The sequence below is a fragment of the Novosphingobium sp. HR1a genome (assembly GCF_015594425.1).
GTDB lineage: Bacteria > Pseudomonadota > Alphaproteobacteria > Sphingomonadales > Sphingomonadaceae > Novosphingobium > Novosphingobium resinovorum_A.
The window spans coordinates 1-45928 of the sequence record NZ_JABXWS010000078.1 but is presented as its reverse complement, the minus strand read 5'-3'; the positions used below and the strand labels follow the sequence as shown (position 1 = coordinate 45928).

General features: G+C 66.2%; 44 protein-coding genes and 1 tRNA gene. 19 read left to right on the top strand and 26 right to left on the bottom strand.

Going from position 1 to position 45928, the window contains the following annotated elements:
- On the top strand, positions 1–1767 hold a 1767-nt coding region (locus tag HWN72_RS21480), incomplete at its 5' end, for a bifunctional diguanylate cyclase/phosphodiesterase (protein WP_211151310.1).
- Positions 1768–1827: 60 nt separating this feature from the next.
- Positions 1828–2325: a hypothetical protein gene (locus tag HWN72_RS21475; RefSeq protein ID WP_248006209.1), complete on the top strand. Its 498-nt coding sequence runs from the start codon at positions 1828–1830 to the stop codon at positions 2323–2325.
- A 140-nt stretch (positions 2326–2465) separates the two neighbouring features.
- On the opposite strand, the gene HWN72_RS21470 is transcribed toward HWN72_RS21475, so the two are convergent.
- Both HWN72_RS21470 and HWN72_RS21465 read right to left on the bottom strand, forming a co-directional pair.
- On the bottom strand, positions 2466–2744 hold the full coding sequence (locus HWN72_RS21470; RefSeq protein ID WP_211151309.1) for a hypothetical protein: 279 nt from the start codon (positions 2742–2744) through the stop codon (positions 2466–2468).
- 166 nt (positions 2745–2910) lie between these two features.
- Entirely contained in the window at positions 2911–3171 is a 261-nt protein-coding gene (locus HWN72_RS21465; protein ID WP_008830870.1) for a hypothetical protein, read from the bottom strand.
- Between the two features lie 223 nt (positions 3172–3394).
- On the opposite strand from HWN72_RS21465, the gene HWN72_RS21460 reads away from it, so the two are divergent.
- Positions 3395–5296: a potassium transporter Kup gene (locus HWN72_RS21460; RefSeq protein ID WP_008830869.1), complete on the top strand. Its 1902-nt coding sequence runs from the start codon at positions 3395–3397 to the stop codon at positions 5294–5296.
- A 98-nt stretch (positions 5297–5394) separates the two neighbouring features.
- Here HWN72_RS21460 and HWN72_RS21455 read toward each other — a convergent pair whose 3' ends face one another.
- The 7 genes from HWN72_RS21455 to HWN72_RS21425 form a co-directional block, all read right to left on the bottom strand.
- Entirely contained in the window at positions 5395–6090 is a 696-nt protein-coding gene (locus HWN72_RS21455; protein WP_008830868.1) for a response regulator, read from the bottom strand.
- Positions 6087–8777, bottom strand: coding sequence for a sensor histidine kinase KdpD (locus HWN72_RS21450; RefSeq protein WP_211151308.1), 2691 nt, complete (start codon positions 8775–8777; stop codon positions 6087–6089). The genes HWN72_RS21455 and HWN72_RS21450 overlap by 4 nt, the downstream gene beginning before the upstream one ends.
- Positions 8774–9376, bottom strand: coding sequence for a potassium-transporting ATPase subunit KdpC (gene kdpC, locus HWN72_RS21445; RefSeq protein WP_211151307.1), 603 nt, complete (start codon positions 9374–9376; stop codon positions 8774–8776). Before kdpC ends, HWN72_RS21450 begins: the two co-directional genes overlap by 4 nt.
- A 205-nt stretch (positions 9377–9581) precedes the next feature.
- The gene (gene kdpB / locus HWN72_RS21440) at positions 9582–11618 is read right to left on the bottom strand and encodes a potassium-transporting ATPase subunit KdpB (protein WP_211151306.1); all 2037 of its coding nucleotides are present in this window, start codon (positions 11616–11618) and stop codon (positions 9582–9584) included.
- Positions 11619–11628: 10 nt separating this feature from the next.
- Positions 11629–13332 (bottom strand): potassium-transporting ATPase subunit KdpA, encoded by a 1704-nt coding sequence (gene kdpA / locus HWN72_RS21435; protein ID WP_211151305.1) that lies wholly within the window; start codon positions 13330–13332, stop codon positions 11629–11631.
- Positions 13333–13344: 12 nt separating this feature from the next.
- Complete coding sequence (locus HWN72_RS21430; RefSeq protein ID WP_008829858.1) at positions 13345–13434, bottom strand: potassium-transporting ATPase subunit F; 90 nt, start codon at positions 13432–13434, stop codon at positions 13345–13347.
- A 309-nt stretch (positions 13435–13743) separates the two neighbouring features.
- Positions 13744–16146: a TonB-dependent receptor gene (locus tag HWN72_RS21425; RefSeq protein ID WP_008829857.1), complete on the bottom strand. Its 2403-nt coding sequence runs from the start codon at positions 16144–16146 to the stop codon at positions 13744–13746.
- A 182-nt stretch (positions 16147–16328) separates the two neighbouring features.
- Between HWN72_RS21425 and HWN72_RS21420 the strand changes: the two genes are divergently transcribed.
- Complete coding sequence (locus tag HWN72_RS21420; RefSeq protein WP_008829856.1) at positions 16329–17222, top strand: LysR family transcriptional regulator; 894 nt, start codon at positions 16329–16331, stop codon at positions 17220–17222.
- A 16-nt stretch (positions 17223–17238) separates the two neighbouring features.
- Here HWN72_RS21420 and HWN72_RS21415 read toward each other — a convergent pair whose 3' ends face one another.
- Together HWN72_RS21415 and HWN72_RS21410 are read right to left on the bottom strand one after the other, a co-directional pair.
- Positions 17239–18303 (bottom strand): LLM class flavin-dependent oxidoreductase, encoded by a 1065-nt coding sequence (locus HWN72_RS21415; RefSeq protein ID WP_008829855.1) that lies wholly within the window; start codon positions 18301–18303, stop codon positions 17239–17241.
- Between the two features lie 6 nt (positions 18304–18309).
- On the bottom strand, positions 18310–19701 hold the full coding sequence (locus HWN72_RS21410; protein ID WP_248006208.1) for an MFS transporter: 1392 nt from the start codon (positions 19699–19701) through the stop codon (positions 18310–18312).
- Positions 19702–19832: 131 nt separating this feature from the next.
- Between HWN72_RS21410 and HWN72_RS21405 the strand changes: the two genes are divergently transcribed.
- The 5 genes from HWN72_RS21405 (at position 19833) to HWN72_RS21385 (ending at position 24228) form a co-directional block, all read left to right on the top strand.
- Entirely contained in the window at positions 19833–20717 is an 885-nt protein-coding gene (locus HWN72_RS21405) for a LysR family transcriptional regulator (RefSeq protein WP_008829853.1), read from the top strand.
- Between the two features lie 107 nt (positions 20718–20824).
- Positions 20825–21856, top strand: a complete 1032-nt coding sequence (locus HWN72_RS21400; protein ID WP_211151304.1) for an alpha/beta fold hydrolase — start codon at positions 20825–20827, stop codon at positions 21854–21856.
- Complete coding sequence (locus HWN72_RS21395) at positions 21853–22857, top strand: alpha/beta fold hydrolase (protein WP_008829851.1); 1005 nt, start codon at positions 21853–21855, stop codon at positions 22855–22857. Before HWN72_RS21400 ends, HWN72_RS21395 begins: the two co-directional genes overlap by 4 nt.
- A gap of 13 nt (positions 22858–22870) precedes the next feature.
- Positions 22871–23941 (top strand): LLM class flavin-dependent oxidoreductase, encoded by a 1071-nt coding sequence (locus HWN72_RS21390; RefSeq protein ID WP_211151303.1) that lies wholly within the window; start codon positions 22871–22873, stop codon positions 23939–23941.
- Between the two features lie 50 nt (positions 23942–23991).
- Complete coding sequence (locus HWN72_RS21385) at positions 23992–24228, top strand: hypothetical protein (RefSeq protein ID WP_008829849.1); 237 nt, start codon at positions 23992–23994, stop codon at positions 24226–24228.
- Here the strand turns inward: HWN72_RS21385 and HWN72_RS21380 are convergent.
- Positions 24225–24623 carry a hypothetical protein gene (locus HWN72_RS21380; RefSeq protein WP_008829848.1) on the bottom strand — a complete coding sequence of 133 codons (399 nt, stop codon included), beginning with the start codon at positions 24621–24623 and terminating at the stop codon, positions 24225–24227. The two genes, HWN72_RS21385 and HWN72_RS21380, sit on opposite strands and share 4 nt — an antisense overlap.
- Before the next feature lie 118 nt (positions 24624–24741).
- Here HWN72_RS21380 and HWN72_RS21375 point away from each other — a divergent pair, with 118 nt between their 5' ends.
- Positions 24742–25404, top strand: a complete 663-nt coding sequence (locus HWN72_RS21375) for a 5'-methylthioadenosine/S-adenosylhomocysteine nucleosidase (RefSeq protein ID WP_008829847.1) — start codon at positions 24742–24744, stop codon at positions 25402–25404.
- A gap of 69 nt (positions 25405–25473) precedes the next feature.
- Here the strand turns inward: HWN72_RS21375 and HWN72_RS21370 are convergent, their stop codons facing one another.
- From HWN72_RS21370 to HWN72_RS21330, 9 genes are all read right to left on the bottom strand, one after another.
- Positions 25474–25926 (bottom strand): EF-hand domain-containing protein, encoded by a 453-nt coding sequence (locus tag HWN72_RS21370; RefSeq protein ID WP_008829846.1) that lies wholly within the window; start codon positions 25924–25926, stop codon positions 25474–25476.
- 29 nt (positions 25927–25955) lie between these two features.
- Positions 25956–26747, bottom strand: coding sequence for a DUF4198 domain-containing protein (locus tag HWN72_RS21365; protein WP_008829845.1), 792 nt, complete (start codon positions 26745–26747; stop codon positions 25956–25958).
- Between the two features lie 17 nt (positions 26748–26764).
- Complete coding sequence (locus HWN72_RS21360) at positions 26765–27571, bottom strand: TonB family protein (protein WP_008829844.1); 807 nt, start codon at positions 27569–27571, stop codon at positions 26765–26767.
- A 16-nt stretch (positions 27572–27587) separates the two neighbouring features.
- Complete coding sequence (locus HWN72_RS21355) at positions 27588–29579, bottom strand: TonB-dependent receptor plug domain-containing protein (RefSeq protein WP_008829843.1); 1992 nt, start codon at positions 29577–29579, stop codon at positions 27588–27590.
- A gap of 209 nt (positions 29580–29788) precedes the next feature.
- Positions 29789–30391, bottom strand: a complete 603-nt coding sequence (ssb, locus tag HWN72_RS21350) for a single-stranded DNA-binding protein (RefSeq protein ID WP_008829842.1) — start codon at positions 30389–30391, stop codon at positions 29789–29791.
- A 180-nt stretch (positions 30392–30571) separates the two neighbouring features.
- Positions 30572–32416 carry a ferrous iron transporter B gene (locus tag HWN72_RS21345; protein WP_211151302.1) on the bottom strand — a complete coding sequence of 615 codons (1845 nt, stop codon included), beginning with the start codon at positions 32414–32416 and terminating at the stop codon, positions 30572–30574.
- Positions 32413–32652, bottom strand: a complete 240-nt coding sequence (locus HWN72_RS21340) for a FeoA family protein (RefSeq protein ID WP_008829840.1) — start codon at positions 32650–32652, stop codon at positions 32413–32415. The genes HWN72_RS21345 and HWN72_RS21340 overlap by 4 nt, the downstream gene beginning before the upstream one ends.
- 240 nt (positions 32653–32892) lie before the next feature.
- The gene (locus HWN72_RS21335; protein WP_211151301.1) at positions 32893–33549 is read right to left on the bottom strand and encodes a COQ9 family protein; all 657 of its coding nucleotides are present in this window, start codon (positions 33547–33549) and stop codon (positions 32893–32895) included.
- A gap of 11 nt (positions 33550–33560) precedes the next feature.
- Complete coding sequence (locus HWN72_RS21330; protein ID WP_008832899.1) at positions 33561–34202, bottom strand: ankyrin repeat domain-containing protein; 642 nt, start codon at positions 34200–34202, stop codon at positions 33561–33563.
- Between the two features lie 75 nt (positions 34203–34277).
- Between HWN72_RS21330 and HWN72_RS21325 the strand changes: the two genes are divergently transcribed.
- The 7 genes from HWN72_RS21325 (at position 34278) to HWN72_RS21295 (ending at position 39725) form a co-directional block, all read left to right on the top strand.
- Positions 34278–34895: an SCO family protein gene (locus HWN72_RS21325; protein ID WP_008832898.1), complete on the top strand. Its 618-nt coding sequence runs from the start codon at positions 34278–34280 to the stop codon at positions 34893–34895.
- Positions 34883–35401: a YcgN family cysteine cluster protein gene (locus HWN72_RS21320; protein ID WP_008832897.1), complete on the top strand. Its 519-nt coding sequence runs from the start codon at positions 34883–34885 to the stop codon at positions 35399–35401. The genes HWN72_RS21325 and HWN72_RS21320 overlap by 13 nt, the downstream gene beginning before the upstream one ends.
- A 5-nt stretch (positions 35402–35406) precedes the next feature.
- Complete coding sequence (locus tag HWN72_RS21315) at positions 35407–36132, top strand: M48 family metallopeptidase (RefSeq protein WP_211151312.1); 726 nt, start codon at positions 35407–35409, stop codon at positions 36130–36132.
- 77 nt (positions 36133–36209) lie between these two features.
- Complete coding sequence (locus HWN72_RS21310; RefSeq protein WP_008827501.1) at positions 36210–36650, top strand: hypothetical protein; 441 nt, start codon at positions 36210–36212, stop codon at positions 36648–36650.
- A complete protein-coding gene (ribD, locus tag HWN72_RS21305) occupies positions 36647–37636 on the top strand; it encodes a bifunctional diaminohydroxyphosphoribosylaminopyrimidine deaminase/5-amino-6-(5-phosphoribosylamino)uracil reductase RibD (protein ID WP_211151300.1) in 990 nt (329 codons plus the stop codon). The genes HWN72_RS21310 and ribD overlap by 4 nt, the downstream gene beginning before the upstream one ends.
- A gap of 3 nt (positions 37637–37639) precedes the next feature.
- Positions 37640–38257 (top strand): riboflavin synthase, encoded by a 618-nt coding sequence (locus HWN72_RS21300; protein WP_211151299.1) that lies wholly within the window; start codon positions 37640–37642, stop codon positions 38255–38257.
- Between the two features lie 142 nt (positions 38258–38399).
- Complete coding sequence (locus tag HWN72_RS21295) at positions 38400–39725, top strand: MFS transporter (RefSeq protein ID WP_211151298.1); 1326 nt, start codon at positions 38400–38402, stop codon at positions 39723–39725.
- A gap of 125 nt (positions 39726–39850) precedes the next feature.
- Here the strand turns inward: HWN72_RS21295 and HWN72_RS21290 are convergent, their stop codons facing one another.
- The 5 genes from HWN72_RS21290 to HWN72_RS21270 all read right to left on the bottom strand — a co-directional run bounded on the left by HWN72_RS21290 (position 39851) and on the right by HWN72_RS21270 (position 44007).
- Positions 39851–40126 carry a hypothetical protein gene (locus tag HWN72_RS21290; protein WP_172704837.1) on the bottom strand — a complete coding sequence of 92 codons (276 nt, stop codon included), beginning with the start codon at positions 40124–40126 and terminating at the stop codon, positions 39851–39853.
- A gap of 151 nt (positions 40127–40277) precedes the next feature.
- Positions 40278–41282, bottom strand: a complete 1005-nt coding sequence (locus tag HWN72_RS21285; protein ID WP_008827505.1) for a Gfo/Idh/MocA family protein — start codon at positions 41280–41282, stop codon at positions 40278–40280.
- A gap of 105 nt (positions 41283–41387) precedes the next feature.
- Positions 41388–41930 carry a GNAT family N-acetyltransferase gene (locus HWN72_RS21280; RefSeq protein ID WP_008827506.1) on the bottom strand — a complete coding sequence of 181 codons (543 nt, stop codon included), beginning with the start codon at positions 41928–41930 and terminating at the stop codon, positions 41388–41390.
- Positions 41931–41932: 2 nt separating this feature from the next.
- Entirely contained in the window at positions 41933–43108 is a 1176-nt protein-coding gene (locus tag HWN72_RS21275) for an amino acid aminotransferase (RefSeq protein WP_008827507.1), read from the bottom strand.
- An 80-nt stretch (positions 43109–43188) separates the two neighbouring features.
- Positions 43189–44007: a DUF1134 domain-containing protein gene (locus HWN72_RS21270; protein ID WP_375154537.1), complete on the bottom strand. Its 819-nt coding sequence runs from the start codon at positions 44005–44007 to the stop codon at positions 43189–43191.
- A 264-nt stretch (positions 44008–44271) separates the two neighbouring features.
- On the opposite strand from HWN72_RS21270, the gene HWN72_RS21265 reads away from it, so the two are divergent.
- Positions 44272–44363: transfer RNA gene (locus tag HWN72_RS21265), tRNA-Ser, on the top strand.
- 143 nt (positions 44364–44506) lie between these two features.
- A complete protein-coding gene (locus tag HWN72_RS21260; RefSeq protein ID WP_008828540.1) occupies positions 44507–45628 on the top strand; it encodes an integrase arm-type DNA-binding domain-containing protein in 1122 nt (373 codons plus the stop codon).
- The last annotated feature ends 300 nt before the right edge of the window (positions 45629–45928 follow it).

Here is a 45928-nt window from a genome sequence, read left to right as displayed (position 1 = left end):
GCGCTTCTGTTCATGGCGACAACCTCCACCGTGATCGTAGAGCGGCGGCGCTCGATACGGCCCGCCTCGGCACCCGGCGCGCAACCGTCCAGCGATGATGCGGCTACCCTGCCGTTCCAATGCGAGTTCGGACACGACGATGCACACTGGCACTGGCAAACCGATGCGACCCGGCGTCTGACCGAGGTATCACGCGGGTTCGCACTGGCGACCGGGCGCGATCCATCCGATCTGAAAGGCATTTCGCTGCGCAGACTGATCGCCGGAGCACGTGCCGGAGACGCGCCTTCCGATGGGACCGAACTTGCCGAGCGCATGAAACGCCGTGAGGATTTCTCTGGCCTTGCCATGCAGGTCAGGGTGGACGACCGGCCGCGCTGGTGGAAACTTTCAGGCGAGCCGCACTACCAGGAAGGCATATTCACCGGCTATCGCGGCACCGGCTGCGACATTACCGAAAGCCGCGTAACTCTCGAAATGATGACCCGACTGGCGCATTATGATGCGCTGACCGGGTTGCCGAATAGGGCAAAACTCACTGAAGTACTGGCTGCGGCGCTCGATCGCAGCGGGCTGCGGCGGCGTAATGCCTGCGCGTTCCTGATGATCGATCTCGATCGCTTCAAGGCGGTGAACGACACGCTCGGCCACGACGTCGGCGACACCTTGCTGGCGCGCGTCGCCGAACGTCTCAGGGAGCAGATCGCCGACAGCGACATGTGCGGTCGCTTCAGCGGCGGCGCCTTCGCGGTGGTCATTCCCGAGGCATCCGACCTCGATCGGGTAAGGCTGCTGGTCCGGCGCATCACGGACCGCCTGATCCAGCCTTACGAGATCGGCCAGCATACGGTATTCGTGGGCGCATCGATCGGCTGGGCGGTCGGCCCGCATGACGGCTCCACCGCCGAGACGATTATGCGCAACGCCGATCTGGCGCTATATCGTGCCAAGGAAACCCGCAGCAATTCGCACTGCCGCTACGAGCGCAGCTTCCACGCGCAGGCCGAGGAGCGCCGCAAGCTGGAGATCGCATTGCGAAGCGCCATGAAGCGGGACGAACTGCACCTCGCCTTCCAGCCCGTGGTCGATGCGCAATCGGAAGCGGTCGTCAGCTTCGAGGCGCTGCTGCGCTGGCGGAGCACCGAGTACGGTCCCGTCAGCCCGGAAAAATTCATCCCGATCGCGGAAGAAACGCGCCTCATCGTGCCGATCGGCGAATGGATCATGCACGAAGCCTGCAAGGCAGCCGCAAGCTGGCCCGGAGACGTGCGCATCGCCGTCAACGTATCGGGAGAGCAGTTGCTGGACCCGAACTTCGTGTCCAGTGTCATCGGCGCCCTGACGACGAGCGGCCTTGCTCCCGAGCGCCTGGAGATCGAGGTGACCGAAAGCATCTTCCTGAGCGATGCGACGCGCGCCTGCACCGCTCTGGAGCACGTCATGGCGGTGGGATGCACAGTGGCGCTGGACGACTTCGGCACCGGCTATTCGTCGCTGGGATACCTGCGCAGGATGCGCTTTTCCACCATCAAGCTGGACCGGTCGTTCGTCCATGGCGCAGCGGGCGGCAACCGGGAATGCCTGGCCATCCTGCAGGCGGTAGTGACGATGGCGGAAAGTCTGGGCATGAGCACTACGGCGGAAGGGGTCGAGACCCGCCGGGAAGTCGATATGGTACGCAAGCTCGGCTGCCGGAAGATTCAGGGATACTATTTCGGCAAGCCGGCCGACGCCCTGGCGGCGCAAGCTCTGTTCGCGATGTCCTGAGGGCTCCGGCGACAATCGAACGTGCGCAAGGGGGAAACTTTCGCAACCTCCTTTTCGAGATTGGTTCGCAAAAACTGTTCTGCCAGTCCGCGCGGCCTGCCCACCCTGCTGACCGGCCAGAATTACAATGACGTGCCGGACTTCCTGCGCTCGACCGGTGGCTCACCCACGTTCCCCTATTGCGACCCTTCATTACGCGTGAACCTGTGTACCTCCGACGACAACGAGAGCTTCTTCGCCGGAGACCGCGCGATCCGTCTCGCAGCCGCCGCCCATCTCGGCGACGTGGACCTGATGGGAGCCTACGCTTTCCGGGAACGCGGCAACTACTTCGGCAACGTCCAGTGCCCGTTCAGCAAGGTCCATGCGAAAGCCTATAACGCCGAGTACAAGTGGCAGCCCGGCAGCCGCTGGATCGATTTCCGCGCCACCGCCTGGGCGAACGACACCGTCAGCGACACGTACAGTTCCGGCGGCTTCGCCAACTCGGCCTCGGTCGCGGACCCGATCATCATCAACAGCGCGATCATGAACGCCCGCAACGATCGCTTCGGCTGAGATCACGCGCGCCTCTCCCATGGCGGCTTCGACGACCTCGAGCCAGCGCTATTGCGATCAGCCCACCAGTTGGCCCGCGCGTCTGGCGGGGCTTTCCGGGACGACCGGCATTGCGGTATTGGCCCTGCTGGCCGCGCTGTTCACATGGCAGACGCCGCAGCGCGTGTCATGCCGAACTCTCCCCCGCTGACCGTCGAATTGCAGTCGCTGGCGCCCCCGCCAGAACCGGAACGCCACGTCGCTCCGGGGCCAACCCGCGCCGAGAGGCAGGAGGCCAGGCCGCAGCCGGACCGGGAAATTCCGCCCCAGCCGATGGTCGTGCTCGTCACCGCACCGGCCAACGAGCCCCTCGCCTCCGAGCCGGTGGAGATCGTCAATCCCGGCCCGCCGATGCCCCAGACGACGGCACCGAAGGCCATCGCCGCTCCGGCAGCGCTCCGGCTGTCCAGCGATACCCGGCCGGACTGGGAAGCATCGGTGCTCGCTCACCTGGGGCGCTTCCGCCGCTATCCGGCCCCTGCCCGCCATTCCTGCGGGACGTCCGGATACCGTGGAACTGACCGTGCCGATCGAGTTCGATCTCCGCTAGGCCGTAGCCGACCAGCGCCCGGGGACCATCACCTGCTTCCACAAGGCCGGCCCCGCGAACAGCAGGGCATCGCCCACGACCATGAGCACGACGACGATCGCGCACAGGCCAAGATCGGCAAGGCCGGCCGGTGCGGGCGGATGGGCGTGCACCCGCGTGTACAGCACGCGCACCGTCATCGCCGCGAGCGTCAGGACAGCGAGGCCGCCGATGCGCAAGCCGATCTGCGCCGCCAGAGTTTCATGCCAACGGATCATACATCACCTCCCTTGAGGAGGCGCTTCAGCTACGCACCTTCGCATAGCAATTCGAGAGGGGAACCTGTGGCTCCGCATTGAGATTGCATAAGATCACGCCGGAATTCGCGCCGGAAAAATGCAAATCATATGCCGATCATATGTGTTCGACATCTTGCCGATATGGAGATCAAATGCGGTTCCATGGCATGGGCATCGGGCAAAGCAACCAAGAGGGCATGACTTGAGCAGCGACCAGACCGGTGCGATTTCGGGCCACGGCAGCGGGCCTCACGGGCGGCTGCCGACGCTCGCGCTCGGCGCGCTGGGCGTGGTGTTCGGGGACATCGGCACGTCCCCGCTTTACGCCCTCAAGGAGAGCTTCGTCGGGCACCATCCACTGGCGGTGGACCACGCTCACATCTTCGGCGTGCTCTCGCTGATCTTCTGGACGATGACGCTGATCGTGACGTTCAAGTACGTCTTCATCGTCATGCGCGCCGACAACGAGGGCGAAGGCGGCTCGATGGCCCTCCTCGCGCTGATCGGGCGGAGCCTGGGCGAAACGCGCTGGACGCCGGTGATCGCGATGCTGGGCGTGATCGCGACCGCGCTGTTCTATGGCGATGCGATCATCACCCCCGCCATCTCCGTGCTGTCGGCGGTCGAGGGGCTTACCGTCGTGGAGACGTCGCTGGGCGAACTGGTGCTGCCGATCGCGATCGTCATCCTGCTCGGCCTGTTCCTGATCCAGAAGCACGGCACCGAGCGGGTCGGCGCATTCTTCGGGCCGGTCATGGCGGTGTACTTCGTTGTTCTCGCGGTGCTGGGCGTAACCAACATCATCGTCCATCCTCAGATCATCGGCATCGTCAACCCGTACTGGGCTTGGCACTTCTTCGCGCTCGATCCCAGGCTGGCGTTCCTCGCGCTGGGGTCGGTGGTGCTGGCGGTGACCGGCGCGGAGGCGCTCTATGCCGACATGGGGCATTTCGGCCGCAAGGCCATCAGCATCGCCTGGCTCTACGCCGCGCTGCCCTGCCTCATGCTCAACTACATGGGACAGGGCGCTCTGCTGCTCGACCATCCCGAGGCGGCGAGCAATCCCTTCTTCCTGCTCGCCCCGGAATGGGCACGACTGCCGCTGGTGATCCTCGCGACGCTGGCCACCGTCATCGCCAGCCAGGCGGTGATTTCGGGCGCGTTCTCGATCACCCGCCAAGCGGTGCAGTTCGGCTTCCTGCCGAGGCTGCGCATCCTCCACACCAGCGCTTCGGCGGAGGGGCAGGTCTACGTGCCGATCGTCAACTGGGCGCTGCTGGTCTTCGTCGTCCTGCTGGTGCTCTCGTTCCGCTCATCGAGCAGTCTGGCTGCGGCTTACGGCATCGCGGTGACGGGGACGATGGTGATCACCGCCTGCATGCTGGGTGTCCTCACCTTCAGCGTCTGGCGCTGGCCGCCGGTGGTGGCGGGGACTGTCACCGGACTGTTCCTGATCATCGATGGCGCCTACTTCCTGTCGAATGCGACGAAGATCCCCGACGGCGGCTGGTTCCCCCTGCTGGTCGCCGCGATCGTCTTCGTAATGCTCACCACCTGGTCCACGGGCCGCAAGGTCATGCGCCGCTATCTTGCGGAGGGTGCCATCGACCTCGACCTGTTCATCAAGTCCACCGCCGGATCGGTGCGCCGCGTCGCGGGTACGGCCGTCTTCCTCTCCTCAACCAGCGAGGGTGTGCCGCCCGCGCTGCTTCACAACGTCAAGCACAACAAGGTGTTGCACGAGCGCATCGTCATCCTCACGGTGACGACCGAAGCGGTGCCGTCGATGCCGGAGGAAGGCCGCATCACCATCGCCGATCACGGCGCGAACTTCTACCGCATGCGCCTGCGCCACGGCTTCCTCGAGGACGTGGACATTCCCGCCTCGCTCAAGGCCGTCACCACCTGCGGCGCGCCGTTCGGGTCGATGGACACCAGCTACTTCCTCAGCCGCCAGACCCTGATCGCCTCCGAGAAGCCCGGCATGGCGCTCTGGCGCGAGAAGCTCTTCGCGTGGATGATCCGCAATGCGGCGACGCCGATGGAGTTCTTCAACCTGCCGACGAACCGTGTCGTCGAACTCGGCTCGCAAGTGGAGATCTGACACTCCGTGCGTCATTGCGAGCGCAGCGAAGCAATCCAGGGCAGTATTAAGCCGCCCTGGATTGCTTCGCTGCGCTCGCAATGACGAACAAATCCCCGTCACTCCGGCGACACGTGCAGGCGATAGCCCACGCCGATCTCGTTGCCGATGATTTGCGGGCGCTGCGGATCGTCCTCCAGCTTCTGCCGCAGGCTGCGCACCAGCACGCGCAGGTATTCGACGTGGCGCTCGTTCTCGGACGGCCAGACCTGCATCATGATCTGGTGGTGCGTGATGACCCGCCCCGGGTGCTGCGCCAGTTGCGCGACCACGGCATATTCCTTGGGCGTGAGGTGCACTTCCCTGCCCGCCTTGGTGATGCGCCGCTCCATCAGGTCGATCGACACGTCACCCGCAGTCACGGCCGACACGCCCCCGCCGCGCGCCATCCGGTGCCGCAGCGCCACGCGCAGGCGCGCCAGCAGTTCGTCAGTGTCGAACGGCTTGGTCAGGTAATCGTCTGCCCCCAGATCCAGCGCCGCCACCTTTTCGTCCGTGGCATCGCGCGCCGAGACGATGATCAGCGTCGCATCGGTCTCCTTCTTGATCAGCGGCACCAGTTCCAGCCCGTCACGATCGGGCAGGCCAAGGTCCAGCAGCACGAGATCTGGGCGCTCCTCGCGCAGGCGCTCCATCGTCTCGCGCGCGTTGCCTGCCTCGACCGTCGCATAGTCGGCCCTTCCGAGCGCCGTCTGGATCAGGCGCCGGATATGCGACTCGTCATCGACGATGAGCACCTTGTGGCGGGTCTTCATGGCATGTCCTCATTGTCGAGGTGCCGGATGATCAGCGCCTCGGGAATACGGATGGTGAAGCAGGCGCCGAAGGGGTCCTCGGCGTTGGCGGCCTCGACCGACAGGCCCATGGCCTCGGCGAAACCCTTGACGATGGCGAGGCCGAGCCCGGTGCCATGGCGCACCCGGTCGGAGCCTTCGAGCCGGGTGAACGTCTCGAACACGCGCTTTTCCTGACCCGGCGGAATGCCCGGCCCCCGATCGATCACCGACAACCGCAAGGCGCCCGGCGAACGACGGCAGCGCACCAGGATCGGCGTCCCGGGTTCGCCATAGCGCCCGGCATTGTCGAGCAGGTTGATCAGGCAATGGTGCAGCAGCACCGGATCGAGCCGTACCAGCGGAATGTCCGGCGCAATGTCGAGGTCGATCTGCCTCCCATGCAGCGCATTTCGGGTATCGTGGACGGCACTGGCAACCGCGTCGAACAGGTCGGTCGCTTCGGGCTTCATCGGCAGCGCGCCCGCCTCGACGCGGGCCATGTCGAGCAGGTTGGCGACGAAGCGGTTGAGGCGCTGCGCCTCGGCATCGATGGTCTCGACGAGGTCGGGCGACGGGTGCGTCCTGAACTCCTGCGCCGCCGTGAGGATCGTGGTGAGCGGCGTGCGCAAGTCATGGCTGACCGACGAGAGCAACGCCGCGCGTAGCCGGTCGCGCTCGCCCACGGCTTGCGCCTTGAGGTTCTCCTCCTCCAGCGCCATGCGGTCGAAGGCGATCGACGCCTGATCGAGCAGGCTCATCAGCAGCGGCACTTCGTCCGATCGCACCGGGTCGCCGGCATCCTCGCGCGCGATGCCGAGGACCGCCATCACGCCGCGGCCGGATGCGGCGGACGCACGCAGCGGGTGGAATAGCCAGTCGGAGGCGGTCAGCGTCGCCGAGCCGCGCCCGGCGGGCTGCTCATTATCGATCGCCCATTGTGCGGCGGCCAGTTCGATCTGATCCATCCGGTCCTCGGGCGGATAGGCGGCGGCGAGGTCCGGGCCTGCCAGCGAGGGCAGCAGCAGCACCGCGCGCACGTCGAGCAGACGGGCGACTTCGGCGCAGATCGCCTGCATCAGCTCGTCCTGCGTGGCCGCCGCCGTCAACTGGCGCGAGAAGCTGGCAAGCGCGGCGTTCTGGCGTGCGCTGGCGCCCGCGAGGTCGGCCTGCGCGCGGACCCGCGCGGCGAACTGGCTGGTGACCACCGCCACGCCCAGCAGCACCAGGATCGAGATCACGTTCTCGGGATTGGCAACGGTCAGCGTGCCGGTCGGCGGCAGGAAGAAGAAGTTGTAGGCGAGGCTGGAGGCCAGCCCCGCGAACAGCCCCGCCCGCAGCGAGAACGAGGCCGCCGCGAACATCACCGGGATCAGGTAGAGCAGCGCGATGTTGCCAAGGTCGATCACCTCGACCAGCAGACGGCCGAGCACGGTCATTGCCGCGACCATCAGCAGCGCCCCCAGGTAATGCGCCGGATGGCCCCATTGCCCCCATCGTTGACCTCGCCTCCTTTCGGGCTTGCGGCCACTGGCAACCGGCTCGCCCGAAGGCAGGACGTGCACGGCGACGTCGCCGATCGTGCGCACCAGCCGGTCCACCACCGAGCCGTGCCGCGCCTCGAACCACCATGAGCGGTGCGACTTGCCGATGACGATCTGCGTCGCGCGCGCATCCTTTGCGAAGCCGCCCAGCCCTTCGACGACGCCCGCCGCCGGGATGCTGGCGGTGGAAGCACCGAGGCGCGAGGCCAGCGCAAGGGTATCGGCCAGTTGTCGGCGCTCGCCATCGGAGAAGTGCTGGTCGCGCCGGGTCTCGATGTGCACGGCGGTCCAAGGCGCGCGCAAGGCGTCGGCCATGCGTTTGCCCGCGCGCACCAGCCCGGCGGCATGAGGGTGCTCGCTGACAGCGACGACGATGCGTTCGCCCACCGCGAAGCTGCCCGCCAGCGCATGGGCGCGCACGTGCTCCAGCATTTGCGCGTCCACCGCCTGCGCCGCACGGCGCAGCGCCAGTTCGCGCAGCGCGGTGAGGTTGGACTTGGAGAAGAAGTGCCCCAGCGCGCGCGTCGCCTCGTGCGGCACGTAGACCTTGCCGTCCCTGAGCCGCTCGATCAGTTCGTCGGGCGGAATGTCGACGACTTCGATCTCGGCCTGTTCGAGTATCGAATCGGGCACCGTCTCGCGCACGCGGACGCGGGTGAACGAGGCGACCACATCGTTCAGGCTCTCGACGTGCTGGATGTTGAGCGTGGAACAGACGTCGATCCCGGCGTCGAGCAATTCCTCGACGTCCTGATAGCGCTTGGAATGGCGGCTGCCGGGTGCGTTGGTATGCGCGAGTTCATCGACCAGCACCAAGGCCGGCGCTCGGGCGAGGATGGCGTCGATGTCCATCTCGCCCAGCGTGTGACCGACGTGGTCCACCGTGCGGCGGGGGATCACCTCGTGGCCCTCGACCAGCGCCCCGGTCTCTCGCCGCCCGTGCGTTTCCACGACACCGACGACCACGTCCACCCCAGCCGCGCGGCGCTGGTGGCCTTCGGTCAGCATCTCCCAGGTCTTGCCGACGCCGGGCGCGGCGCCGAGGAAGATCTTGAGACGGCCGCGACCCTCCCGCGCGGCGGCGCGCAGGAGGGCTTCGGGCGATGGGCGTTCAGGCTCGTTCACCGGACCGGCTTAGCGCGCAATGCATCCAGTCGTCGATTGAGTTCGAACACGTTGACGCGGCGTTCGCCGATGAAGCCGAGTAGCGGCTCCTCGATGCTGCCCGCGACGAGGCGGCGCAGCGCTTCGGATTCGAGCCCACGCGCGCGGGCCACGCGGTCCACCTGATACAAGGCCGCCTCGGGGCTGATATCGGGGTCGAGCCCCGAGGCGGAGGTGGTCACCAGGTCGGACGGAACGGGACGCCCTGGTGTCGCAGCCTGCATGCGTTGGAGATCGGCCTGCACCCGGTCGTGCAGCGCCTGTGAGGCGGGGCCGAGGTTGGACCCGGAGGAGGCAAGGCCGTCGTAGCCCCCCTGATCGGAAGCGCCCGCCGCCGAAGGCCGGGTGTTGAAGTAGCGCTCCGAAGTGAAGGCCTGCCCGACCACGGTGGAGCCGATCACCCTGCCGCTTTCGGTGACGAGGCTGCCATTCGCCTGACGCGGGAACAGCGCTTGCCCGATCCCGGTCATCGCCAGCGGATAGGCAAGGCCGAGCAGAATGGCGAAAAGCCCGGTCATCACGAGCGCGGGGCGCAGCGAGCTTGAAATATCGTTGGTCATTTGTCTGTCTCCTGTGAGCCTGCGCTTCGCCTCGGGGGCTTCGACAAGCTCAGCCTGAGCGGTGTTGAGAGGTTTACCCTTTTTTCCCCGTCATTCCCGCGAAGGCGGGGACCCATCTGATGGCCGTGCGATCGGCTACTTCAGGAGATGGGTTCCCGCCTTCGCGGGAATGACGGGAAAGAGAAGGTTCAGTTCGCCGTCATCCTCACGCCAGTCCCAGCCCGCCGACCGCGAGATCGATGAGCTTGATGCCGACGAACGGCGCGATCAGCCCGCCAAGGCCGTAGACCGGAAGGTTGCGCGCCAGCAGCGGTCCCGCGCCCATCGGCTTGTACGTGACGCCGCGCAGCGCCAGCGGGACGAGGCAGGGGATGATGAGCGCGTTGAAGATGATCGCCGAAAGGATCGCGCTCTGCGGGCTCGACAGCCCCATCACGTTGAGCACGCCGAGGCCGGGGTAGAGCGCCACGAACATTGCCGGGATGATCGCGAAGTACTTGGCCACGTCGTTCGCAACCGAGAACGTGGTCAGCGCGCCGCGCGTCATCAGCAGCTGCTTGCCGAGGCCGACGACCTCGATCAGCTTGGTCGGATCGCTGTCGAGGTCGACCATGTTGCCCGCCTCGCGCGCGGCCTGGGTGCCGGTGTTCATGGCGACGCCGACGTCCGCCTGCGCCAGCGCGGGGGCGTCGTTGGTGCCGTCGCCGCACATCGCGACGAGGCGGCCGCCCTGCTGCTCCTTGCGGATAAGCGCCAGCTTGTCCTCCGCCGTGGCTTCGGCGAGGAAGTCGTCCACCCCCGATTCCGCCGCGATCGAGGCCGCCGTCAGTGGGTTGTCGCCGGTGATCATGACAGTGCGGATGCCCATCGCGCGCAGTTCGCCGAAGCGCTCGCGAATGCCCGCCTTGACGATATCCTTGAGGAAGATCGCGCCCAGCAACCTGCCGTCGACGGCGACCGCCAGCGGCGTGCCGCCCGCGCGGCCGATCTCGTCGGCGATGCGGCGCAGTTCGGTGGCGGCGGCCGTCGCGCCCGCGCCGGGATTGGCGGCAAGGATCGCCTGAACCGCGCCCTTCTGGATCACGCGCCCGCCGGTGTTGACGCCGGAGATGCGGGTCTGCGCGGTGAAGGGGATGACCTCGGCGCCCTCGGGAAGCGCCGTCGCGGTCTGGCCGAACTTCTCGCGCGCCAGCACGACGATCGAGCGGCCCTCGGGCGTCTCGTCGGCAAGGCTGGCGACCAGCGCGGCTTCGGCAAGTTCGCTCATGCCCACGCCGCCCACCGTGCGGAACTCGCTGGCCTGACGGTCGCCGACGGTGATGGTGCCGGTCTTGTCGAGCAACAGCACGTCGATGTCGCCCGCTGCCTCCACCGCGCGGCCGGACTTCGCCAGCACGTTGAAGCGCACCAGCCGGTCCATGCCCGCGATGCCGATGGCCGAAAGCAGCGCCGCGATCGTGGTCGGGATCAGCGTGATGAGCAGCGCCGCAAGGATCGCCACCGGCACCGAACCGCCCGCATAGCTGGCAAAGCCGGGGATGGTGGCGACGGCGATCAGGAAGATGATGGTCAGGCCCACCAACAGCAGGGTCAGGGCGATCTCGTTGGGGGTCTTCTGGCGCTCGGCGCCTTCGACCAGCGCGATCATGCGGTCGAGGAAGCCCTGCCCCGGATTGACGGTAACACGCACGCGAATCTCGTCGGAGATGACGCGGGTGCCCGCCGTCACCGCCGAGCGGTCACCGCCCGCCTCGCGGATGACGGGCGCGCTCTCGCCCGTGATCGCGGCCTCGTTGACCGAGGCGACACCGGCGACGACTTCGCCGTCCGAGGGGATGAGATCGCCGGTCTGGACGAGGACGACGTCGTCCTTTTTCAGCAGGCTGGCGGGGACGGAGTCGTAGCGGCTACCGTCACCCTTCAGCCGCTTGGCAGTGAGTTCGGCCTTGGTGGCGCGCAAGCTGGCGGCCTGCGCCTTGCCGCGCCCTTCTGCCAGCGCCTCGGCGAACGTGCCGAACAGGACGGTCAACCAGAGCCACAGCACCAGCTGGATCTTGAACCCGGCGTCGAGGCCGTCGCGGCCGACGATGAGCAGCACCGTCAGCAGCACCGCGACGACGGCGGTGGTGAACATCACCGGGTTGCGGATCAGTTCCTTCGGATTGAGCTTGCGGAAGGCATCGCCGATCGCCGGAACGATCAGGTCTGCGGTGAACAGGGATTTGGTTTGCGATCGGGACATCGTCAGGTCCTCAGAAAAGCTGGCCACGGATCATCGCGAGATGATCGGCGACAGGGCCAAGGGCGAGGCTGGGAAGAAAGGTCAGGCCGCCCACGATCAGGACGATGCCGATCAGCAGGCCCGTCCACAGCAGCCCGGTGGTGGGGAAACTGCCCGCCGTCTCCGGCGTGTACCTTTTGGCGGCGAGGCTGCCCGCGATCGCCAGCATCGGCACGATGACGAAGAACCGGCCGAGCCACATGGCGACGCCCAGCATGCCGTTGTAGAACGGCGTGCCCGCACTCAGCCCCGCGAAGGCCGAGCCGTTGTTGCCTACGGCGCTGGTGAAGGCGTAGAGGATCTCGGAGAACCCGTGCGGCCCCTTGTTGAGCGGCCCGGCAAGGCCCGCAGGCAGCACCGAGGCCACGGCGGTCATGCCCAGGATCACCAGCGGCAGCACCGCGATCGCCAGCACCGCCAGCTTGACCTCGCGGCTCTCGATCTTCTTGCCGACGTACTCGGGCGTTCGGCCCACCATCAGACCCGCAACGAAGACGGCAAGGATGGCGAACAGCAGGAAGCCATAGATGCCTGCGCCGACGCCGCCGACGACGACTTCGCCAAGCTGCATGTTGAACAGCGGGATCATGCCGCCCAGCGCCGTGAAGCTGTCATGCATGGCATTGACCGCGCCGCAGCTCGCCGCCGTGGTGACGACCGAGAACAGCGCCGAGGCGACCACGCCGAAGCGGACTTCCTTGCCTTCCATGTTGCCTCCGGCGATGCCGAGGTGATGGAGCACCGGATTGCCCACCGCTTCCTGCCAGTAGACCACGGCGGTGCCGATCAGGAAGATCGTCATCATCGCCGCCAGGATCGCCCAGCCCTGGCGGGTATTGCCCACCGCCTTGCCGAAGCACCAGGTCATGCCGGTGCCGATCACGAAAATCGACAGCATCTGGACGAAGTTGGTCAGCGCGTCCGGGTTCTCGAAGGGGTGAGCGGAATTGGCGTTGAAGAAGCCGCCGCCGTTGGTGCCCAGCATCTTGATCGCCTCCTGCGAGGCGACGGGGCCGAGCGCGAGCGTCTGCTTCACGCCTTCCAGCGTCGAGACGTCGACCGATGCCGCCAGCGTCTGCGGCACGCCCGCCGCAATCAGGTACAGCGTGTAGACCACGCAGGCGGGCAGCAGCAGGTAGAGCGTCACGCGCGTAATGTCGGCCCAGAAGTTGCCGATTCCGGTAGCGCTGCGGCGCGCGAACCCACGGAACAGCGCGAAGGCCAGCGCGATCCCGGTGGCCGCCGAGAGGAAGTTATGGATCGTCAGCGCGAACATCTGCGACAGGTTGCTCATCACCGCTTCGCCCACGTACCACTGCCAGTTGGTGTTGGTGGTGAAGCTGACGGCGGTGTTGAATGCCCCGTCCGCGCCGATGCCCGCATAGCCGAGGCCGTTGAGCGGCAACACGCCTTGCAGGCGCAGCACCGCATAAGTCAGGAGCAGCAGCACGGCGTTGAACACCAGCATGTGCACCGCGTAGCGATGCCACGGCTGGTCCTCGTCCGGGTTAATGCCTGACAGCTTGTAGAAGCCGCGCTCTACGGGTCCGAGCACACGATGAAGCGGCGTGCGGCGGCCCTCGTACAGCGCGTGGAGCCACAGCCCCATAGGTTTGGTGAGCGCCAGCAGAACGCCGACGAAAGCTGCGATATACAGCCATCCCTGGAAGGTCATGACGGCGCCCCCTCAGAACCGCTCGGGCCGTGCGAGCACGGCAACGAGATAGACGAGAAGGCCGAGTGCGGTGAAACCCGCCAGCCACAGATCGATGGTCATGTCGGTCGCGCCCCTCACGCCTTGTTGCACAGGCCGACGTAGCCGAGACTGGCCGCCAGCAACGCGAGGGTCAGGCCGATCCAGAGGATGTCCTGCATGGGTAATGCTCCTGCAAGCTCGCCTCGCAAAGGGTGCGGGACGAGTCGAATGCAGCAGAGCCATTAGGATGGTGCGGCGTTGGAATTCGAGACGAGCAAATCCGCAGCCGCATAGTATTTGCGTATGATCTGCGGATTTTCGCTGAAAAAGCGACGTCCGGAAGCGATAGCTCGCTCCCGGACGCCTTTCGATCATGCCATGTTCGAAGGATCAGAACCCGAAGCGCACGCGGATGCCGCCGTTGCGCTTGACCGGCATCGACAGCACCACCGCATTGCCGCCGAGCAGGCTCGTCGTCGTCTGGACGCCGGTGTAGCTCTTGTCGTTGAACACGTTGTTGACGAAGAACTGCACGTCGAGATGCTCGCTGCTAATGCCGGTGCGCAGGTTCACCTTGTTGGCATCGCCGATCCACGAGATGTTCTCGTACGTCGTGTAGATGCGGCTGCGGTGTGCATAGTCGCCGCGCAGGAACCAGCGGTAGCCGTCACCAATGTCGACGCCGTATTCCGCGCCGACGTTGCTGGTGAACACCGGAGCCGCAGGGTTCTGCGCGCCCGCCGCCACCGTCGAGTTGCCGGTGATCGCCACGCACGAGGCGCAGGGGATCGAAGTGTCCAGCTCGACCTTGTTGTACCCGGCGTTGAAGTTGAGCGACAGCGCATGGGTCACCTTGAGGTTGCCCTCGATCTCGGCGCCCTTCACCGTGCTCCTGCCGGTGTTCTGGGTCACGCCGACGCCGATGTCGCTGGCGCCCGGGGTGGCGTTGGGGACCTGGATGCTGTTGGTGATCGCCTGGTCCTTCCACTTGGCGTAGAAGACCGCCGCGCTGAAGGAGAACACATCCGCCACGGTGCCCTTCAGGCCCAGTTCGTAGTTGTCGATGACGGCCGGCTTGTAGATGTTGGTGACCGAGGCGCGCTCTTCCAGATAAGCGCGCTGAGCGGCGGTCAGCGGCAGGACCGAGAGGTTGAAGCCGCCCTTGTTCATCCCGCGCGAATAGGTCGCGTAGCCCATGAGGTCGGGCGTGAATTTGTACTGCGCGGAAACGCGGGGCACGAAGCGCTTGTACTTGCCGCTGGTGCGCAGGGTCTGCGGATCGCGGAAGTAGACCTTCAGCTCCTCCTCGATGTAGCGTCCTTCGGCGTTCAGCGTGAAGCGCGGCGAGAAGTCGTAGGACACGCTGCCGAACACGCTCTTGTCGACGAGCGTATTGAGCGAGCCGTCGCCGAACACCTGGATCGTATTGGGATAGAGCGCGACCGTATAGCTGCGGTTGCTGACCTTGAAGTAGTTGGCGCCCACCATCCAGCGCAGCGGCTGGTTCGCGCCGGAAGTGACCCGGAACTCTTGGCTGACGGCGCTTTCCTTGTACATCGCCATGGTCGGGTAGTTGATGAAGGGATCGCCCACGAAACCGGGGATCGTCGATACCGTGGTGTTGGGAATGCCGCTGGTATCGCGCCCGTCGAGGTCCTGATTGCTCTGGAAACGGGTCTTGTTATAGCCGGTCAGCGACGAGAGCACGATGTCGGTGCCGGGGATCGTGAAGTCCACCGCAAGGTTCGTCACGATCTCGCGGCGCTCCAGACCCGCGTGGTCGTTGATCGCCTTGTAGGTCGGGTTCAGGCGTCCCAGCGAGTTGTTGACGACCTGGTCGATGAACGCGGGCGTCGCCGGGTTCTGGCCCATCTGGCTGGTTGGGAACTGCGGGATCTTGCCGCAGTAGAAGTTGTTCACGTTGGTCGGCGCGGCGCCCGCGTTGCAGTTGAAGGTGTTGACCGGCAGACGGCTGGAGAAGCCCGCCGCGCCCGCGCCGTCATGGTCCTCCAGATACATGCCGAAAGCCTTGAGGCGCAGGCCGTCGAACGGCTTGATCACCAGCGTGCCGTTGATCGTCTCGGTCTGCTGCGCACCGAGGCGGCTGCCGTCGTAGGGGTTGGTGTACTGCCCGTCGAAGCCGTAGCGGCGCCCGCCGATGCGCAGGCCGATGGCGTCCTTGACGATCGGCAACTCGACGCTCGCCTTGATGTCATAGAGCGAATAGCTGCCCGCCGTGCCGTCGAAGTTCCACCGGAACGCATCTCCCGGATCACGCGTCACCACGTTGATCGCGCCCGCGAAGGACTGGCGGCCGAAGGCGGCGCTCTGCGGACCTTTGAGCACTTCGACACGCGACACTTCGTTGCCGAGGTTGTTGATGACATCGAAGTTTACCGGCGTGCCGTCGAGAAACACCGAGACGGTGGGGTTCAGCGGATCGGCGATGCCGCGGATGACGATCTGGCTGTAGCTGCGGTCGACGCGGCCCGAACTGGTCTGCTGCGCATAGAGGCCCGGCGTGAATGCCTGCAGGTCCAGCACGTTGTTGACGTTGAGCTTGGCGAGGTTGGCCGCCGTCATGACCGACAGCGTCACCGGGGTCTCCAGCAGCGACTCCTCGCGGCGACGGGCGGTGACCATGATCACCCCGCCGTCGGTGCCCGCTTCGGCCTGCGGAGCGGACGGCGCAACCGGGGTTTCCTGGGCCTGCACGGCAGGCGCGGCGGCCATGACGAGCATGAGCGCGGTGCAGCATGCACCAAAGTCATAGCATTTCGATTTCGAACGCATCTTGGTATTCTCCCTGTTTTCGGAATTTGCGTGTCAATGAACTTCGATTCATCGCACGACTTCGGAACGGAAGTTTTCAGGATAAAATCGGATATTCAATTGAATTTGGGTTGTCCGCCCATAACCATCAGTTATGAAACTGCAGAGGCCGGACCCCGGAGTCCCGCCGCCCGGAGAGCACGATGGACCTTCGCCAGCTGCGCCACCTGATCGCCATCATCGAGGAGCGTTCGTTCTCGGCCGCGGCCAAGGCGGTGCACCTCACCCAGCCTGCCCTGACGCGCAGCATGAACGCCCTCGAAGCGAGCGTTGGAACGCCGCTTCTGGTGCGCAGAAACAACGGAATTGAGCCGACTTCGGCAGGTTCCGTGCTTTACGAATACGCCAACCTGCTGACCGCCACAGCGGACAATGCCAGGGCCGACATCGCTCGGCTGGCGAAGGGTCTGGGGGGTGCGCTGAACGTCGGAATCGGCACACATCTGGCCGACCTCGCACTGCCGAAAATCCTCTCGGAGTTCGCGCGGCGCTATCCCCACCTGTCGATCAATCTGAAGATCGGGATGATCGAGGATCTGGTGCCGATGGTGCTGGAGGGCAGGGTCGAACTGATCGCCAGCATGGTCCCGACGGACCGCATGCAGGCAGGCATCGCCTATGAGCGACTTTTTACTACAACAACCCATCTATATGCAGCACAACTGCACCACCTATGCGCCATAGATGATGTCATTACTTTTGAACAATTGACACGCGAGCGCTGGGTTTATTTAAACTGCCTCCACGCGGATCTCGACATGAATCGCTTCTTCGCCAATGGCGGCATGGGCTTTCCCGATCAGGTTTTCCGCACCGATTCCCCAAGGATGATGCGCGCAATGATCGAGGACGAAGGCTGCCTCGGCATCATGCCGGACGACTACATGAGCGGCGCCCGGGCGCAGGCGCTGCGAGTAGAGGGCATGCCCGTCCCGCGCGCGACCGGGCTGCTCTACCGCCCCGATATTCCGCTGCGTCCGATCGTCATGGAATTCGCCAACCTGCTGCGCCGCGAACTTTCCAAACCTCCGGGATGAGTGCGCGCGCACCGGCTCAGGCGGCCAGCGCGGCGAAAGCGCGCAGGCGCGGCACCAGGTGCTCGCCAAGGTGCAGGACGTCGGCGATCGGATCGAAGCCGCTGATCAGGAAGCGGTTCACGCCAAGCCGGTGATAGGCGAGCAGGCTGGCGGCGACCGAGTCCGGCGTGCCGACGATCGTGCTGGCGGCCTTCTGGAACCCGGTGGCGCGGGCGATGCCCACCCAGAGCCGCTCGTCCAGCACGTCGCCTTCGCGGGCGCGCGCTTCGGCCAGTTCGTTCTTGCCGAGGACGCCGGGCTGACCGCCCTTTTGCGCCATGTCCTCGACGCCCCGGCGCACGTCCTCCAGCACCGCCTGCGCCTTGTCCCATGCCTCGCCCTCGGTACGGCCGACGATGATCCGGGTGGACATGCAGAAATCGACTGTCCGACCGGCCTTACGCGCCTCTTGACGTACCGATGCGATCAGTGCGGCGCTGGGTTCCAGCCGGTCTATGCCGAAGGCGTAGACATCGGCGTGCTGCCCCGCGACTTCCAGTGCGCGCGGGGACTGGCCGCCGAAGAACACCGGGATGCCGCCCTCCTGCACCGGCACCACTTCGGAGCGCGCGCCGCGCAAGGTATAGAACGTGCCGTCGTGATCGAACCGCTCGCCGCTCCATGTCCTGCGCAGCAGCGGGATATATTCGGCACTGCGGGCGTGACGTTCGTCGCGAGTTAGGAAATCGCCGTCGGCCTGCGTCTCGGTGTCGCTGGGGGCGGAGATGACATGGACGCCCACCCGCCCCTCGCTCAGCCGGTCGAGCGTGGCGAACTGGCGCGCGGCCAGCGTTGGCGCGACGAAGCCGGGGCGGTGCGCGATCATGAACCTGAGCCGCCTGGTGATCCCGGCAAGGTGCGTGGCGAAGACCACGCCGTCGGGCCATGTCGCCGCCTGCGCGATCAGCACGCGGTCGAAGTCCGCCGCCTCGAACGCGGCGGCGAGGCGGGCGATGAAGTCGGGCTCGACGATGCCCATCGGACGCGGGTTCGCCTCCGAGGATTCGCGATGGTTGAAAGTCCCGATGATCTCGATCGACATGACGCGTCAGTTTTCCTCGTGCGGCGCGGGCGCCGGTTCAGCCAAATTCTCGGCAGGCATCCGGTAGAACAGGAGCAGGACGATCCCGGCCACTTGCGCGACCGCCGGGATCAGCGCCATCGACAGGCGCACCGCCTCGCGCGCGGCCTCGCTCTGCACCAGCGCGGCGCCGGTCCCGGAGCGGTAGCCGCTCGCCTGCAGGAACAGTCCGACGAGGAACGGCGCGAGGGCGAAGGCGGCCTTCTGGAAGAACTCGAAGAAGGCGGCGTAGAGCCCCTCCTTGCGCAGCCCGCTGCGGCGCACCCCGAAGGCGATGGTGTCCGGCAACATGGACAGCGTCATCAGCAGCGTTCCCGTCGTCGCGAAACCGGCAAAGCCGCCGCGCAGCAGGAACAGGGCATCGCCCTCGGCCGGGGAGGCCGCGAGCCAGCTCAGGCTGATCGCGGCCGAAAGCACCAGTGCCGCCGCGCAGATCACCGGCTTGGGCGCGAAGCGGGCGATCTGGCGCCAGACGGGCACGCTCATGGTGCCGACCACGCCGCTCGCCAGCGCGAACTGCGCCATGCCGGTCTCTCCGCGTGCAAGCACGTCGCGCATGAAGAACAGCCCCGTCGCCCCCACCGCCGCCGAGGCGATGAAGCCGCAGAACTTGACGCCCAGCAGGACGATGAACGGGCGGTTGGCGAAAAGCTGCGCGAACCCGGCGAGCGCGGAGCCGCGCTCATGCTCGACAGGGTGCTCGCGCAGGCCACCGGTCGCGACGACCGCGACGGCCATGCTCACGAAGATGAAGGCGGCCATGCAATAGCCCATCCGCGCGAAGGCATCGGCGGAACTGCCGCCCCACGCGATCATCGCCGGAGCCAGCGCGCCCCCCGCCAGCGCGGCAAGCTGGATGAAGAACGTCCGCCAGGCCATCAGCGAGGTCCGCTCCTGCGGGCTGTCGGTGATCTCGGCGGGCATGGCGGAAGAGGGAATCGCGAAAGCAGAATAGCCGGTGAAGGTCAGCAGCAGCGCGCCCATCACCATGACCGCCTGCGAACCGCCCGCCCCGCTGCCCGAGAACAGCCAGGCCATGCCGAGGCCGCTCAGCAGCGCACCCGCCGCCATCCACGGTCGCCGCCGTCCCCAGCGGCTGCGGGTGCGGTCACTGCCCTGTCCGATCAGCAGGTCGGCGATGCCGTCGTAGATGCGCCCGGCCAGCATGAACGAGCCCGCGAGCGCGGGGTCCATCCCGGTCGCGGTCACTAGGTAATACATCAGGATGACATTGACGACGTAAAGCACGGTCGTGCTGCCCGCCGAACCGAACGCCCAGCCCACTTTGGTCGCAATCGGTATGCGTCCGGTGCGGTTAGGTACACTCTGGGTGCCGTTGAGTGCCGCTATTTCGGTCAAGAGCGCCCCCGCCTCGCAGGTCCGTCACGGACTGCCTACCAGCCGGAGACTACGGACACGGCGCTGGCCCGGGAAATCGAAAGCACGGCTTCTTCCATGCACAAAACGTATGCTCGGGGAATCGGAAGACCATGCAGATCCGGCAATTGCGACACTTCCTGGCGGCGGTGGAGACGGGCTCGATGACCCTCGCCTCGACCGCGCAGAACATCACGCAACCCACGCTTTCGCGCAGTATCCGCACGCTGGAGGAGCAGCTCGGCGTCGACCTGTTCGAGCGCGGCCATCGCGGCGTCCTGCCCACCCGATACGGGGAATTGCTGGCGGCCCATGCCCGCTCGATCCTCCACGGCTTCGACCAGGCGATCGAGGATGTCGGCGCCATGCGGGCGGGCGGTTTGGGCCATGTCCGCCTCGGCATCGGCTCCACCGCGACCGACCCGCGCATTGCGCAGGCCTGCGCGGAAATGGCGGTTTCGGCGGAAAACATCACGCTTTCGCTGGACTTCGACGTGCCCGAGACGCAGTTCGCGCGACTTCGGCGCGGGGAGCTCGATGCGATCATCGACACTTTGCGCCCCGACCTCGACAGCGGCGACCTCAACTTCCGGCCACTCACCCGGCTCGACCTGATGCTGGTCGCGCGGCGGGGGCACCCGATCCTCGAGTGCGGCGTGACGCCTGCGCGAGAACTGGCCCGCTGGCCCTGGGCGATCTTCAACCAGCCCAATGCCGAGGCATTCTACCGCGGACTTCTGGGGCTGGAGGACGAGGACCACAACATCCGCGTCCGCAGTTCCTCGCCCGCGATGCTGCGCCAGCTACTGCTCAACGCGAACCTTATCGGCCTGATGGCCCGTACCGAGATCGCCGACTGCCTAGCCGACGGGCGATTGCAGGAAGTCCCCGCCGACATGCGCCGCGTCGAGGCGACGCTTTGCGTCATCACCCGGCGGCGGACCTACATGAGCGGCGCCCTGCGCGTGGTGATCAAGCGGCTGCACGAGGCGCTGTGACGGCAGGCTCCCATACGGTTTGGACATGACTGCGCGCGCGCTTTCGATTGGGCGATGGCCGGTGCCCTCCGCATAGTCCGGGGCATGAAGGCGGGGAAACACGGGACATGCTGAAACGTCCGGTCATGGCCGGGATCGCGGCGCTGGCACTGCTTGCAGTGGGGTTCGGCGCCTTCGCCCTCGCTGCGCGGACGGGCGCCTTCGCCATTTCGCTGGAGGATTTGCGCCACCGCTACCAGACCGCGCATTCTCGCTACGTGACGCTGGGCGGCATGCAACTTCACATCGACGACCGGGGCTCCGGGCCTGTCATCATGCTCATCCACGGGCACTACCAGTCGCTGCGTATCTGGGATGCCTGGGCGCAGCGGCTCGCCAGCGACCACCGCGTGATCCGCATCGACATGCCGCCTTACGGCCTCTCCGGCCCCGACCGCACCGGCCAGTACAGCCCCCGCCGCGTCGAGCAGCTGATCGCCCTCCTAGCCCGGCACGAACACCTGAAGCGCTTCAGTATCGGCGGCATCTCTACCGGCAGCGCGATCGCCATGCGCTATACGCTGGCGCATCCCGATCAGGTGGAAAGCCTTATCCTGGTGAACGCGCCGCTGGTGCCGATCCCACCCGGCTTGCAGCCGAAGACCTCGGCCATGCTGGGCTTTCTGGAGAACACCCTGTTCCGGCCGATTTACCGGCCCAAGGCGTTCTACCGCTACCTCCTGAACCGCCTGATCGCCAACAAGTCCGTCCTCACCGACGATCTGGTGCAGCAGACCTACGACATGCACCGCAAGCCCGGCAATGGGGCGACGCTGGACCAGTTCACCAGCGCCCTGCGCTTTGAAGCGAGCGATTACGGCAAGCGATCGCAGACGACCGCGCAGCAGCTGGGCTCGGTCCGCGTACCGACGCTCGTGCTTTGGGGCGGGGCCGGGTCCATGCTCCCGGTTTCGGTGGGCTGCGAGGTGACACGCACGGTCGGCGCCTCCCGCCGGCTAATGGTCAGTTTTCCCGGTGCAGGCCATTTCCTGCCGATCGAGGCCCCGCACGCCGCCGAGGACATCGCCTGGTTCCTCGATGCCGACAGCGGCAAGGCCGCCCGTCCGCCTGCCGGCACAGTACAGGACTGCACACGATGAAACACGCCGTGCTCGGCGCGTTCTGCGCGCTCTCGCTCACGATCGCTCCCGTCTGCGCGCAGGAAACCATCGCCAGCCCCGACCCGATCCCGGTCGCCGAACTGGAAAGCCGCTACCGCCTTCCGCAATCGAAGTTCATCGACCTGCTCGGCACGCGCATCCATTATGTCGATGTCGGCTCCGGCCCCGTACTGGTCCTCACGCATGGGTCGAGTTCGTCGCTGCGCACGTTCGCGCCCATGATCGAGCGTCTGAGCCGCCGCTACCGCGTGATCGCGTGGGATGAGCCGAACATGGGCCTGTCGGGCGCCCCGCCACGTGTACTCTACGACCGCCCGCTCTATCCCGTACTGGTGCTGGAGGCGCTGCTCGACACCCTCAAGGTCAAACGCGCCAACCTTGCCGGGGTATCGAGCGGCGGTGCAATCTCGTTCTACTACGCGGCGCGCAATCCGGCGCGGGTCGAGCGGCTGATCCTGTCCAACACGCCCACTGGCCGCGCGGACGGCAAAGGCATGGCGCTCAGCGCCGCGCTGGCGATGGAAATCGCCGCCTCCACTCCGGCCACCGGACGCAAGAGCAAGATCTTCCGCCCGCGCTCCTACTGGCGGGCCTACTTCGATTTCTACACCGGAGAGCCCGGCCGCGCGGACGACCGGCTCGTCGACGAATACTACGACATGAACCGCCGCCCCGCCGCGCCCGACAGGCTGGCCATCGTCGCAGCGCTCGACGATCCGGCGCTGACCGCCGACGCGTTGGCGAAGGTGACTGCGCCGGTGCTGCTTGTCTGGGGCGCCCGCGATCCGGTCCTGCCGGTCGAGAGTGCAGCGGTCCTCCGCGATGCTCTGGTCCATGCTCAGGTATCGACGCTGATCCTGCCGGACGTGGGACATTATCCGCCGCTGGAAGTGCCGGGTCGCTTCGCCGACATCCTCGACAGCTTCCTCTTCGACGTTACCCCCTACCGGCCAGTCGCGCCGGACCCTGCCAAGCGGTAAGGCGCGCACATCCATGACCGACGACACGACCGAATTCTTCGGCATCCTGCACTGGAACGACTATTCCGAAGCCAGGCCGAGGCCCTTCGACGAAGTGGATTCCGAGTTCATCGCAGCCTGCGCCCGCGCTCATGAGGACGCAGGGTTCGATCGCGTGCTCATCGCCAACTCGGCCCATCGGCCTGACAGCCTGCCCATAGCGACATGGGCAGCGGCGGCGACCTGCAGGCTCGGCTTCATGATCGCGCACCGACCCGGCTTCATCGCGCCGACAATGGCCGCGCGCATGTTCGCCATCCTCGACCGGATGAGCGGCGGGCGCTGCGGTGTCCACATCATCACCGGTGCCGACGATCAAGAACTCCACGCGGACGGCGATTACAGTACCAAGGACGACCGCTATCGCCGCAGCCACGAATACGTCGAAGTCATGCGCAAGGTCTGGTCGAGCGAGGCGCCTTTCGATCACGACGGGGAATTCTACCAGGTGGAGAGCGCCTTCTCCCACGTTCGGCCGGAAAAGGGCATCCCGGTCTTCTGGGGTGGCAGTTCGCCAGCCTCGATCGAGTACGGGACGCGCGCGGCGGACGTCTATGCGTTCCCCGGCTTCCCTGCCGCGGCCCTGAAGGAGCCCGCGCGCGACGTGCTGTCCCGCGCCCGCGCGATCGGCCGTTCACCGGCCCTGCTCACCTCCCTGCGCGTCCTCGTCGCCGACACCCCGGCGCAGGCGTGGGAACGCGCCCATGCCATTCAGGACCGGTTGATCGAGGAAGTCGTCGATAACGGCCGCTTCCAGACCAATCCGGGTGAAGGCCGCCGGGCGGCAATCGACCGGGCCAGGCAAGCCGCCAACGAGAATGCGCTGGAGGGTTTGCTCTGGGCAGGCATCACCCGCGTTCCCACCGGTCGGCCGGCGTTGGGATGCCTGGTGGGCAGCCACGATCAGGTCGCGGATGCGCTGATGGAATACCGGGAAGCCGGGTTCTCCCGGTTCATCGTCAGCGGCTATGACCCGATCCCCGACGCCCGCCTGTTCGGCGCAGAACTGATCCCCCGGGTTTGCGCACGCGCAAAGGCGCAATAGCCGGAACAAAGGCCGATCCCGTCCCTTCCTCCTGCAAAGGAGACAGAAATATGCTCGGCAAGATTTTGGGTGCAGTCGCAGGCAGTCAGGTAGCGCAACACGTGCGCGGTATCGACGGCACCGGCGGTGCGGTCCTCGGCGTAGCCGCAACGAGCGTGCTGCGACGACTGGGGCCGGTCGGACTCGTTGCCGCGGCGGTGGGCGGCTACGCGCTCAAGAAGCACATGGAAAAGCGGGAAGCCAGGAAAGCACCGGTCACACCCAAGGCCGCACCCGGAAAATCCTAGGCCGGGCCGGCCGCGCGGTGGTACTCGCTCGCCGCCTGCGGGTCCTGCACGTCATAGACGAACCACGCCTTCTGCCCGTAGTCATAGACCTGCACCAGCCCATCCTCGACCCGGGCTGCGAAGAACGTGGATGAGGCGCGATCGTAGCCTTTGACTTGCGCGCCATCGATCTCGACCGACACGAAATTCTTGTCCCCGGCGTCGTGGATTTCCGGCAGCGTCCCGCCGAATTTTACACTCCGGGCGCCGTCGAACCCCTGCAAACGGCCGTCGCGGAACTCGGCGGCGATCTGCAGGTCGCGGCCAAGAGAATGGTCGTAGAGTCCGGCGACTTTCTTGCCGGTCAGGACGGCGAAGGCGATCGCAGCGATCATCGAACGGGTATGTGCTAGCATGATGAATGCCTGACACGTCGCGGCTACTGAAATCAAGGTGCCCTGCGACAAGCCGATTGCGCGCCGGCGTCACCTTTGCGAAAGATCGCGCCGCTACGGCAGGAACCAGGGCCGGGCAATGCAGGAGCAAGTTGTGAAGCCGACGTCGATAGCGGGAATGCAGGTGCTGTTCGTCATGGCCATCGACCATGAGTACGGCCCGCATCTCAGAGCGCGGATGACGCCGCTGATGACCGGCGTAGGTCCCGTCGAGGCCGCCATCGCGGCGACCGCGTGCCTGCAGCGTCTGGAGGCCTCGGGGCAATTGCCCGATCTGGTCGTGACCCTGGGCTCTGCCGGATCGCGGCGCTGCCGGATGGGGGAAGTCTATCAGATCGAAAGCGTGTCATGGCGCGACATGGACGCATCGCGCCTCGGCTTCGCAAGGGGCGTCACACCGTTCGCCGACCATCCGGCAGTTCTGCAGTTGCCCGTGCTGCTCCCCGACCTGCCCCGCGCCTCGCTGTCGACCGGCGGCGATGTCATAGGCGGCGAAGACTATGCGCGGATCGACGCCGACCTCGTCGACATGGAGACTTACGCAGTGCTGCGCGCATGCCAGCGGTTCGGCGTGCCGATGATCGGCCTGCGCGGTGTCTCGGACGGCGCGGACGAACTGGAGGGCATGTCGGGCTGGACCGAACTGCTCGCGCTGCTGGACGAGCGGCTGGCGATCGCGCTCGACAAGCTGACGGAGGTGCTTGAGCGCGGATTGGCGGATAGCCTTACCGCCAACGCCTGATCGTCGCCGAACTTACCTTCGTCATTCCCGCCTTCGCGGGGATGACGAAAGTGTTTTATACGCTCAGTATCAATACGAACCCGAAGTGTCGGTCGCATCGACGACGCCGTCGCCGTTGGTGTCAAGCCGCTCGAACATCCGCTCGCCCGAGGCATTGAACTCTTCCAGCGTCAGGTTGCCGTCCTTGTCGGTATCGAGCACGCCGAAGCGCACGTGGGCCTGCTTGACTTGGCCGTCCGGTGCCGGTTTGTCCTTGCTGAAGCGGCCGGTGAACTCGCCGACGTAGTCCGCCTCGCTCACCTTGCCGTCGCCATCGAGGTCGAAGGTGCGGTACTTGGCGGCACGGGCAGCGGCGAACTCGGCGGCGGTGACGCGGCCGTCGTGATCGGCGTCGTTCTCGCGCAGGAAGGCTTCCTTGCCGTGGCCGGGCGCGGCGCGGCGCTCTTCGGTAGACTGGGCAAGCGCGCCCTGGCTGGCTGTGAGGGCGAGAACGAGCCCTGCGATAAAGTGAGTCTTGGTCATGGTCTTCTCCGTTGAACTGGAAATCGGGATCACTCTTCGACCTGAAACGTAAGCGAGGTCGTGTAGCTGCGCTCGTCGGTGCCGGAGCCGGCGGGCGCCTCGGCGCGGTGGCGGGTCATCAGGACGTACGTGCCGGGGCGGTCGAACTTGATGACGGCCTTGCCCTGCGCGTCGGTCCTGACCTGACGGTGGCTGACCGCCTCCTCATAGTCCGCGCCGCCCCGGTCCAGCTCCAGTTCCTGCGCGGCCATCGGCTTGCCGTCGAACAGTACATTGAGCGTGAACGGGGTGTCGAGATAGAGTTCGCTGGGATGCGTCACCGGCTGGATGCGCAGGCGCCCGATCGCGACGTCGACGGGGGCGCGGGTCGGCTGCTTCTTGGAGACATAGGCGTCGGCGACGGTCTCGGTCTGGCTGGTGCGGACTTGCGTGGCTTCCTTGGGCACTTCGCCATGGACCGGCTGCCACTTGCCGCCGACCAGCGCGCTCTTGCCCACCCGGCCAAGGCGCACGCCCGTGGTGAAGCGATAAGTCCCCTCGGCATCGAGCGCGCTTTCCAGCACCACCATCTGCTTGAGCGAGGTGATCGACTGGAAGCTGCCGCGCGATCCGTCCGGCAGGATGACGTGATAGTCGCTGGCATCGACCGGCACTTCGGGACGGAAGAACTTCTCGCCGAAAGCCGATTCCACCGTCACCATTTTCTCGGTGTTGCCCGCGAAGAACTTGGGCAGGAGGTAGGAGGTGTGGGCGAGCGCGGCGCCGGGAGCGATGCTGACGGCGCACAACAGCGCGGCGATGCCTGGGGCAAGTCTGGTCATGGTCGAAGCAGTCCTCATCATTGTCCGGTGATCTCGAAAGTGAAGCTGTGCGCCTCGCCGTCCGGCGGGCGCGGGAAAGGCGATGCCCGGCGGACCAAAGCCATCGCCTCGTGATCGAAGCGCGAGGAGCCTGATGTGCGCGCCACGCGGATCGCGCGCGCGGCGCCGCCGGGCTCGACGGTGAAGGCGATCAGTGCCTCACCCGCGCCGATGGTGTTGCCGCGCTGGTAGCGTTTCAGATGCTGGTAGACGCGGCCGCTGAAATTGCTGACGGCGGAGTTGCCCGCTTGGTCGGTATTGCCTCCGCCGCTGCCGCCCTTCCCCTGAGCCTCCGCCGCGCTTTCCGCCGCCCGCGCCTGCGGACCGGGTGCAGTGGCGGCCGGAGTGACGAACGCGGCTGCGGGGATCAGCTTGGCCACAGGCAACTGCCGCGTCGTCGTCGCGGCCGTACCTTCACCCATGCGCCCCTGCCCGCCGCCGCCTGCCTGCGCCGCCGGTTGCGGCAGGGGCTGCGCAGCGGGCCGAGCCTCTGCGACTACCGCCTGCGAAGGAACTTCGGCAGGCGGCGTCACCGCGCGTTCCAAAGGCTGTTGTGCCTCGGCCCGCGGCTGCATCTTCGGGCCTGGTCCGCCCTCGCGCATGGACAGGTCGATGCTGACAAGGCGGGAGCGGGTGCCCCCTTCCACCCGCACCGCCTCACCCCAGGTGAAGACCAGCAGCGCCGCCACCAGGGCATGCGCGGTGACCGAGGCGGCCATGGCGTTCAGGTCGATCCGCGCAAACGGACCTGTCCCGAACTCGGATCTGCCCATCCAGGAAGCCATGTCCGCCTCGCCCCCCTTAGAACATTTTCGAGAGGGCGGCCTTGAAGTTGCGCCCCACCGCCGGGCGCGTGGACAGCGCCGACTGGTAATAAGTGTCGAAGATGTTCTCGACGCTCAGGCGCAGCGCGACGTTCTCGAAGATACCGCCGCTCGGCGTGATCGTGGCGCGCAGATTGTGGACATCGAAGCCCTTGTGCTCGGTGCCGTTGATATCGAGATCTTCGGCGAGGGTCGTCTCCCAGCGCACGTCCAGCAGCTTTCCAAAGCGCTTGCCCGCCGAGAGCATGTAGGTCTTCTGCGGCAGGTTGGTCCAGTCGTCGATCACGCCGGTGGTGCGCAAACGCTGGCCGTCCGGGATGGTGGCGTTGAAGTCAAAGTAGATTCCGCTGGCGGTGGCGTAGGACGCCTCGATCTCGAAGCCGTCGAGATAGACCTCGCGCACGCCCGAGTAGGCGGTGTTGTCAGTCAGCTCGGTGTCGTAGTAGTTGACCTTGATCGCAAGGTGATCGCCCTTGCCGAGCAGATCGGTGCGATCGAACGAGCCGCCCGCTTCCCAGGTGCGGCTCTTTTCCGGCTGGTTCATGTACGTGGCGTTGTCGAGGTCGTCGATGATCGGCAGGTTGCGCGTGCGCGCCCAGCTGCCGAACGCAGCCAGACCGAACGGCAGCTCGTAGCGGGCGGAGACGCCGCCCATCCACGCCGTATTGTTGTAGGATACGGGCGTGCCGGTGCGGTTGGATTTGACGTTCGAGGTCTCCCAGCGGATCGCCGGGCTCAGCGTGAAGCCCTTGAACAGGCCGATCTCGTCCACCGCGAAGGCGGCCATGCGGTTGTCGGTGCCGCCCGGCGCGCTGCTGGCGTCGGCGCGCTTCTTGTGGATGTACTCGACGCCGAAGTGCAGGTTGTGATGGATCGGCCCGGTCGAGAACAGCGCAGCGTTCTTGAGCGTGATCTTCGAGGTCTCGTAGCGGTGGTCGGCATTGAGCACCGGCGAGATCGCGACGCCCACGGCGCTCTGGTCGATCTCCTGATTGGCGTACGTGTACAGCAGCTGGAGATTGACCGCGTCGTTGTCGACCGGCTTGTAGGCGTAGGACACCGTCAGCACCTGGCTCTTGGTGTCGCGGTCGACGTTGCCGAACACGCCCGCCGTAGTGCCGAAGCTGTCGTAGGGGACGTCCCGGTCGCTGGTGGTGGTCTGGTTGAAGCTGGCGGCGATGGTATGGGCGTTGTCGGCGCCGAAGTGGAATGCGCCTTTCACCAGGAAGCTGGGCAGCTTGAAGCTGCTGTTGCCGATGTCGTCGCCGTGGCCGTCCTGCTGCGTGCTCTGGGTGCGCCAGGTGTAGTTCGCGAGGAACTCGAACTGCTCGGTCGGCATTGCCGCAACGGTGGTGGAGGTCGCGAAGCCGTTGCCGTTGGTCTGGCCCGAGACGGTCTGACTGGCGGTGATGCCGGTCTTGCCGTGGAGGACGGTGGCCGCATCGTTGGTTTCCAGCAGGACGACACCGCCGATGATCCCCGAGCCCCACTCGAAGCTGCCCACGGTGCCGCGGATCACCTGCGCGCGCTTGTAGAGCAGCGGGTCGGTGAACAGCTGCGTGCCGACGCGATAGATTTCTTCTGAGCCCGTGGTGGCGCCGTCGACGACGAAAGCGACCTTCTGGTCGGTGCCATAGGTGCCGTTGGCGCCGAAGCCGCGGATGTTGATGCCCGAGCCGATCGGGGTCGATCCGTTGATGAGCGTGACGCCCGGCACGGAGTCCAGCAGTTCGGCGATGGTGGAGGCCTGTCGGTCCTCGATCTCCTTGCGGTCGATCACGGTGATCGGCGTCGCGGTGTCGGTCTGGATGGCGCGGGTGCTCTCGCCGATGTCGATGGTGCCGAGGAATTCACCGGCCTGCGTGTTCTTGTCGGTGGCGGCAGCGTCCTGCGCATGGGCCGGAGCGGCGACGAAGAAGGCAATGGCGGACACCCCGCCAAGCGCGCGGGCGGCAAAACTACGAAGCATAATTGTTTCCCCTTCGCTAATGCGAATCGTATGCATTAGCGAAGGGGCAATTGCGCAGCTTGACTGTTACGTAAAGGACTTTTTTCGAATTTCGTCCGGCGGACCTCGAAAGATCGCGAATGACATGACGAAACCGCCCCGGAAGCGGCATGCTTCCGGGGCGGTTCGTAACAACTGCCAACTTCTCGCCGATGTGCGGCGAGAGATGGTCAGAACGGGATATCGTCGTCGAGGTCGTCGCCGAAGCCGCCGCCGGAACCGCCGGACGAGCCGCCCGAGGAACCGCCAGTGCGGCCCCATTCGCTGCCGCCCGAAGAACCACCGGAGGAACCGCCGCCCCATTCGTCACCGCCGCGCGATGCTCCGCCCGAGCGCTGGCCGCCGCCGAAGCCGCCGCCCGAGGAACCACCCTCGCTCCAGCCGCCACCGCCGCTGCGCTGACCACCGCTGCCGCCGCCCGGCGCACCGTCGAGCATGGTCAGCACGCCGCCGACGCCGCCGACCGAGACTTCGGTGGTGTAGCGGTCATTGCCGTTCTGGTCCTGCCACTTGCGGGTGCGCAGCTGGCCTTCGATGTAGACCTTCGAGCCCTTGCGCAGGAACCGCTCGGCGACGCCGACGAGGCCGTCGGACTGGAGCACGACCGAGTGCCATTCGGTACGCTCCTTGCGCTCGCCGGTGGCGCGGTCCTTCCAGCTTTCGGAGGTCGCGATGCGCAGATTGGCGATGCGGCCGCCGTTCTGGAACGACTTGACCTCGGGGTCGGCCCCCAGGTTGCCGACGATGATGACCTTGTTGACGCTGCCTGCCATGCGGGAATCGCTTTCCTTCGAAATCTGGCGGATGGGTTAGCCCAAGCCGGGGCACGGATGCGAGTCCGGCAGGCCGCCTTTTCTACAATTGTAACCGTCATTGCGAGCGAAGCGAAGCAATCCAGGGCGGTGTAAGGCTGCCCTGGATTGCTTCGCTCGCAATGACGAAGTGAAAGCGCGCTACAACCCCGCCGCCACCGCGACCCAGTACGTCGCGCCCGCCGCGATGTAGGCGAGGCCGAACAGGTAGGCGAGCATGAACGTCGGCCACTTCCAGCCGTTGGTCTCGCGCCGGGTCACCGCAATCGTCGACATGCACTGCGGCGCGAACACGAACCATGCCAGGAACGCCAGCGCCATCGGCAGGGTCCAGCGCCGCTTGAGCTGGTCGCCGAGTTCGAGCGCCTGCTCGTCCTCGTTGTCGCCCGCATCGACCGCGTAGGTCGTCGCCAGCGAGGACACCGCCACCTCGCGCGCGGCCATCGCCGGGATCAGCGCCAGCGCCATGTCGCGGTTGAAACCGATCGGCTCGACCACGAAGGCGAGGCCGTTCGCCACCTTGCCCGCGATCGAGGCGTCGACCTGGCTCTCGCCCGGACCGGCCTTCGGGAAGTTGAGCATGACCCACAGCACGACCGTGACCATGAAGATGATCGTGCCCGCGCGGCGCAGGAATATCCATGCGCGCTGCCACAGCCCGATCGCCATGTCCTTGAGGCGCGGCATCTGGTACTTGGGCAGCTCCATGATGAAGCCCGAAGCGGCGCCCTTGGTCATCGAGCTGCGCAGCGCCAGCGCCACCGCCATGGCCCCGACCACGCCCACGACATAGAGCGTGAACAGCACCAGCCCCTGCAGGCCGATCCCGCCCCACACGCTGGTATGCGGGATAAACGCGGCGATGATCACCGCATAGACCGGCAGGCGCGCCGAGCAGGTCATCAGCGGCGCGATCAGGATCGTCGTCAGCCGGTCCTTGGGGTCGGTGATCGAGCGCGTCGCCATGATGCCCGGAATGGCGCAGGCGAAGCTGGAGAGCAGCGGGATGAAGCTGCGACCGGACAGGCCCACGCTTGCCATCATGCGGTCCATCAGGAACGCGGCGCGGGCCATGTAGCCCGATGCCTCCATGGCGAGGATGAAGGCGAAGAGGATGACGATCTGCGGCAGGAACACGATCACCGAGCCGACGCCCGCGATCACGCCGTCCGTCAGCAGGTCGCGCAGCAGGCTTGGCGGAAGCGCGGCCTTGACGCCGTCGCGCAGCGCACTGACGCCCGCATCCAGCGCATCGGCGAACGGAGTCGCCCAGGCGAACACCGCCTGGAACACCACGAAAAGGATTGCCAGTAGGATCACCGGCCCGACCCACGGGTTCAGCAGCAGCTGGTCCAGCTTGGCGTGAAGACGGTGGCGCTTGGATTCCGAGAGGATCGCCGCATCCGCCATGGCATGCGCGGCGACGCGGCGTTCGGTCTGTCCGAGGGCGGTCAGACCCGGACCCGGATGCCGCTCGCCCGCGTTCGCGATCGCCTCGCCCAGTTCGGCAAGGCCGCGGCGGCGGACGGCGACGGTCGGGATGACGGGGACGCCCAGTTCTTCGGCTAGCACGGCGGCGTCGAGGACGAGGCCGTCACGCTCCGCCAGATCGACCATGTTGAGCGCGACGACGGTGGGCTTGCCCAGCGCCAGCAGTTCCTGCGCGAAGACGAGGTGCTGCTCGAGGTTCGATGCGTCGAGCACCACCACCAGCACGTCGGGCGCGGCCTCGCCGGGGAACATGCCAGCGATGACCTTGGCGGTCACTTCCTCGTCCGGGCTGGTCGGGTCGAGGCCGTAGGCGCCGGGAAGGTCGGTCATCTCCACCGGCTCGCCGGTCGGCAGGACGAAGCGGCCCGACTTTCGTTCCACGGTAACGCCGGGATAATTGGCGATCTTCTGGCGCGCGCCGGTCAGCGCATTGAATAGCGCGCTCTTGCCCGCATTGGGGTTGCCGACGAGCGCGACCTTGCGTTGACGGCTCACAGTTCCTCGACCTCCATCGCGGCGGCATGGGCGCGGCGCACGGCCACGGTCATGCGGCCCACGGTAATGGCGATGGGGTCGCGCCCGCCCAGGATGCCGCGATGCGACACCGCAATCCTGGCGCCCTCCTCCAAGCCCAGGGCACGGAGCCGCCGCGCCTCTTCCTGGACGAGCGCGGGCCAGTGCACGGCGACGATGCGCGCGGACCGGCCGATAGGAAGCATATCGAGAGTCATGGTGGCGCGGTGCCAGATAACACCCTTAATTGCAACCGGATCGCAATAGCGGAACCAAGGGTTTTCGCAGGGGAAAGGATTTGAAACGATACCTGCAAAATCCTCCCTGTCGCGCAGCGATGGGGAGGTGGCGCCGACGAAGTCGGTGACGGAGGGGGCTTTGTGTTGCCCTACCCCTCCACCACCCGCTGCGCGGGCGGTCCCCCTCCCCATCGCTGCGCGACAGGGAGGATGCAAAGGTCAGCGCGCCGGGTAGCGCATCCGGCCGAGCAGGCGGGTCATGCTGAACCGCTCGTCGGGCTTGCGCAGCAGCTGCGACTTGGCCTTCTCGAAGCGCATGATCCCGGCGATGCGGCGGTCGAGGAAGGCGCGCGTCTCGGCCTTGTCCTCGCTGGTGTCACGCGCGAAGGCATGGAGCGTGGCCGCATAGATGCCGCCCAGGATCGCGCGCTTGGTGTAATGGTTGTAGTCGGTCGCGGTATCGCCCGCGAGCCGCCACATGGAATCGGCGCTGCGCCAGCCCAGCCGCGTCGAAGCGGCGATGTTCTGCGGCATCGCCATGATCGTCAGCGCCCGCAGTAGCGCTTCCTCGCGCCCCGCCACGGCCTCCAGCCGCGCCCAGACGAGGCGGCGGATACGCTCGCGGATCGAAAGGTTCGACAACGCGCCCCCTCCGACCGAGGCCGTCATCGTCGCATCGACATGCCCGATCCACGCGGAGATCATCGCCATCGCCCCGTCGCGGAAGGCATAGGCCGCCAGCGCCGGATCGACACCCGCCGAAACCGCGGCCGAAGCGACCGCATCGGCAGTCCAGCCGTCGAACACGGCGGCATCGGCCACCAGCGGAGCCAGTTGCAGGCGCAGTTCGTCGAGCGAGACGGCTTCTTGCGTCATTTCCAACGTCCTCAGAAGGTCGGGCCGTAGACCGGCTTGGCGGTCTTCGCGCCCTTCTTGCCATAAGTCTCGATGACCGACATCAGCTGCCCGCTGCCGCCTTCGATCTTGGCATAGTCCCGCGCGCTGCGGCCCGAATTGTCAGAGCGGTCGGGATTGGCGCCCGCTTCGAGCAGCGCCTTGGTCAGTTGCAGGTCCTTGCGGTGGACGGCGAAGATCAGCGGTGTCTCGCCCGCGTCGTTCGAGGTGTCGGGGCTGGCCTTCTGATCGAGCAAAAGCTGCGCGCCCTCGCGCCAGCCGAGGTTCACCGCCAGTTCCAGTGCGCTGCGCCCGCGATCGTCGGTGGCATTGACGTTGGCGCCCTTGGCGATGAGGTAGCTGAGCCAGGTCAGGTCGCGGCGCGCGGTGACGATGTGCAGCGCGCCCTCGCCGGTGGTGACGTCCTTGGCGTTGATGATCTGGGAGGACTTCATGATCGCCTCCTCGACCTTGTCGCCTTCCTTCTTCTTCACCGCTTCGAGGAACTTGTACCCTTCCGAGAAGTCGGCGCGGGCGGGCGAGGTCATCAGCAGGCTCATCGCGAACACGGGAACAGCCACCTTGAGGACCATGCGAGAAAGGCCCACAACGCGGCGTATCGTCATCTTCAGCACTTCTAACGTCCTTCCACCACAGGTCTTTACGCGCGCCCCGCCATCCGCGCCTTGCATGGAGGCGTCTAGCAGGTCATGAGCGTGGGCGCCATGACATACCTTGCACGTCGTCTCGCTCCCCTTGCACTCGTATTGCTGGCGGGGCTGCCGCTTTCCGCCTGCTCAAAGCAGCCTGCGGTCGAGCGTCCGCCGCTCGAAGGCGCGGCCATCGGCGGGCCGTTCACGCTGGTGGACAAGGACAACAAGCCGGTCACCTGGGACAGCTTCAAGGGCCGCTGGCGAATCGTCTACTTCGGCTACACCTTCTGCCCCGACGTCTGCCCGCTCGACATGCAGGAAACGATGCGCGGCTTCGCCGAATTTGCGAAGCGCGAACCGGCCAAGGCCGCGAAAGTGCAGCCGATCTTCATCACCGTCGATCCGCAGCGCGACACGCCCGAGATCGTCGGCCAGTGGACCTCGGCGTTCGGCCCGAAGCTGCTCGGCCTCACCGGCACGCCGCAGCAGATCGAAAGTGCTGCCAAGGCCTTCGCGATCTACTACAAGAAGGGCTCCGACACCCCCGGCGGCTACCTGATGGATCACGTTCGCATCACCTACCTGTTCGACCCCGACGGCAAGCCCATTGCAATGCTGCCCTCCGACCAGGGCCGCAAGGCGGTCGAGGCCGAGCTTGAAAAGTGGGTGAAGTGAGCGGCCAAAAGCCCTTCTGGGAACTGCCCCTCGACCGCCTGACCCGCGATGAGTGGGAGGCCCTGTGCGACGGCTGCGGCCAATGCTGCCTGCACAAGGTCGAGGATGAGGACACCGGCGAGATCTACCACACCAACGTCGCCTGCAAGCTGCTCAACCTCAAGACCGCGCAGTGCAGCGACTATGCCAACCGCCGCAGCTTCGTGCCCGACTGCCTGAAGCTGACGCCCGAGAGCGCGGGTCGCTACGCATGGCTTCCGCCGAGCTGCGCCTACCGCCTGCGTGCCGACGGCGACCCGCTGCCCGAATGGCACTACCTCGTCAGCGGCAGCCGCGACACGGTGCACGAGGCGGGCATCTCGGTCGCGGGCAAGGTGATCTCGGAGACGGTGGCCGGGCCGCTCGAACAGCACATCGTCTGGCCCTACGGCGACGAGGACGAGGAGGAGTGGGAGGCCGAGGACGGCAGTGCGCCGTGGGACGTCCTGCCGGAGCCCAAGCGCTGAACGCGATGCTCGACTGGCTGAGGCGCGATCCGCGCGAAGAGCTGGTCGTCGAGGTCGGCGACCGCGCCCTTCCCGTGGTGGTCCGCCACCTCGACCGCGCCCGCCGGATGACCATGCGCCTTGCGCCCGACGGCAGCGAGGTGCGCATCTCCGTCCCCCGCTGGACCCGCACGGCCGAGGCGGTCGCTTTCGCCCAAAGCCGCCGCGACTGGCTGGCGAAGCAGCTCGCCGCCCTCCCCGCCGCCGCGCCGATGGCGGACGGAACAACGATCACCTTCCGGGGCGACGCCCTCGCCGTGGTCCACGACATCACCGCGCCGCGACGCCCGGTCGTCGACGACGGCGAACTGCGCCTCGGCGGCCCTGCCGATTCGCTTGCTCCGCGCGTCCTGCGCTGGCTGCAGACGGAGGCGAAGGACCTCCTCGCCGCCGACCTCGCCGAATATTGCGAGCGCGCCGCCCAGCCCTGCCCCGCCCTCGGCCTGTCGAGCGCGCAGCGGCGCTGGGGTTCCTGCGCGCATGACGGGACGATCCGGATCAACTGGCGGCTGATCATGGCGCCCGATCCGGTGCGCCGCTCGGTGGTCGCACACGAGGTTGCCCACCTCGTCCACTTCGATCACTCGCCCGCGTTCCATCATGTCCTCAAGACGATCTTCGAGGGGTCGATTCATGAGGCCAATCGATGGCTGAAGGCGCATGGCCGGTCGCTCTATGTGCCGTTTGGGTAGCGTTGGGTGCCGTTAGGGCCTACATGGGTGCCATGTTGAAGCGCAGTGGAATCTGGAAAGACGCAAACCCGACCGGGATGGTCGCGGATTTCAAGCTGGTCTGGAAGCAGGCCGGACACAACCGCTGGCGCATCGCGGCGGTGTCGGCCGCCTGCACTTTTGGCGTGTTTTATCTGATGTTTACGCAGGAAGGCAGCGCCCCGCACCCGCCGCCGAAGGTGACCTGGATCTCCGTCCTCAAGGAACACCGCACCGACGCCGAGATCGAGGCGGAGAACCTCGCCAACCAGAAGGCCAAGGAAGCCTACGCCCGCGAAATAGCGCGCCGCGACAAGGACGTACGCGATCTCTACAAGGCGATCGGCCGCTATTCCGGCATGGACGTCGACAAGATCGCCCGCGAAGCCGAGGCCGAGGAAGCCGCCAAGGCAAAGGCCGATCGCGAACGCGTCGAACAGAATCTGAAGGCAGGCGGCATCGCCAACCCCAAGCTAGCACCGGACGCCGCCCAGCAGTGAACGACAGGGGGGGGAGCGAAGACGCGCGCTGGCTCGCCGCCGCCGCGGCCCTCGCCGCGCGCGCCCGTCCGCTCAGCAGGCCGAATCCGGGCGTCGGCGCGATCATCGTGAAGGCCGGCCGCGTGATTGCGCGCGGCTGGACGCAAGCCGGCGGCCGCCCTCATGCCGAAGCGATGGCGCTCGCCGTCGCCGGAGAGGCCGCGCACGGGGGCACCATCTACGTCACCCTCGAACCCTGCGCCCACAAGTCGGAGCGCGGCCCGGCTTGCGCCGACCTCGTCTCGCAGTCCGGCCTCGCCCGCGTGGTGATCGGCTGCATGGACCCCGACCCGCGCACCTCAGGCGCCGGGATCGCCCGCATCCGCGCCGCCGGAATCGCGGCCGAATACCTGCCTTCGACGGCCTGCGAGCAGAGCCTTTCCGGCTATCTCACCACCAAGCGCCTCGGTCGCCCCGAAGTAACGCTCAAGCTCGCCCTGTCGCTCGACGGCTGCATCGCGCTGGCGAGCGGCGAAAGCCAGTGGATCACCGGCGCCGAAGCCCGCGCCCACACCCACGCCATGCGCGCCCGCGCCGATGCGATTCTCGTCGGCGGCGGCACATTGCGGGCCGACACCCCCCGCCTCGACGTGCGCCTGCCGGGATTGGAGGACCGCAGCCCGCAACGCTGGGTGCTGACACGCGGGACTGCGCCCGAAGGCTGGCATACGCTGCCCTCACCCGAGGCCATCGCCGGGATGGAGGGCGTCCTGCACCTCTTCGTCGAGGGCGGCGCTCATACCGCGACGGCTTTCCTCGCGGCGGGGCTGGTCGACAGGCTGCTGATCTACCGCGCCCCTGTGCTGCTCGGCGGTAGGCCGGGCCTCGCCGACTTCGGCCTGGCCTCGCTGGCGCAGGCCCATGGCCGCTGGCGGATGATCGAGCGGCGACAGCTTGGCAGCGACACGCTCGAAGTCTACGACGCGCGAAATTCTCACGAAGGCTAGCTCATGTTCACCGGAATCGTCACTGCCGTCGGCACCATCCGCGAAGCCCGCAAGACCGGCGACCTGCGCGCCGTCATCGCCTGCCCCTTTGATCCCGCGGGCATCGCGATGGGCGCCTCGATCGCCTGCTCGGGCGTATGCCTGACCGTGGTGGACAAGGGCGGCGTAGCCGGCGACGCCTGGTTCGCGGTGGATATTTCGGCCGAATCCGTGGCCCGCACCGTCTCCGACCGCTGGCAGGAAGGCCGCCACCTGAACCTCGAGCCGGCACTGAAGCTGGGTGACGAACTGGGCGGTCACATCGTCACCGGCCACGTCGACGGCGTCGGCACCGTGGTCAGCATCGAGCCGGTCGGCGATTCGCGCCGCTTCGTCATCGCCGCGCCCAGGGAACTGGCCCCTTACCTCGCCCCCAAGGGTTCGATCACCGTCGATGGCATCTCCCTCACCGTCAACGAAGTGAGCGACGAGCCGGACGGCACCTGCCACTTCGCCCTGAACATCATCCCCCACACGGCGGAAGTGACCACCATAGGCGCGATGCGCGCAGGCGACGGCGTCAATCTGGAGATCGACGTGCTGGCCCGCTATCTCCAGCGCATGCAGTCGCTGCGGAGCTGATCGGCCTGAAAGGCACGGCAGAGTCACCGCGTGTCGGTGACTCTGCGGGTTTCTCCCGATGATCCGGCGCCCTGCCCCTAGGCTGGCGGCTACGGCATCATTTGGAGACTACGGCATGCATGGAGCCGCGCCGCAAGGCGGCTTGCTTCGGACCCGGACCAAGGCGCTCTACAGCTTTGGCAACGTCGGGAACCAGTTGTTCCGCGACGCGCCGATGATCCTCCTGCTTTACTACCTGACCAGCATCGTCGGCATTCCGCCGGCGATCGCGGGCGCGGCGATCTTCGTGCCCAAGGTCATAGTCGGCGCGCTCAGCGACTTCACCGTCGGCGTCGTTTCCGACCGCAACCTCCATCGCTTCGCGCGGCGAAACTGGCTGCTGGTCGGCGCGGGGCTGGCCCCCTTCGCGATGATCGCCACGTTCTTCGTGCCCAACGCCGGGATGAGCACGCAAGTCGGCTACGTCGTCGTCGCCTTCAGCTTCTACATGGTGACCTTCGCCAGCTTCTCGGTGCCGTTCCTCGCGCATTTCTCGGAAATCAGCAGCGATCCGCAGGAGCGTACGGTGCTGATGGCATGGAAGCACGCCTGGACCGGCGCGGGACTGCTGCTCGGCTCGGCGCTGGTGCCATGGCTGATCCACGAACTCGGGGCCGATCGCGGGGCCTACGTCACCGGCGCGGCGCTGCTGGGCGGGATCACCGCGATCAGCCTCGTCACCGCCTGGAACGCGGTGCGCAAGGTGCAGGTCGTCACGCCTCTCGAGCGCGACCTGTCTCTGCGCGGCCTGCTGGCCACGCTGACCTTCCGCCCGTTCCGCGTCCTGTGCCTTTCCGCCGCCGCCATGACGGTGGCGGCAGGCACCTGCTCGGCGGCGATGGCGTTCTTCATCACCTACAACATGGGGCGGACCGACGCGTTGGTGCAGCTCGGCATCCTCGTCGCCATTGCGGGCTGCGTCGTCATGGCCGTCTCGCCGCTCTGGGTGGCGGCGGCGAAAGTGCTGGGCAAGCGCAACGCGTATCTCGTCGGCGCGCTCGGCCATGTGATCACGCTGATCGTCTGGTCCAATGCCGGCGCCGGGCCGATCTGGGTGACCTATGTGTGCTCGGGCTGCGTCGGGCTGTTCAACTCGGGCTGGGGCTTGATCGCGCTCTCGCTCCTCACCGACGCCATGGCGCAGGCGAGAGAAGAGACCGGGCGCGATACCGCCGGCTCATTCGCCGCGATCTGGTCGATCATCGAGAAGGCCGGAATCGCGCTTGGCGGCACGCTGATCGCGAGTTCGATCCTGGCGATCGGCGGCTTCGATTCAGCCGCCGCCAAGCGCGGCATCGCCCAGAGCGCCGAGGCCATCGACGCGATCCGCTACGCCTTCGGAATCGTCCCGGCCGCGCTGATGTGCATTGCCGCGCTGATCATCTGGCGCTGCGTCCCCGCACGCGGAGGCGCAGCGCTGGCGCGTTAGAGTATTTTGCAATCACATGGCGTTCCATGGTCCGGAAGAATGCGGTAAACGCCGTGACCGCTGCAGGACACGTGGACAAATCGAACGGCTGAGGTGGGTGGTTACCTGCCGATCTGGCTGCGGCGTTAGCGAGCGGAGTTAGTGCGCTCGAAGCCCCGATCCGAACCTCTGAGCTTGAGAAATCCGTCGATACCAATTGTCAGAAGAGCGAGAGCCATTGCCGCCGTGTTCCATGACGACGGAATTGACATCTCGATACTACGAAAAGCAAAAAAACCGGCAGGGGCAATAAGCATCAACGGCACCATGCGCTGTGCCAAGGAGCCACGTGGCAAGAACCTTGCAAACAGCGTTGAAGCCGCAAGACATACGAACACGCCTGTCGCCGAAATATCCGTCATAACGCAAGCGTGCCATGCGGATCGCCTCAACGCAACATGTCCGGAATGGGGCGCTTGCCGGAGGTCCGAATTGGTCCACGCAGCCTAGGACCTGATCGACTTCACCGGTATCATCGTCATCCCCGCCTTCGCGCGGATGACGAATGGCGTGTCAGTAGCTATCGTGTTGCGCCGCTGCCACGATCGCGCGATTGAGGCGGGTCTGGCGCAGGGCGGAGGGGTGCAGCACGCTGCGGTTCGGCAGCCCCCTCACCGCCAGAGCGAACTCGCGAACCTGCGTCGCGAAATAGTGCGTGATCCCGTCGTTGAAGAGCGCATCGTCATCCACCGGTGCCCGCTCGGGCATGACGACGGGCTCGTCGTCGATCCAGAGTTCATCGCCGTTCTCGACGCGCACGGTGGCGTTCTCGAAGTGCGCGACCTTGCGGTTCATCGTGCGCTTCTGGTTGTACGAAACGTGGATAGAGGCGAGCACGTCGTCAGGATAGCGCAGCAGGATCATCGCCTCGTCCTCTGCCGCCCAGTCGGGCTGGAAGCGCGCCGCCTCGACATGGATGCGCAGCGGATCGATCTCGCCGACGACGAGTTGCAGGAAATCGATCGCGTGCGGGGCGAACAGGGTAAGGACCAGTCCTTCCTCGCGCGTGCGGGTCGCCCACCAGGGTGCCTGCGGGCCGTCCCAGAACACGCACATCGAGATGCTGACCGCCCGCAGACGGCCGAACCCGGCGCGGCGGTCCTGCAGCGTACGCACCGCCTCGACATGGCGAAAGGTGTGCCCGGCAGCAAGGACCAGCCCGGTTTCGTCCGCCAGTGCAGCGATCCGCTCGGCATCGGCGACGGTTTCGGAGAACGGCTTCTCGACCAGCACGTTGCGCCCGGCGCGCAGCACCTGCTCCACCTGATCCGCGTGCAATGCGTTAGGCGTGCACAGCACCACTGCTTCGACAGCATCCAGCGCCAGCGCCTCTTCCAGCGAAGTGCAGGCGTGTTCGGCGCCATACTCTTGCGCGAACTCGGCGGCGCGGGCGGGATCGGGATCGACCACGGCGACCAGTCGGGCATGCTCCGGACTGCGGGCGATCGCCTTGAGATGCAGCGGGGCAATCCGGCCGCAGCCGACGAGGGCGATCCCGATGGGTCGATCGATTGTCATGCAGGCTCCACGTAACGTCGGTCAGGAAAGACGTGACGAGGCCCCTATCTGCCCGCGCCGTCCATCACCGCCTGGGCGGTTGATCGACAGGCGGACGATACCCGGTCAGGCCAGCGGGCCTGCCGTGAAACTCTCGCGCGTGATTTCGAAGATGACGTGCTCGACCATCATGCCGCAGCGCTCGTAGCTGCGCGAACGGCCCTCGACCAGACGGCCGCCGATATTCGCCATCGCCTTACGCGAGATGACGTTGTCCGCGCCCACCTGGAAGATGACACGCTCGAAATGCTGGAGTGCGTGCGCAAGCATCATGCGCTTGAATTCGGCGTTGTACCCGCCGCCCCAGTAGCGGCGTGCCAGGAACGTCCAGCCGATCTCGATTTCGCCGGGTTGCTCGACTTCGGGCGCTCCGTAGCGGGAGGAGCCGACGATTGCGCCGTTCTCCCGATCGAGGATCGCAAGGGCGCCGCCACCCGCCAACGCCTCGTCGAAGAAGGCGCGGAACACCGGCTCCTTCCAGCGATCGTGCGAGGGATGCACGGCCCAGATGTCGGGATCGGACGCGACTGCGAACAGCGCATCCCAATCCGCCTCGAGCAGGGGCCTGAGCGTCAGCCGGTCCCCTTCGAGAACCGGCTGACGGTTCATGATCAGGCCGTCACGGCCGCGACGGCAGCGATGAACTGGTCGATGTTGCCGTCGGTCAGGCCCGCGACGTTGATGCGGCCCGAAGCGGCGAAGTAGATGCCGTATTCCGAACGCATCGCCTGCACCTGCTCCGGAGTGAAGGGGATGATCGAGAACAGGCCGTTCTGCGAACCCACCGGAGTCAGATCGACGCCGCCGGTCTTGCCGGCCGCCTGCAGCTTGGCGCGCACGCCGCGCATGCGTTCACGCATCTCGTCGAGCTCGGCCAGCCACTGCGCGGTCAGGGCCTCGTCCTCGAGGATCACGCGAACCGCCGCGCCGCCGTGATCTGGCGGCTGCGACCAGTTGGCACGGGCCAGCGAGTGGCCGTTCGACATGACCTTGGCAAGATCGGCCGGATCGGCGACCATTGCGTAGAGCGCCCCGACGCGGTCACGATAGAGACCGAAGTTCTTGTCGCACGAATAGCAAATGAGTGCTTCCGGAACCGATGCCAGAACGCGGCGCAGGCCGTAGGCATCTTCTTCCATGCCCTGGCCGAGGCCCTGGTAGGCAAGGTCGAGTACCGGAAGAATGGTCGAAGCGGCCAGCAGTCCGGCGATCTCGTCCCATTCGGCATTGGTGTAGTCGATGCCGGTCGGGTTGTGGCAGCAGCCGTGCAACAGGATGGCATCGCCTTCCTGCGCCGTGGCGATCGCGCCGCGCAGGGCGTCCATGTCGGCGCCGGCGCCGGTCGCGTGGTTGAACTCGAGGACTTCGAGGCCGAGATCGGCGCAGATCTGATTGTGGTTCGGCCAGCTGGGCTTGCCGACTATGACGCGCTTGTAGCCCGCACGCTTCACCATCGCAAGCGCGAGGCGCAGCGAACCGGTGCCGCCGGGTGTCTGCATGCCCTCGATCCGGCCGCCCATGGTCGGGTTGGCCTTGCCGAACACGTAGGGCATCAGCTTCTCGACGAAGCCCATGTCGCCCTCGGGGCCGAGGTAGGCCTTGGAGTCCTGCTCCTCGACCAGCTTCTGCTCGGCCGCCTTGATCGCGGCGAAGACCGGCGTGTCGCCGTCGGCGGTCTTGTAGACGCCGACACCGAGGTCGATCTTGTCCGCACGCGGATCGTTGTTGTGGAGCTTGATCAGCGCAAGGAGCGCGTCAGCGGGCTGTTGCTTGAGATCGTTGAGCATGGCGGGCGGCCCTTAACCCCGCCCGCCGCTTGACGCAACCACCTAGTTGGACGGCTGCGTCGATGCGCAATATCGTTGCGTCAGAAAGGCAGCCAGCTCTGCTTTTCGGAGAACTTCATGTAGCCGATGTTGGCCCCCAGACGCAGCCCAGCGCCCGCGCGTACGGGAATCAGCACGGTGTTTCCGCGGCGCAGGTAGCTGACGGTAAAGCCGCCCACGAGATATGCCTGGCCTTCGCCCGCGCCGAACCGATGGAACAGGTCCTGGCTGTCGTAGAGGTTGTAGACCAGCACGAAAGCATTGCCGGCATTCGCGCCGGCGTCGAAGCCGATCGACGGCCCGGTCCAGTAGACCGGGCGCTCGCCTTCCACCTTGTGATGGAGCGTGCCCGAACCGTAGCGCAGGCCCACGGCAAGGGCGCCGCCTGCCTCGCGCCCGATGATATATGCGTTGGGCTCGCCCTGCTTGGCGAGCAGGTCCTTGATGATGTCCGCGAGGCCCTTGGCGCCTTTGCCGAATACACCTTCGGCTGCGCCGATCAGGTCGTCCTCGCGGTAGGTCGAACCATTGTCCTGCGTCGCGACGGCCGGTGCGGCGGGATAGGTCGGCGCGGGCGTGGGAGCAGGATAGGCGGGCTGCCCGCCATTCCAGTCGGTGGCGGGAGGCCCTTCGACAGGCGTGCCGTTACCCGGATCGGTTGCGGGCGGCACCGGCGAATAAGTCGTTCCCCGGTTGAGGTCGCCATCGATCGCAGCGTCGGGATCGATGGTGGTGACTTGCGCTAAGGCCGGCGCAACAGGCATGGCGAGCGCCATAAACGCCGCCGCCAACCCGATGACCGACCTGCGACGCGCGCCCCGGGTAGTGTGCGTGCGATCCTGCATAGAATGACCCTTCATGGCGTGATTACCTTGCGTTCTCCACGCCGATGCTGGCGCTTCCACGTCCCCCGCGCCCCATGCACGGTCAAAACTGGTGTCATCCCACAAGAATCCACCGCGCATGACCTAGCAATGAACGGGCGACGACCCGAGTCGGTTTTGCGGCGGATGGAACTTGAAACATGCGCCAAAGCGAGTGCTGAATAAATCTGCATTCTTGCACGCTTGCCCCCTTGCCGCCCCCGAATGCTCCCGTTATAGGCACCGCTCCAAGCCGCACTCGGAGACGTGGGTGAGTGGCTGAAACCAGCGGTTTGCTAAACCGTCGTGCCCTTAAGGGGGCACCCCGGGTTCGAATCCCGGCGTCTCCGCCACCGGCTTGTCCAGCCACATTCGCAACCATCCGATAAGACCCTGAGAAATCAGGTCTTTCGGGTGATTCGCGTCCACCCGCATTCATCCCTGTTCGCCTGCAACCGATTCGTCGTGTGGGAAAAAATGTGGGAAGATTTGTGGCATGGGTAAGCTGTCCGCGACCGCTGTGAGAAACGCCACCAAGCCCGGGCGCATGGGCGATGGTGATGGACTTTTTCTCATCATTCAACCCAGCGGCACCAAGAGTTGGATGTGCCGGGTTCAGAAGGCCGGCAGCCGCCGCGACTTTGGCATCGGCAGCGCGGCGAAGGTGTCGCTCGCCCAGGCAAGGGAGCGCGCTCGGGAGATTCGAAGCTGGGTGGAGCTGGGCCTCGACCCCGTTTTCGAACGGCGTAAGGCCGAAGGCGTGCCTACCTTCAAGGAGGCCACTGCCAAGGTCCTAGCGGCCCAGCGCAAAACCTGGCGCAATGAGAAGCATGAAGGTCAGTGGCTTCGTACGCTGGAGACCTATGTCTTCCCAAAACTAGGCAATGTCCAGGTATCCGAGATCACCGGCCCGATGATCCGCAATGTCCTGGCCGAAATCTGGCTATCCAAGCCTGAGACCGCACGGCGGGTCCGACAGCGCATTGGCGCCGTGCTCGACTGGGCCTTTGCCTCCGGCTTCCGAGAATCAGAGGCACCGATGCGTGCGGTGACCAAAGGTCTGCCGAAGCAGCCGAAGAATGAGGGCCATTTCGCGGCGATGCCCTATAGTAAGGTACCCGCATTTGTTGCCAGCCTCAGGAAACGAGAGTCATTCAGCCGGATGGCCCTCGAGTTTGCAATCCTGTGCGCTTCACGATCGGGGGAGGTTCGCGGGGCGCGGTGGGAGGAATTTGATCTGGAGAACTGCCTCTGGACGGTGCCGAAGGAGCGAATGAAGGCCAACCGCGAGCATATCATTCCACTCACTCCGAGCGCAATTCGGATCATAGAGAGAGCAGCCGCCCTCAAACTGGGTGATTGCCCCCTCGTCTTCCCTGGAGCGAAACGGAACACCCCGCTGTCCGACATGACGTTGACGAAGCTTCTGCGCGAAATGAAGGAACCCTACACGGCACATGGTTTCCGGTCGGCATTTCGCGATTGGGTGAGCGAAGAGACTGAGCATCCCGGTGAAGTGGCCGAGGCAGCACTTGCTCACGTTGTGAAGGGCAAAACTGAAGCTGCGTATCGACGCGGAAACTTGCTTGAAAAGCACCGATTGCTGATGAATGAATGACTGGTCAGCCTTTTGCGAGCCGCGCTGACGCACCTTGCCCCGAAGTCGATGTAGCGAACCGTCACTTGCAGCGAGCCGCCTGACCTCACCGGCAGCGACCTTTCCCCGTCCTCCAGCAGCCAATTCCACGCTCCCCAATGCGATCCGTCCGCCTCCTCTCTTCCGGATAACCTGCACTGGGCGATAGGCAACTGTTCGGATCGGAGCCGGTTCGCGGGGATAGCTGACAATCGCAGGGAGTCGGCAGCCTACCATTCTCGGCCATTCAGCCGCCGATTTCCGCTCCTTAGGTGCGGGCCG

Bases quoted from the DNA above. Each gene is read 5' to 3' on its own strand.
- HWN72_RS21470 (WP_211151309.1), bottom strand. From the start codon at position 2,744: ATGGCCTTCGGTGCCGTCGTCTGGGGCATCGGCGGGCCGGGATTGACG.
- HWN72_RS21465 (WP_008830870.1), bottom strand. From the start codon at position 3,171: ATGATCCGTTGGCATGAAACTCTGGCGGCGCAGATCGGCTTGCGCATC.
- HWN72_RS21455 (WP_008830868.1), bottom strand. From the start codon at position 6,090: ATGAAGACCCGCCACAAGGTGCTCATCGTCGATGACGAGTCGCATATC.
- kdpC (WP_211151307.1), bottom strand. From the start codon at position 9,376: ATGACCAACGATATTTCAAGCTCGCTGCGCCCCGCGCTCGTGATGACC.
- kdpB (WP_211151306.1), bottom strand. From the start codon at position 11,618: ATGTCCCGATCGCAAACCAAATCCCTGTTCACCGCAGACCTGATCGTT.
- kdpA (WP_211151305.1), bottom strand. From the start codon at position 13,332: ATGACCTTCCAGGGATGGCTGTATATCGCAGCTTTCGTCGGCGTTCTG.
- HWN72_RS21430 (WP_008829858.1), bottom strand. From the start codon at position 13,434: ATGACCATCGATCTGTGGCTGGCGGGTTTCACCGCACTCGGCCTTCTC.
- HWN72_RS21425 (WP_008829857.1), bottom strand. From the start codon at position 16,146: ATGCGTTCGAAATCGAAATGCTATGACTTTGGTGCATGCTGCACCGCG.
- HWN72_RS21420 (WP_008829856.1), top strand. From the start codon at position 16,329: ATGGACCTTCGCCAGCTGCGCCACCTGATCGCCATCATCGAGGAGCGT.
- HWN72_RS21415 (WP_008829855.1), bottom strand. From the start codon at position 18,303: ATGTCGATCGAGATCATCGGGACTTTCAACCATCGCGAATCCTCGGAG.
- HWN72_RS21405 (WP_008829853.1), top strand. From the start codon at position 19,833: ATGCAGATCCGGCAATTGCGACACTTCCTGGCGGCGGTGGAGACGGGC.
- HWN72_RS21400 (WP_211151304.1), top strand. From the start codon at position 20,825: ATGCTGAAACGTCCGGTCATGGCCGGGATCGCGGCGCTGGCACTGCTT.
- HWN72_RS21395 (WP_008829851.1), top strand. From the start codon at position 21,853: ATGAAACACGCCGTGCTCGGCGCGTTCTGCGCGCTCTCGCTCACGATC.
- HWN72_RS21390 (WP_211151303.1), top strand. From the start codon at position 22,871: ATGACCGACGACACGACCGAATTCTTCGGCATCCTGCACTGGAACGAC.
- HWN72_RS21385 (WP_008829849.1), top strand. From the start codon at position 23,992: ATGCTCGGCAAGATTTTGGGTGCAGTCGCAGGCAGTCAGGTAGCGCAA.
- HWN72_RS21380 (WP_008829848.1), bottom strand. From the start codon at position 24,623: ATGCTAGCACATACCCGTTCGATGATCGCTGCGATCGCCTTCGCCGTC.
- HWN72_RS21375 (WP_008829847.1), top strand. From the start codon at position 24,742: ATGCAGGAGCAAGTTGTGAAGCCGACGTCGATAGCGGGAATGCAGGTG.
- HWN72_RS21370 (WP_008829846.1), bottom strand. From the start codon at position 25,926: ATGACCAAGACTCACTTTATCGCAGGGCTCGTTCTCGCCCTCACAGCC.
- HWN72_RS21365 (WP_008829845.1), bottom strand. From the start codon at position 26,747: ATGACCAGACTTGCCCCAGGCATCGCCGCGCTGTTGTGCGCCGTCAGC.
- HWN72_RS21360 (WP_008829844.1), bottom strand. From the start codon at position 27,571: ATGGCTTCCTGGATGGGCAGATCCGAGTTCGGGACAGGTCCGTTTGCG.
- HWN72_RS21355 (WP_008829843.1), bottom strand. From the start codon at position 29,579: ATGCTTCGTAGTTTTGCCGCCCGCGCGCTTGGCGGGGTGTCCGCCATT.
- ssb (WP_008829842.1), bottom strand. From the start codon at position 30,391: ATGGCAGGCAGCGTCAACAAGGTCATCATCGTCGGCAACCTGGGGGCC.
- HWN72_RS21340 (WP_008829840.1), bottom strand. From the start codon at position 32,652: ATGACTCTCGATATGCTTCCTATCGGCCGGTCCGCGCGCATCGTCGCC.
- HWN72_RS21335 (WP_211151301.1), bottom strand. From the start codon at position 33,549: ATGACGCAAGAAGCCGTCTCGCTCGACGAACTGCGCCTGCAACTGGCT.
- HWN72_RS21325 (WP_008832898.1), top strand. From the start codon at position 34,278: ATGAGCGTGGGCGCCATGACATACCTTGCACGTCGTCTCGCTCCCCTT.
- HWN72_RS21315 (WP_211151312.1), top strand. From the start codon at position 35,407: ATGCTCGACTGGCTGAGGCGCGATCCGCGCGAAGAGCTGGTCGTCGAG.
- HWN72_RS21310 (WP_008827501.1), top strand. From the start codon at position 36,210: ATGGTCGCGGATTTCAAGCTGGTCTGGAAGCAGGCCGGACACAACCGC.
- HWN72_RS21300 (WP_211151299.1), top strand. From the start codon at position 37,640: ATGTTCACCGGAATCGTCACTGCCGTCGGCACCATCCGCGAAGCCCGC.
- HWN72_RS21290 (WP_172704837.1), bottom strand. From the start codon at position 40,126: ATGACGGATATTTCGGCGACAGGCGTGTTCGTATGTCTTGCGGCTTCA.
- HWN72_RS21285 (WP_008827505.1), bottom strand. From the start codon at position 41,282: ATGACAATCGATCGACCCATCGGGATCGCCCTCGTCGGCTGCGGCCGG.
- HWN72_RS21280 (WP_008827506.1), bottom strand. From the start codon at position 41,930: ATGAACCGTCAGCCGGTTCTCGAAGGGGACCGGCTGACGCTCAGGCCC.
- HWN72_RS21275 (WP_008827507.1), bottom strand. From the start codon at position 43,108: ATGCTCAACGATCTCAAGCAACAGCCCGCTGACGCGCTCCTTGCGCTG.
- HWN72_RS21270 (WP_375154537.1), bottom strand. From the start codon at position 44,007: ATGAAGGGTCATTCTATGCAGGATCGCACGCACACTACCCGGGGCGCG.
- HWN72_RS21260 (WP_008828540.1), top strand. From the start codon at position 44,507: ATGGGTAAGCTGTCCGCGACCGCTGTGAGAAACGCCACCAAGCCCGGG.